The organism is Actinoplanes sp. NPDC023801, from assembly GCF_040639655.1.
Taxonomy (GTDB): Bacteria; Actinomycetota; Actinomycetes; order Mycobacteriales; family Micromonosporaceae; genus Actinoplanes.
In genome coordinates, this window is sequence record NZ_JBFAAI010000028.1 from 55,487 (window position 1) to 110,836 (window position 55,350).

The following is a 55,350-nucleotide window of genomic DNA, read 5'->3' on the forward strand; positions in this document are numbered from 1 at the left end:
TCTTTCTCTGGCCGGCCCGTACGCCGGTCCCCTCGCCCACCCCGGCCTCCTAGGAGAACCATGCGCACCACCGCACGCCTGCTCGCCACCACCGGCGCCACCGCGCTGCTGATCACCGGATGCGGCGACGACGCCACGAAGACCGCCGAGGCCGGTGACGGGAAGATCGCCGTGGCCGCCTCCGACACCTCGTGCCAGGTCGGCAAGGCCGAGTCCGCCGCCGGCACGGTCACGTTCACCGTCGCGAACAAGGGCGCCAAGGTCACCGAGTTCTACGTGTACGCGCCCGGCGACCGGGTGATGGGCGAGGTCGAGAACATCGCGCCCGGCCTGTCTCGTGAGCTGATCGTCGAACTGGCCGCCGGACGGTACGAGACCGCCTGCAAGCCCGGCATGATCGGCAAGGGGATCCGCAACGGGTTCACCGTCACCGGCTCCAGCGCGCCGCTCACCGAGGACGCCAAGCTGGCCCAGGCCACCGCCGACTACCAGCGGTACGTCAAGAGCCAGACCGGTGCGCTCATCGAGAAGACGACCGAGTTCGTCGACGCGGTGAAGAAGGGCGACAAGGAGAAGGCCAAGGCGCTGTTCCCGGTGGCGCGCACCTACTGGGAGCGGATCGAGCCGGTCGCGGAGATTTTCGGCGACCTCGACCCGGCCATCGACGGCCGCGAGGACGGCCTCGAACCCGGCCAGGAGTTCACCGGCTACCACCGGATCGAGAAGGACCTCTGGCAGACCGGGGACATCAGCAAGTCCGGGCCGATCGCCGACAAGCTGCTCGTCGACGTGCAGAAGATCGTCGACCTGGCCAACAGCACCCCGCTGTCGCCGCTGCAGCTGGCCAACGGCGCCAAGGAACTGCTCGACGAGGTCGCCACCGGCAAGATCACCGGCGAGGAGGACCGCTACTCGCACACCGACCTGTGGGACTTCAACGCCAACGTCGAGGGGTCCAAGGCCGCCATCGCGGCGCTGCGCCCGACGCTGGAGGAGAAGGACCCGGCGCTGGTGAAGACCCTCGACGAGAAGTTCGCGGCGGTCACCGCCTCGCTGGAGAAGCACCGCGCCGGTGACGGCTGGAAGCTGCACAACGAGCTCACCGAAGCCGACCTCAAGCAGCTCAGCGACGACATCAACGCCTTGGCCGAGCCGATCAGCAAGGTCGCCGGGCTCGTCGCCGGCAAGTAGTTCACGCAGCTGTCGACCGTACCGTCGAAGGGGTTTGATCTGATGAAGCGCCGCAGGATGATCGGACTGGCCGGTGCCGGAGTGGCCGGTCTGGCCGCCACCGGCGGCGTCGTCGCCATGACCAGGCCGGAGCAGCCGCAACCCGTGCCGGCCGCCGGGCCCGGTGACGCCGTGCCGTTCTACGGCACCCGGCAGGCCGGGATCATCACCCCGGCCCAGGATCGCCTGCACTTCGTCGCCTTCGACGTGATCACCAGCAAGAAGGCGGAACTGCTCGCCATGCTGGAAGCCTGGACGGCCGCCGCCGCGCGGATGACCGCCGGCCTCGACGCCGGCACCATCGGCGCGGTCGGCGGCATCCCGGAGGCCCCGCCGGACGACACCGGCGAGGCCATCGGGCTGCCTGCCTCCGCGCTGACGCTGACCATCGGGTTCGGGTCCGGCCTGTTCCGGGACACCTCCGGCCGTGACCGGTTCGGCATCGCCGACCGCAAACCCCCGGCCCTGGCCGACCTGCCGCACTTCCCCGGCGACGCCATCGACCCGAAGATCTCCGGCGGCGACATCTGCATCCAGGCGTGCGCCCACGACCCGCAAGTCGCCGTGCACGCCATCCGCAACCTGGCCCGCATCGGCATGGGCGTGGTGAGCGTACGGTGGTCGCAACTCGGCTTCGGCCGGACGTCGTCCACGTCCGTCGGGCAGGACACCCCGCGCAACCTCTTCGGCTTCAAGGACGGCACCGCCAACCTGAAGGCCGAGGAGACCGCCCTGCTCGACGAACACCTGTGGGTCAAACCCGGGGACGGGCCGGAGTGGATGACCGGCGGGTCGTACCTGGTCACCCGCAAGGTCCGGATGATCGTGGAGACGTGGGACCGCACCCCGCTCGGCGAGCAGGAGACCATCGTCGGCCGCACCAAGGGCACCGGCGCGCCGCTCACCGGTTCCGGCGAGTTCGACGAGCCCGACTTCACCGCCGTCGACGGTGAGGGTGAACCGGTCATCGCCCTCGAGGCCCATGTGCGGCTCGCCCACCACAGCCAGAACAAAGGTGCCCGGATGCTGCGCCGCGGCTACAACTACGTCGACGGTTCCGACGGGCTGGGACGCCTCGACGCCGGCCTGTTCTTCATCTCCTACCAGCGCGACGCGCACCGGCAGTTCGTGCCGGTGCAGGCCTCGCTGGCCCGCAAGGACGTCATGAACGAGTACATCCGGCACGTGTCCAGCGGCCTCTTCGCCTGCCCACCGGGACTCGTCGCCGCCGACGACCACTGGGGCCGGGCACTGCTCACGTGATCGCTAGAGTCGGGTGGTGAGCAACTCGCCGGGCAGGCGGCGGCCGGGGCAGCTGGAGACCGAGATCGTCACCGTCCTGACGACCGCGGCCGAGCCGATGACACCCGGCGAGGTCCGCGACGCCCTCGACCCCACCGGCGGCCTCTCCTACAGCACGGTCGTGACCACGCTGACCAGGCTCCACGAGAAGGGTCAGGTGGCCCGGCACCGCGACGGGCGGGCCTTCCGGTACGGCGCGCTCTCCGACCCGGCCGGCCTGGTCGCCGACCGGATGAGCCGGCTGATGGCGGTCGAGCCCGACCGGGCGTCGGTGCTGCGCCGTTTCGTCAGCAATCTCGACGAGAACGACGAACGGCTGCTGCGGGAACTGCTCAACACACCCGACGAATCGTGATCGATCCGCCGCTCAGCCGGGGATCGCGGCGGCTCGCTCGCGGGCCTTGGTGATCAGCTCGCGGACCAGCGGCTCGGAGCCGTCCATGTTCTCCCAGCCCAGGTCGGCCACCACGATGACGGCGTCGCCGACGCGGGTCAGCGCCGCGTAGTGGTTGACCGTCGCCGGCTCCTCGTCGGCGTAGCTGAAGCGCTGACCGATCCGTACCAGCGTGGTCTCCGCACTGCTTTCCAGGACGTCCCATCTGTATTCGTCCTTGCCCAGTCCGCCGGGGCAGCGGTCCAGTGCGGCCAGGATGTCGCGGACCTGGTCGGCGGCCCCACCGGAGGTGTGGCGGCCGACGAACTGCACGATCACGCTCGGGGTGCTGCCGCCCTGCTCCCCCGGCACGACGTACCGCTTGGCGACCGCGTCGGTGCGCGTGGCGTCGCTCGGGTAGCGGTCCCCCCGGCACGGGCGCAACGGCCGGACGTGCGCGAACTCCCCCTCCTCGAGCGATTCGGGCCTCGCGTCGTGCACGTCGGCGGGCTGCAGCAGGGCGGCGGCCGGGATGCCCGCGACCCGGGCACTCGACGACGAGGCGCTGACCGGTGTCACACTTCCGGACGGGGCCGCGGTTCCGGTCCCGGCGGTGCATCCGGTCAGGGACGCGGCGAGCAGGCCGGCGGTCGTTACGATACGGATCGATGTGGTTCGCATCCTTCTGCACTGCCCCGGCGGGCGCGACGTCACACCCGATGCCACCCTGGAGCGGTGACCGATACCGAACCCACCCTGGCCGACGTCCGCCGCGCCATCGACGAGATCGACATCCGGATGGTGGCCCTTCTCGCCGCCCGGGAGGTCCAGGTCCGGCGGGCCGCCACCCTCAAAACCGATGAGCAGGGCGTACGGGCACCCGCGCGCGTCGAGCAGGTGATCGCGAAGGTGCGAACGCTGGCCGGCGAGTCGGGTGCCTCCCCCGACGTGGTGGAACGCGTGTACCGGGCGATGATCGGGGCCTTCATCGACCTGGAACTGGCCGAGCACCGAGGGATGACCGGCGGGTAACCGGTTCGGGCGCGACGGTCATCACATTCCCGCTTTTTCGCCATTTAGCGGCTTTTCTCGCCGATAGCTTTTGCGTCGGAAGTGATCGCCGAGAGAAAGTCGCCGTGTTGTTGCAGACGTTCGTCCAGTCCGCCAGTCCGCTCACCGTCGTCGTCGCCGGTCTCTCGCTCTGCGCGGTTGCCGCCGCGTTGCTGCGCCGTAAGGTCCGGCCCGTCGTCGAGGCGACCGGCCGGGCGGTGATCGCCCGCCTGCGCCCGCACGTCCCGGCGCGGCTGTGGCGGCTGGCCCGCCGCTGCCGGGACCGGGTCGAGCCGGAGACCGCCCGTTCGGTGCTGGTGACCGGCGTGGCCGCCGGGATCGCCTGGTCGGCGGCTGAGACGCTGCACCTGGTCGGCCCGGTCACGGCGGCGATCTCGGCGACGCTCTCGGTGCAGATGAGTTCGCACGCCTCGGTCCGTGAGGGCGCCCAGCGCCTGGTCGGCACCCTGGCCGGGATCGCCGTCGCGGTCGTGGTGTGGGGCGTGTTCGGGGCCAGCGAGTGGACGATCGCGGTGATCGCCGGATGTGGGCTCGCCCTCGGCCGGCTGCTGCGCCTGGGCGACAGTTCCGCCACCGTGCCGCTCACCTCACTGGGCATCCTCGTCGGTGGCACCGTGGTCACCGAGACTTTCGTGTGGCAGCGGGTCGCCGCGACCGTCCTCGGCATCGTGGTCGGGGTGATCCTGTCGCCGCTGGTCGGCGGGATGACACCGCTGGAGCGGGCCCGGCACCGGCTGGCGAACCTGTCGCACGAGATCGCCGGCCTCCTCGGCCGCCTGGCCGACGGCGTCCGCGACGGGTACGACCGCGACCAGGCCGCACAGTGGCTGGCCCGCTCGCGGGAGCTCGACGAGGACGTGGCGGACGCCGTCACCGCGGTCGAGGAGCTGTCGCGGCAGGCCCGCTGGTCGCTGACCACCCCGGCCGCCCGGGTGACACCGCTGGACCAGACGCTGCGGGCCCTCCAACACGGGGTGCAGCAGGTCAACTCGGTGGCCCGGACGATGTTCGACGCCGCCGCCACACCCGGCTCGCCGGGTGTGCCGGAGCAGATCGGGCAGGTCCTGGCGACCGCGTCCGGCGCCTTCACGGCGCACGCCGCGCTGGTCGACGACCCGCACGCGGACGCCACGCACGACACCGGCAACCTGCACGAGCTGCTGGACGGACTGCGCGAGGAGCGCCGGCGCACACTGCGAAAGGTCCGCACCGAACTCGACGACACCGGCGTGCTGGTACTGACCGGCTCGATCATCAACGACATCGACCGGATGGCCGGGTCGCTGGAACGGTCCGCGCCCGCGCTCACCATCGGCGTACGCGAACCGGGCCCCGGCATCCCGGCAGTCTCCGAGGTCCTGCCGGCCGTCCGTCTGATCTGGGAGAAGGCCGTGACCGCGCGGGCCGGGCGCTAGGGTCCGCCTCGTATCTCGTGGCGCCGTCCCGGGGATCGTCCGACCAGGGAAAAGAGAGCGTCGCCCGGCGGCTTTTGGGACACTGGGCAGATGACCTGGCTGTCGAGGCACCGGGCCGGAAAGCGTTTGTTGATGAATGCGGCAACGATCACGGTGCTGATCGCCGTGGCCGTGCTGGGTTTCTCGGTCTCCCACCGGCAGGAGGCGATGGCCGACGAGGCGCAGCGGGCACAGCAGCTGGCTCAGGCCGCTCAGCAGGTGAAGTTCCGGGCGGCGGACTTCAACGGATGGCAGACGGCGTACGCCCTGGACATCGTCCGCGCGGTGCCGGGCGCCGCCAGCGACACCTCAGCCGGCCGGGCGCGGTTCCTCGACGCGGCCGCGAGGTTCGACAGCGAACTGCGCGCGTTGGAGTCGTTGTCCGCTTCGGCCGAGGCGACCCGGACCGTTAGCGCCGTCCGGGCGGCCTTCAACGAGTTCATGTCCGTCGACGAGAAGGTCGTGAGGCTGTACCGGACCGGTGGGACGGTGGACCGCAGAGCCGCATCCGAACTCGTCCTCGGCCGCGAGATCGAACTCTATGTGCAGATCGCCGGCGGTTGCGACACCACCGCGCAGCTGTCGGCGTCGGCAGTCAACGCGAGCTTCGACCGCCTGGAGTCGGTGGGCGCCGCCACCCGGCGCTACATCATCGTGCTGACCATCGTCGCCGCGGCCCTGGCGCTGACCAGCGCGATCCTCGCCGGAGCGCGCCAGCGGGCGGTCGCGGACCGGGCGCGGGAGGCCCACCGGATGGCGAGCCTGGGGCAGCTGACCGGTGGCATAGCGCACGACTTCAACAATGTTCTCGCCATCATCCTGAATTACACCGACTTCGTCGCCGAGCATGCCTCGGCCGAAGCTCGTGAGGATCTGGCGCACATCCGCAGGGCCGCCGAAAGGGCGGCCGGGCTCACCGCACAGCTCCTCTGCTTCATCCGGCACGAGGCCGTCCGGCCACAGATCTTCGACGTCAACATCGCGATCGCCGAGACCCATGCGATGCTCGCGCGAACGCTCGGCGAACACATCGAGCTCGTGGTGATGCCGTCGGTCACCCCCTTGACGATCTGCGCCGACGCCGGCCAGATCCAGCAGATCCTGGTCAACCTCGCCGTCAACGCCCGCGACGCGATGCCCGACGGCGGCACCCTGGTGATCGCCGCTTCCCCCGTCGTTCTCGAGGAGAACCAGGCGAACGTGCACCCGCCGGTGAAGGCCGGCCGATATCTTCAGATCCTGGTCACCGATACCGGGTCCGGGATGCCTCCGGAGACCGTGAAGCGCATCTTCGAACCGTTCTTCACCACCAAGCCGAAGGGTTACGGCACCGGCCTCGGGCTCGCCAACGTCCTCAACATCGTCACCGCCGCGGGTGGCGCCATCGACGTCTGCTCCAAGCTGGGGATCGGCACGACATTCCGGCTGTACTTCCCGATCGCCGGAACACCGCACGAATCCGGTCCACCGGTCCTGCCTCATCCGCGGCGCCTCACGGCCGGGGCCAGCGGATCCTGGTCGTCGAGGACGAACCCGCCCTCGGCTCGAGCATCGCCCGGATACTCACCGCCGGCGGCTATCAGGTCCGGTCCGCCGTCAGCGGCCCCGACGCCCTCGCCGTACATGCCGACGAAGGCTGCGACCTGCTGATAGCCGATGTGGTCATGCCGGACATGTCAGGCCCGCGCCTCGCCGAGATCCTGCGCCGTACCCACCCTCAGCTGCCGGTGCTCTACGTATCCGGCTACATCGACGGCATCCTCGGGCCGAATCGCCTGTGCACACCGGAGACCGACGTCATCGAGAAACCGTTCACCGCCGCCGAGCTGCTCGCCGCAGTGAACAAGGCCCTGGAGGCGGCACCCCGGACGGACGGCCTCGCCGCTGATCGGTCCGGCCCCGCCGAGGACCAGCCGTACGCGCCGGCCTGAGGTCGGCATCGGCTACCACCGGGAGCGATCCTGGGAGCTGGGACGGCACGACCTCACAAGATCGCGGGCGGCGGTCGTCAGGGTTTGCGGCCCACCGCGGTCCAGATGTTGATGTCGGAGCGGGACGGGATCTCCGCGCCGTCCTCCGGCCGCCACTCGCCTGCCGGGACGACACCCGGCTCGACGAGCTCCAGGCCGTCGAAGAGGGCGGCGAACTCGTCGGGCGGGCGGGTCCAGACGTCGGAGCGGCCCTGTTCGACGAGTTGCCGGTAGAACGCCTGCTGTTCGGGGGTGCCGAACTCCGAGGGGTGTTGTCGGCGGTGGGCAGCCCGGTGCCGATGTCGAGGAACTGCCGGATGCCGGCCTCCCGCGCGAGGTACCGGGTGGCCCGCTGCAGCAGGGCACGATTGGCGAGCGCGCCCAGCCGTACCGCCGGGAAGTGCCCTTGCAGTTCGTCGCCGGAGGCGCGGGCTCGCGCCAGTTCCACAGTGGCCGCCACCGGCATGGTGTTGGATTACCGCTGTGGAACTGTTCGGAGGGCTGACCGGCGTGGCCAGGATCGGACTGGGTCTGGCCGCGGTCGGCCGCCCGGGATACATCACGCTGGGCCGCGACCGGGACTTGCCGCCCGCTCGCACGGTGACGGCGATGCGCGACCGGGCGCACCGGCTGCTCGACGAGGCGTACGCGGCCGGGGTCCGGTATTTCGATGTGGCCCGTTCCTACGGCCGGGCCGAGGAGTTCCTGGCCGGCTGGCTGCCCGGTCACGACGAGGCGGTCATCGGCAGCAAGTGGGGCTACACCTACACCGCGGACTGGCAGGTCACCGCCGGCGTGCACGAGGTCAAGGAGCACAGCACCGCCGCCTTCGACCGGCAGATCCGCGAGACCCGGATGCTCCTCGGCGATCGTCTCGGCCTCTACCAGATCCACTCGGTCACACCGGACAGCCCGGCGCTCACCGACCGGGACCTGCACCGCCGCCTGGCCGGTCAGGGCGCGGTGGTGGGCCTGTCGACCAGCGGCCCGGCACAGGCCGACGCCATCCGCGCGGCCTGCGCGATCGAGGTGGACGGGGTTCCGCTGTTCCGCACCGTGCAGGCCACCTGGAACCTGCTCGAGACCGGCGCGGCGCAGGCCCTGGCCGAGGCGCACGCCGCCGGTCGCGCGGTGATCGTCAAGGAAGCGCTGGCGAACGGGCGGCTGGCCGCACATCCCGGGCTCGGGCCGGAGCCGGACGTCGTGGCACTCGCCGCCGCGCTGCACCAGCCGTGGGCGACGGTCGTCCTGTCCGGTGCCGCCACCAGTGCCCAGCTGGCGTCGAATTTGCGGGCCGCCACCGTCCGGCTCGACGCGGCGGAGATGGACCGCCTCGCCGGGCTCGCCGAGCCGAGTGAGGGCTACTGGCGGGCCCGCGCCGCGCTTCCCTGGACGTGACGAATCTTGCAGCGCTGCAAAGAAAAGACGATCAGATTTCGAATCTGTACCCGGGTCGGTCTCGTCCACTGGCTGGAGTGCGGTAAGACATGACCATGACTGATACGGATGCACGGCCGCCGGCCGGCTTGCGCGAAGCGATCGAAGAGGGCCGGACCGCGCTCGGGATCGAGTTGGGATCCACGCGGATCAAGGCTGTGCTGACCGGCCCCGACCACGCGGCCATCGCGGTCGGCGCCCACGACTGGGAGAACCAGTTCGTCGACCGCACCTGGACCTATTCCCTGGAGGCGGTCTGGCAGGGTCTGCAGGGCTGCTTCGCGGCACTGGCCGAGGACGTCCGGAAGCGGTACGGCGCGGAGCTGCGTACCGTCGGTGCGCTCGGCGTCTCCGCGATGATGCACGGCTACCTGGCCTTCGACGGCGAGGGCGAGCTGCTGACCCCGTTCCGCACCTGGCGCAACACCAACACCGGAGCCGCCTCCGAGCAGCTCAGCGAGCTGTTCGGCTACAACATCCCGCACCGGTGGAGCATCGCCCACCTCCACCAGGCGGTCCTCAACGGCGAGGAGCACCTCGGCCGGCTCGCCCACCTGACCACCCTGGCCGGCTATGTGCACTGGAAGCTCAGCGGCCGGCAGGTGCTCGGCGTCGGTGACGCCAGCGGGATGTTCCCGATCGACGTCGCGACCGGTGGTTACGACGCGCGGATGCTGGAGCAGTTCGACGAGCTCGCCGCCGGACGGGTGCCGCTGAAGCTGGCCGAACTGCTGCCGGCCGTCCTGCCCGCCGGCGAGCAGGCCGGCACGCTCACCGAGGCCGGGGCACGCCTGCTCGACCCGAGCGGGACCCTGCAACCGGGCGCCGTGCTGTGCCCGCCGGAGGGCGACGCCGGAACCGGCATGGTCGCGACCAACTCGATCGCCCGCCGCACCGGCAACATCAGCGCCGGCACCAGCATCTTCGCGATGATCGTGCTGGACGGCCCGCTGAGCCGGATGCACCCGGAGATCGACCTGGTCACCACGCCGGCCGGCGACCTGGTGGCGATGGTGCACTGCAACAACGGCGCCAGCGAGCTCAACTCGTGGGCCGGGCTGTTCGCCGAGTTCGCGGCCGCTCTCGGGGCGAAGGCGGACACCAACACCGTCTTCGAGACGCTGTTCCGGTCGGCGCTGACCGGTGCGGCCGACGGTGGCGGGCTGATGGCGTTCAACTATCTGTCCGGGGAGCCGATCACCAAGCTGCACGAGGGCCGGCCGCTGTTCCTGCGCGAGCCGGGCAGCGCACTGAGCCTCGGCTCGTTCATGCGTACCCAGCTCTACTCGGCGCTGGCGACCCTGCGCATCGGCATGGACGTGCTGCAGAAGGCCGAGTCGGTGCAGCTGGACAGCATGTTCGCGCACGGCGGCCTGTTCAAGACCGAGGGCGTGGCGCAGAAGTTGCTGGCCGCGGCGATCGACACGCCGGTGTCGGTCGGTGACCTGGCGGCCGAGGGCGGGGCCTGGGGCATCGCCGTGCTCGCCGGTTTCGTCACGGCGAAGCAGCCGGGTCAGAGCCTCGCCGACTTCCTGAACACCACGGTCTTCGCGGACGCGCGGCTGGACACGGCCGCCCCGGATCCGGAGGACGTGGCGGGCTTCAACGCCTTCATGCGGCGGTACGTGGCGGCGCTGCCCGTCGAGCAGGCCGCGGTCGAGCACAGCTGACAGGTGCGGCGGCCTTCCTCCGGGCCGGGGGAAGGCCGCCGCGTCGCAGCCGGGGCCGACGTCTCAGCCGTGGTAGACGTCGAAGACGCCGCCCAGCGCGTTGCCGACGATCTTCTCGATCTGTTCCATGGTCAGGCCGGGAACCTTGGTGATCCAGACCTCGGCGCAGATGTCGCGGTAGACGAACACGCCGCGGGCCCGTACCGGGTCGTCGCGGTAGAGGATGCCCTCGATGGTGATGTCGGTGGCCGGGACCTGGAGGCTGGTGGCGATCTGCTTGCGGCCGGACTCGTCGGTGATGGTCGGGCAGGTGGACATCCGCTGGTTGAGGGCCCCGATCAGAGACCATCCGTCGGAGGTGGTGCCCACGACCGACTCGACGACGGGAGTGCCGGCGTCGCCCATGGCGAAGGTGCGCTGAACCGCGACGCCCGGCGTGCCGTAACCGACCAGTTTGCCGTCGCAGTCGTACTCCTTGAAGAAGTCCTTGTTCTCGGCCGTACGCTCGGCGAGGAGCCGGAAGCCGGCCGGCAGGTCCGGCAGTTCGACGAGCCCTCTCCTCAGCTCGTCGGCGGCCGGGCCCTCGGCGATCCGTACCACCGTCTTCGCCGCGGCCTTGACGATCTCGACGAACCGGGCCTCGCCGCCGGCGTCGGCGTCCGTCTCCTCGACACCCACGTACACCGGGCCCCAGGCCACGACCGCGGACCGGGTGAGCCGTGTGCCGGAGACCGAGTTCAGCCCGGCCGACGAGTCACCGAGCGCGGGCAGCGGCAGTTTGGAGTGCCTGGTGGTCGCGCCCTCGTACTCGGCGACCGGGCACTCGGTGAGCGCGTCGGCCGTGTCCTTGACGACCCCGGCGGCGAAGTCGCGCCCGTTCGCGGTGATCTCGATGCTCAACCGGCCGCCGGCCCGGTGCTCGAAGTGCCGCGAGACGCTGGTCACCGGCCCCCAGATCTCGCCGGCCATCCCGCTGCACAGATCGGAGTTGAACTGCGGCAACTGCATGGTCGAACCGCCGTCGTCGCTGACGAAGGTGTAGCCGGCCGGCAACTCCGTGATCTTCGGCAGTCCTTTCATCATGTCCGAGGCCATGTAGTACTCGTCGCCCAGCGGCGGCGACGCGGCCGGAACCGGAACCTCCCCGCCCGGGTTCCCGCCGACGGTGGTCGCGGCGGCCGTGCCGGCGATCGCGGCGGCCGCGAGCAGGACCGGGACGGCGCAGGTCAGCACGATGATTCGTCTCATCGGCTCACGGTAGGCGCGACAATCCGTGGCTTTCCGGAATTCCGTCTCAACTCGCCCGGACGACGACCTTGCCCAAAGCTCGGCCCGCACCGACGTACGCGAGTGCCTCCGGGACCTCGTCGAGGGCGAACGTGCGGTCGATGTGCACGGTCAGATCGCCCGCCGCACACAGGCCGGCGACCGGTGCGAACCAGCGGGGACCCGGCTTCACCGCCAGCACACCCATCCGGCGACCGGTCAGCAGGCCAGTCACGGTCCCGGCGGTCAGCACCCGCAGCAACGTGCGCACCGTCCCGCCGACACACCGATAGCGGCCTCCGGGGGCGAGCGCCCGGCGGTAGGCGAACACCGAGCGATGGGCGACAAGATCAAGAATGAGGTCGTACGGTCCGAGCCGCGTGAAGTCGTCGCGCCGATAGTCGATCACATGGTCGGCACCGAGCGACCGCATGAAGCCGAGCTTGCCCGCATTGTCGACACCGGTCACCTCGGCGCCGAGCCGTTTCGCCAGCTGGATCGCGAACGCGCCGGAACCGCCGCCGGCACCGTTGATCACGACATGCCGCCCGGCGGTGAGACCCGCCAGACCCTGGTGGGCGATCACGCCCGCCTGCGGGATCGTGGCGGCCTCGGCGGCGCTCAGACCGGCCGGCCGGGGCGCGAGCACGTACTCGGGGGCGACCGCGTACTCGGCGAAGCCACCCTTGAGATCGAGATTGTCGCCGTACACCTCGTCCCCGGCCCGGAAGCGGCTGACACCGGGCCCCACCGCCTCGACGGACCCGGCGATGTCCGAGCCGAGAATCCGGCGCGCCGGGGCACGCAGGCCACCGATCCGCGCGTACGCCGGCGAGCCCCGCAGACACTCCCAGTCGCTCAGGTTGATCGAGGTGGCGGCCACCCGGATCAGCACCTGACCGGCTGCCGGCGAAGGCTTCGGCACGTCCGCGACCCGCAGCACACCGGGTCCCCCGTACCGGTCGTACACGACCGCTCTCATTCCTTCGTTGTTAGCACTCGCAAACAATGCGGTCGCGCTCCCCGCGGGGTCAGCCGGTGAGGAGACGAAGCCGGATATCAGCAGTTTGTTGCATAACGATCCCTATGATGAGGCGGTCCGGGGGCGCGGTCGGCCCGCACTCGTGACATTCCGAGGGGCGGCAGCCAGTGCGTGACAGACCACGGGACCGCGTCATGAGCCGACGCGTCGTCCACATCGACGCGCCCCCGCGCCCGCGCACCGGACGGCAGATGTACGTCGCCTGGGCCGCGCTGCTGATCGCCGTGCCGGCCCTGTTCCTCGGCGTCCAGAACCACCGGGAGCACAACCGCGCCGACCTGAGCACCGTGGAGGACGACGACCTGCGGTTCTCGTCGCTGGTCTCGTTCCAGGACCGCGGCACCGACACCACCGACCCGGACGACTTCAAACACGTGACCTCGGTGACGGTCCGCAACTCGGGGCCGCTGCCAGCCAGCGGTGTGGTGCTCGTCCCCGACAGGGCGATCCGCGGCGGCATGCCGCCCGCTCAGCACGATCCCGGCTATCGCCCACTGATCGAGCTCGGCACGATCGGCCCCTGCGAGGAGGTGGAGATCCAGATCGAGCGCAACGACCTGTACCGGGTGTGGCTGCGCCTGCTTCCGCATGCCGCCCGCGACCTCTGGAGCGACGACGTCCCGACCTGGACCACCTCGGAACTGCTGTTCACCGTCGCCGGGAAGGACTGGCGCACGACGGTCCGGTCCGTCAGAAGGATCAAGGAGCGTGCGTACGACGGAGTCCGGTCCGACGCCGACTTCACCGCCGCCCGGATCACCGCCGAGGAGGTCTCGGCCGTGACCCGGTCGGCCGCCACCTGTCTACGGACCGCCTGACGAATCCATGGTCGATCCCCGTCGGGTGATCCAGCACCGAAGCCGCACCTTGCCGGGACGGTAACCGGTACGCACACCGTATGCGCCGCAACCCCTCCGCACGAATCCGCCGTGGCTGAGCCGCCCCGTCTCCCTCCGGCCGACCCGCTGATCGGGTTCGACTACGGTGGCTGGTGGCGGCGCACCATGACGGTCGTCGGCGCGATCTGGCCACGGTTGCTGATCCTGCAGGCCATCGGAGCGGTCGTCTCGGTGGTGTGCGAGGCCGCCACCGGCCGGCTGGGTGAGTCGTCCGGGCCGGGGACCGCGGTGGCTGTAGCCGGCGTCCTGGTCGTATTCCTGGTGACGCTGGCGGTCGTACCGCTGATGGTGCTGACCGCCTCGGGACGGCCGGCCACCGTCGGCACCTGTCTGCGGGTCATCGCCCGGCGGGTGCTGCCGCTGATCGGACTGTGCCTGCTGGCCGGTGTGATGCTCATGGTCGGATTCCTGCTGCTGGTGCTCCCCGGGATCTACCTGCTGCTGGTGCTGACCACGCTGGTCCCGGTCGTCGCCGTCGAAGGCGGCTGGGCGATCAACCGCTGCTTCGTCCTCTTCGACAACCGGCGGCGTTTCGCGCTCGCCCGGTGCGGCACTGTCGTGGCCGTCATGCTCGGTGGCGGAGCGGTCGCCTCGCTGGTTCAGGCCACCCTGGGCGCCGGGCTTGGGGCAATCGTTGCCGGCAACCTCCTGACCACCGCCGTCTACGCACTCGTCGGCCCGCTGTCCGTCACCGCCTACGCCGCCATGCGTGCCCTGCTGGAACCGGTCTCCACCGAGGACCTGGCCCGGCAGATGCTCGGCTGAGCCGTCACGCGTCGCCGTGCGACCGGTTCAGGACGGCGAGCTGGGCCTCGGTCAGGTGCACGTTCCCGGCAAGCGGGAGGCGGTCAGTGCCCGGAACCGTCCCGGCGGGCTCGCGCCGCGCGGGTGAACTGGTCGTCCCAGCGGCGCGGGAACGGCAGCATCCGGTGCTTGGACCGCCACGGGGCCATCTGACGGACGATGTTGAACCCGGCCGCCGAGATCACGCGATCGGCGGATGCGAAGAGGGGCCACGCCGGGTAAGGATCGACGTGCGAGACGTCCTCGGCCAGGTCGGGTGGGCGGCTCGGCGCGACCAGAACCAGGCGGGGCCGGCGGCCTTCGGCTTCGGCGCAGTCACGGGCGTACCCGATCAGGTCGTTGATCTCGGTCGCCGGGCCGGAGTGCACGATCAACCAGGAGCCGCCGGGGATGCCGGGGAGGCCGGCCCCGGAGGCGGGCGGGTCGGTGAGGGCGAGCGGTTCACCGGGGCCGAGGAAGGCCGCGTGCGCCTCGGACAGCGGCTCGAGTGTCCGGACCTCGTCGAACCGGATCGGGTCGGGCGGCAGGATCCGCTGGTAGGCGTCCCAGCGCAGCAGCCGGGCCAGATGGACGGTCCGCGTCCCGGCCGGCACCGAACGGGCCCGTAGCTCGCCGTCGGGGCCCGCTGGGAAGGCGTCGACGACCAGGGTGGCCGGGCGCAGGCCGGGCAGGGCGGCGGCGGGCAGCAGCCGGTGCGGGCCGAGGACGCGCGGGTCGGCGGTGAACGGTGACGTGCTGAGGATCGTCGCCGGCTCGTCGGCGTGGACGGTGTGCAGGTAGGCGCGGACGCGCGTGAGGTGGCCGAGTCCGCCGCCCCGGGCGTAGCAGACGATCACCGTACGGCTGCCAGCACCTTCAGGTAGCCCTCGGTCTCGGCCGCCACGTCGAAGCGTTCCCGGACGCGTCGCGCGGCGGCCTCGCCCATCGCCGCCAGCTCGTCGCCGGAGGCCAGTGCGGCGCGGTGCACGGCGGCGCGGCAGGCGTGCGGGTCACCGGCGGTGAAACGGAACCCGATGTCGTCGGTCACGAGATCGGCGAGGCCGCCCGCGTCCGAGGTGAGCAGCGGGGTGCCGAGCGCGGCGGCCTCCAGGGCGACGTTGGGCAGGCCGTCGTAGAAGGACGGCAGGGCCACCACGTCGCAGGCGGCGTAGACGCCGAGCAGCTGGTAGCGGTCCTGGAACGGCAGCACGGTGTGCTCGAGGTCGGACAGCAGCGACTCGATGCCGGGTTCCAGCGAGCCGGCGAGCACGACGTGGAACCGGGACGCCTGGCCGCCGGTGAACAGGGTCTCCAGCAGCAGGCGGACACCCTTCTTGTTCTTGAGCTGGCCGATCATGCCGAGGGTGCGCCGACCGGGCGTGACGTTCGCGGAGCGCCACTCGGCGGCGCGGGCGCGTTCGGACGGCAGGATCTGCCAGTCGGCGGTGTCGATGCCGTTGGCCACCCAGGTGACCGGTGTGGCCGGGGCGACCGCGCGGACGAGCGGTTCGGTGGCGGCGGCGACCACGCAGACGTGGGCGGACGAGCGCAACGCCTCCAGGACGACCGGCTGGCGGCGCAGCGAGAACATGCCGGTGTCGAAGTCGTTGCCGCGCAGCAGGGTGATCAACGGCAGGCCGGCCCATCGGGCGTACACCGGGCCGGCGAGCATCGGGTACGTGCCGCCGAACGCCACCACATGGGTGTAGCGGCCGATCTCCGGGGCGAGGGTGGTCCACAGCAGGCGCAGCGCGTGTTCCGGATCCTCGCCGAGCGGCACGGTACGTACGCCGGTGACCCGCTGCGCGGTGGTGCGCCGGCTCAGGTGCACGACGTCGACGCCCACGCCGGCGGCGCGCAGACCGCGGACGATGCGGTCGCACGAGGTGGCCATACCTCCGGGGCTGGGCGGGAAGTTCTCGGTGATCCAGAGAACCCGCATCAACTGTCCACCAGGGCGTCGTCGCCGTCGTCGAGGTAGTCCTGGGAGGCGGCGGCGCCCGGGTCGAAGGCCGCCCGGTCGTAGGAGTCGAAGCCGGTGTACCAGACGGCGTCCTGATAGACGCCGGCGGTGCGGTGCCGGTAGGCGCGCCGGCGGTAGGCGTCGACGGCGGCCGGGTGGCCGAACCGGTTGTTCGCGGCGGCGCACTCCGGGCACAGGCCGCCCTCGGTGACGTGGCCGGCGCAGAGGGCCCGGCCACAGCTCGGGCAGCCCGCGACGGCCGTCGTGCCGCACTTGCCGAGAGTGAAGAAGCCGGTGGTGACGGCGCAAAGGGTCATCGGGCGCCTCCGGCGGTGGTCTGCGGGGTCCAGCGGAACGGTTCGGTGGTGACCGTCAGGATCCGGTCGAGCTGCTCCTCGGCGCTCCGCGGCAATCGGTCGATCTTGGCGGCGGCCAGGACGCTGCGGCGCCGGCCCTCGCGCACCTGCACGGTGATCCAGCGCGGCGGCGGGCCTGCGGGCCGGGCGCTCGTGCCGTCCTTGGGCAGCCGGCGGCGTACCTTGATGATCTGCACCTGCTTGATCTTGCGTTTGACCTTGGTCTTGCCCCGCGGGTTGCGTTTGGTGACCCGCCGGGTGCGCGCACGGTCGACGACGAGGATGTCCAGGACGCTGCCGTCGCGCAGCTCGGCGTGCAGCCGCAGCCACGGGTCGATCGTCCACGTCTCGACGGCGGACCGGACCGGCGGCCGGACGGCCAGGTTGCGCGACGGGGAGGTCTTGCCGAGCGCCTCCGGGCCCCGCAGGTCGGCCGTGACGGTCAGCATGCCGGTGCGCCCGACGTCCGAGCAGACCTCGAGGATCAAGGGCACGAGCACATCGAGGGTACGCGGAGGAAGCGCCCATTTCGAGCGGCGCACCAGCTCGTTGTGCCTGCCGAGGCTGGCGGCCAGAGCCGTCCAGGCGTCCGCCGGCTGGGTCGCGGTGAAGCCACGCTCGTGGATGAGGGCCTGGTGCAGCGGAGGGAACCCCGCGATAGCGGCCTTCTGCTTGCGCCAGAACATGACCGGAACCTATCAGTGGACCGCGACACGGTCGTAGACGTCCGCGAGACGGGATCTCGCGTGTTTCCAGGTGAACCCGTCCTGGACGTGTTTCCGGGCGTTATCCCCCAGTTCACGGCACACCTGCGGGTACTCCAGAAGCACCCGGATCGCACGCGCCAGCTCGGCCGGCCGGTCCGGTGGCACGAGCCGGCCGTGCTCCCCCAGCACCTCGCGGATCACCGGCAGGTCGGAGGCGACGACCACGGTGCCGGCCGCCATCGACTCCCACACCTTGATCGGGCTGCAGCCCTGCTCCACGTTGCGGTCGCAGGCGGTCAGGGGCGCCACCGACAGTTCGGCGTGGGCGAGCCAGCCCGCCACCTCGGCGTGCGGCAACTGGTAATGCCAGCGCACCCGCCCGGCGACACCGAGACGGTCGGCGAGGCGGCGCAGCGGGCGGGCCCGGTTCGGCGACACCGACGAGCAGATCACCAGATCCAGATCGGTCAGGTCGGCGAGTCTGGCGAACGCGCGCAGCAGCACGTCGACACCCTGCCAGGGCTGCAGCGCGCCCACGTAGATCAGATAGCGGCCCGGCGCCTCCACCGGGCGCGGCACGCCGGCCGGCGCCGGGTCGGCACCGTTCGGGACCAGATGCACGCGGTCCGGTGCCACGCCGCGATCGGTCACGGCCTTCCCGATGACGTACGACGGAACGACCACCGCCGCCGACCGCGCGAGACAGTGCCGCTCCAGTTCACGGACCTTCGCGAGGGTGGCCGGGGCGGCGAGCGGCCAGGCGTACGGCAGCTCGATCGACGGCAGCCCGTTCGCCTCGTAGACCATCCGCGCCCCGGTGGTCAGAGCGGGCAGCGCGCTCCACGGGTCGCGGACGTGGCAGAGTTCGAGCGTGTCCCGGTGCGGCGCCAGCTGCCCGGCGGCCCAGGCGGAGAAGGCCTCGGCCCGGTCCAGCAGGTTCGGCACGACGTCGGTGAACCGGACGATCTCGACGTCGCCCTCACGCTGGTACGCGGGCAGGTCGCCGCCGCCGAGCACGCAGAGCAGGCCGCCCCGGTAGCGTTCGAACAGCTCGGCCGCCATGTGCCGGATGTGCACGGCCGAGCCTTTGGCCGACGGGAACCGGTCGAACGCGAGGTAGGCGGCACGGTGGCCGTCAACCATGATCCCCTCCCCGGCGGGCACGGTGCCAGGCGATCTGGCTGGTCAGGCCCTCGTCGAGGCCGGTGGTGGCGGTCCAGCCGAGCAGCGCGGCGGCCCGCTCGGTGCCGGCCCAGGTCCGTCGCACGTCGCCGCGAGCGGGATCCTTCGCCACCGTGGGCGGGGGTGCGCCGAGCAGCGTACCGATGCGGTCCAGGGCGTCCCGGACGCTGACCGTGACCGGATGGCCCACGTTGAGGATCGTGCCCGGCGGCAGCGGCGCCCGCGCCGCCCGGACGGTGGCGCCGACCACGTCGCCGACATAGGTGAAGGAGCGGCTCTGACCGCCGTCGCCGTAGAGCGGTGCCGGGGAACCGTCGAGAGCGGCCTCGATGAATCGGTGGAACGCCATGTCCGGGCGCTGCCGCGGCCCGTACACCGAGAAGTAGCGCAGCACGATGCCGCCCGCGGCCACGACGAGCCGCTCCGCCTCGGCCTTGGACCGGGCGTACGGACTCCGCGGGCTGACCGGATCGTCCTCGTCGCACGGATGCCCCGCGTCACCGTAGACCGACGAGCTGGAGGCCAGCACGAACCGGCCGGCGCGGACGCTGAGCAGGCGCTCGGTGGCGATCACGTTGTCCCGGTGGGCATCCGTCGCACCGGGCCCGAACGAGCTGCGGACCCCGGGACGCCCGGCCAGGTGCAGGATCACGTCCGCATCGGCGAGCGGTGTCAGGTCGTCGGTGACGAGATCACATACGGTCACGGAGACGCCGGCACGGGCCAGGGCGGCGACGTTGGCGAGCGCCGCGTCCGGGAACGCGGCCCGGCCGGGGGCGTCGACCGCGATCACGTCGTGACCGCCGGCGAGCAGGGCGGGCACGAGGTGGCTGCCGATGAAGCCCGCCGCACCCGTCACCACCGTCCGCACCCCGGCACTCTACCGACGACCGGAGGTGATCAGCCGACCGGTCAGCTCAGCGTGTCGGCAGCGGGACCCATGGTGCGGCCCGTGTTCTCGCGGGCGGTGAGAGGCGTGTCGAGCAGGTGGATGATCACGGTGGCGACAGCGGTGACCGCGGCCAGCACCAGCCACGGCACCGCCGGTCCGCGGGCGTGCAGCGCGGTGAAGAACGTCGGCGCCAGGATGTTCGCGAACGCGAAACAGTACTGGTAGACCGCCAGGTAGCGGTCCCGCTGCGCGGGCGGGGCGGCGGCGGCCGACAGCGCGTTCGACAGCGGCGCGTGGATCAGGTCGGCGGCCGCGAAGAAGATCAGCCCCACCATGAGGTACGGAACGAGCACCGCCCCCGGAACCCGGACGGCCCCCGCGTACACCAGCGCCCACACCACCCACAGCACACCGGCCAGCGCGAGCCCCCGCGGACGGGACAGCGGCCGGACCAGCCGGACGGCGAGTGCCTGCCCGGTGGCCAGCAGCACCGTGTTCGCGGCCAGCAGCGGCCCGACCAGCCAGTGCGGCGCGGGCAGCGCGTCGACCAGGTAGACCGGCACCGCCACGCCGATGAACACACTGCACAGCGCGAACACCGTGTTGACGGCGATGAGCATCAGGTACGGCCGGTCCCGCAGCATCTCCCGGTACCCGCCGCCGGCCGGGCGCCCGGCACCGGCCGCTGCCGGGTCCCGCGGCACGAACAGCAGCAACAGCGCCGACACCAGGAACGTTCCGGCGTTCAGCCAGACGGCCGGCTGGTACCAGCCGTAGGTCACCACGAGCCCACCGGCCAGGATCCCCACGCCGGTCGACGCCATCTGGATCATGCCGGTGAGGGCGTAGCGGCGGTCGGTGCGCTGCCGGTCCTCCCCCGGTTCGGCCAGCCCCGCCACGACGGAGAAGAACGAAGACCAGAACAGCCGCTGCCCGATCGACGCGAGCATCGCCACCGCCAGCACCGCGGCCGGATGGTGCGCCCCGCCGTACGCCAGGAACGCCGCGCCCTGCAGGATCTGCGCCAGCAGCACCCGGTCGACGGCCGGGAACCGGTGCGCGACATGCCCGACGATCAGCGGCACCGGCAGTGAGGCGAGGCCGGCGGCGCTCAGCAGCAGACCGACCGTACCCAGCGGCAGGCCCGCCACCTCGGTGAAGTAGAGCAGTGACACCGGCAGGAACAGGCCGCTGCCGGCCATGTCGACGGCGAGGGCACAGGCTAGCGGAACGACTCGTCGGCGTGCGGGCATCCGGCCTGTCTACCAGACACAGTGGACCATTTCCCCCCATTTCCCGGCCGGCCCCCACCGCTGCCTCAGCCCACCCGAGACAACGGTGAGCGCCAGCCGGGGACGGCGGCCGGGCGGGACGGCGGGCTAGAGGAAGCTGACGTTCTGGGCCAGCGCCAGCGTGCTGGTGTAGTTCACCGTGTTCGTGGCCCGCCGCATGTAGGCGCGCCACGCGTCCGAACCGGATTCACGGCCGCCGCCGGTCTCCTTCTCGCCGCCGAAAGCGCCCCCGATCTCGGCCCCGGACGTGCCGATGTTGACGTTGGCGATGCCGCAGTCGGAGCCGTCGGCGGCCAGGAAGCGTTCGGCCTCCTGCTGGTCGCGGGTGAAGATCGACGACGACAGGCCCTGCGGTACGTCGTTGTGCAGTGCCACGGCCTCCTCGAACGTCTCGTAGGTGAGGACGTAGAGGATCGGCGCGAACGTCTCCTCGCGCACGATCGAGGTCTGCCGGGGCATCCGCACGATGGCCGGCTCCACGTAGGCACCGCCGGCCTTGTCCACCCGGCGGCCGCCGGCGACGATCTTGCCGCCCTCGGCCTGGGCCCGCTCGAGGGCGGCGGCCATGGCGTCCGCGGCCGCGTCGGTGATCAGCGGTCCGACCAGGGTCGACTCGTCGAACGGGTCACCGATCGGCAGCCGCCCGTAGACGGCCGCCAGCCGCTCGACGAGTTGGTCGGCGATGTCACGGTGGACGATGAGGCGGCGCAGGGTGGTGCAGCGCTGGCCGGCGGTTCCGGCGGCGGCGAACACGATGCCCTGCAGCGCGAGATCCAGGTCGGCGGACGGGGCCACGACGGTGGCGTTGTTGCCGCCGAGTTCGAGCAGCACCCGGCCGAAACGGGCGGCGACCCGCGGGCCGACCGCGCGGCCCATCCGGGTCGAGCCGGTGGCGCTGACCAGGGCGACCCGCGGGTCGTCGACCAGGAGTTCACCGGCGGTACGGTCGGCGAGCAGCAGCCGGTGCAGTTCGCGTGGCGCTCCGGTCTGCTCGATGGCCCGGTCCAGGAGGTGGCTGGACGCGAGCGAGACCAGCGGGGTCAGCTCGCTCGGCTTCCACACCACGGCGTCGCCGCAGACCAGGGCGACGGCGGTGTTCCACGACCAGACGGCGGCCGGGAAGTTGAACGCGGAGATGACGCCGACGACGCCGAGTGGGTGCCAGGTCTCGGCGAGCCGGTGGCCGGGCCGCTCGGAGGCGATCGTGCGGCCGTAGAGCTGGCGGGACAGGCCGACCGCGAACTCGCAGATGTCGATCATCTCCTGGACCTCGCCGAGGGCCTCGGAGCGGATCTTGCCGGCCTCGATGGTGATCAGGTCGGCCAGGTCGGACTTGTGCACGCGCAGCAGCTCGCCGAGGGTGCGGACGAGTTCGCCACGGACCGGGGCGGGTGTCGTGCGCCAGGTGAGGAACGCCTGCCCGGACTCGCCGATAGCCTGTTCCACCTGCTCGGCGGTGGTGGCTCGCAGTCCGAACAGGTGCTCACCGGTGATCGGCGACCGGGCGTGCAGGTCGTCGCCGTCGGGGATCCGGACGCCGATGCGGTCCAGGCTCGCGCGGGCCCGGTCACGCAGTGCTTCGGTGGTCGGCAGGTCGCTCAAGGCATGTCCTTCAGGGTCGTCGGCAGGTCCAGGTTCGCGACGATCGCACCGACCGAGGCGGCCTGCTCGTGGGCGTACAAAAGGAAGGGGTTGTGAATTTCTCTGCCGATCGCTCCGGAGAGCCAGGCCTGGTCGTAGTCGACGCCCTGCTGTCCGGTGTCGCGGCTGCCCTCGCTGCTCAGGTTGGACTGGAAGATCCCGGCGGCCGAACGCGGCAGGAAGTCCTCGTAGACGATCGGCGTCGCGGTCACCCAGCCCTCGTCGACCAGGGCTTTCGGAGTCTCCGGCGGGTTCGCGCCCGGCCGGTTCGCGTTCAGCGTGTAGGTGAAATAGGCGAGGCCCTGTTCGCGCAGCCCGCGTTCGGTGCCGGGCAGTCCTTCCTCCCACACGTCAACGGCGACTTCGGCGCGGGTACGTCCGGAGTCGCCGGACAACCGCACATCGATCTCGGTGAGCAGCGCGTCATAGCGTTCCCGCCCGGCCGGTGTGAGCGCCACGCCACGCGCCTCGACCTCGCCGAACCGGACCCGCAACGCGCCGGTGGTGACCGTGCCGCCGGGTTCGCGCATCGCCCGTGGCTCGGCGAGCGCCCGGAACGACGTCTGGCGCAGCAGCACGTCCGGTCCTCGCCAGCGCGGCGGACCCTGGATGGTGTCGATCATCTCGATGCCGCGGTCGGTCATCCGCTGATAGAGGTCGTCGATGTCCAGCACCCGCGGGGTGAGGTGGTTGATGTGGGTGCTGCGGACCCCGCCGATGTCGGCGGCCACGGCCGACACCGCCTCCAGCTCGGCGTACCAGGCGCGGTCCACCGGCTCGGCCGACAGCTCGAAGGCCGCCACCGCGAGTTCGAGAAAGCGTTCGGCCTCGGCGTCGGGCAGGCCGTGCTCCTGCTCGGCCCGGTCGGCGAGGGCCAGCAGCTCCGGGCCGAACAGTTCCCGCCCGGCCAGGAACGTCTCGAGCCGCGCCCGCAGGTCCGGGGTGAAGAACCGCTGGTCGGCGGGGGTCAGCATCGAGGTGAACACCCGGAACGGGTTGAGCGCCAGCTCGTCGGCGTCGATCGGCCGGAACGCCGTGGAGATCACGGGCACCGCGCTGCGGGCGGCCTCCCGCAGGTCGTAGAAGCCGACCGGGCGCATGCCGAGCGCGCCGAAGATCCGGGCCACCTGACTCAGTTCGGCCGGGGTGCCGACCCGGATGGCGCCGTGCCGTTCGGCGGTGATCCGGCCGATCGAGCCGAGTCGCTGCGCGTCGGCGCCGTCGCGGTCGACAACGTCCCGGTTGACCTCCTCGGCGACGGCGACGAGCGTGTTGTAGGCGGGGACCTCACGGCCGTACATGGTGGAGAGGCGCCGGGCGAACGCGGCCCTCAGCTGCCACTGGAGGATCATGCTGGTCGGCTCCCGGAGTCAGACGATGTGGGTCTCGGGCCGGCCGGTCGCACCGGCGGCGAAACGGTCGGTGGTCAGCGGTGACACGTCCACGACCGGCTCGCGGCCCAGGTAGAGGTCCCGGATGACCTCGCCGACGGCCGGGGCCTGCAGGAAGCCGTGGCCGGAGAAGCCGGTGGCGTACAGGAAGTTCGGCGTCGTCGTGGACCGGCCGATGATGGCGTTGTGGTCGGGGGTCACCTCGTACAGCCCGGCCCAGCCGTCGCGGAGTCCGACGTCGAGCAGGCCCGGTGCACGCCGCTCGATGGCCGCGCCCAGCCGGGGCAGCCACGCGTCGGAGTAGTCGAGGTGGAAGCCGGGCTCCTGCTCCGGGTCGGACATGCCCATCAGCAGACCACGACCCTCCCGGTGGAAGTAGTAGGTGGAGGAGAAGTCGATGGTGAACGGCACCACCTCGACGAGATCGGGCATCGGCTCGGTGAAGATGATCTGGCGGCGAAGCGGGGTGACCGGCAGCTCGGTGCCGGCCATCGCACCGACCGCGGCCGACCAGGCGCCGGCCGCGCAGATCACCGTGCCCGCGGTGATCGGGCCACGGTCGGTGTGCACGGTCCGGGCCTCACCGCCGGCCATGTCGATGCCGGTCACCGTCACGCCGGTGCGCAGCGTGGCACCGTGCCGGCGGGCGCCGGTCGCGTAACCGAGCACCACCGACTCCGGCGTGCAGTGGCCGTCGTCCGGCGACCAGGCCGCGGCCAGCAGGCCGTCCGTCTCGATCAGTGGGGACAGCTTCTTCGCCTCGGCCACGCTGATGATGCGGCTGTCGACGCCCATCTCGTTCTGCAGGGCCACGTCACGCTCGAAGGACGCCACGTCGGCCGGCGTGGACAGCAGGAACAGGTAGCCGACCCGGTGCAGGTCGATCTCCTGGCCGGGCCGGGCACCGAAGCGGGCGAAAGCCTCCAGGCTGCGGGCGCCGAGCTCGATGTTGATCCGGTCGGAGAACTGCGCCCGGACACCGCCGGCGGCCTTGCAGGTGGAGCCGGTGCCCAGCTCGTCGCGTTCGAGGAGCACGACGTCGCGTACGCCCGCCTCGGCCAGGTGGAAGGCGATGCTGGTGCCCATCGCTCCGCCGCCGATGACGACGACCTCGGCGGCCGGTGGCAGGTCTCTGCGCATGACCCATCATCGGCCGGACTTTTCGTGGACGTCCATTGCTGATCTGTCGTTGAAAAGCTTTAGATTCTCTATATGGACTGGTCGAGCGTCCAGTTGCGGTCACTCGTCGAACTGCGCCGCCGCGGCACCGTCACGGCGGTCGCCACCGCGCTCGGGTACACGACCGGAGCCGTCTCGCAGCAGCTCGGCGCGCTGGAACGGTCCGCCGGGGTGCCGCTGCTGCGCCGGGTCGGCCGGCGGGTCGAACTGACCGACGCGGGGCTGTCCCTGGCCGGGCACGCCCAGCGGATCCTCGACATCGAGGCCGCCGCCACCGCCGAGCTCGAACAGGGAGCCGGGCGGGTCGCCGGCGTACTGCGGATGGCCCTGTTCGCCACCGCGGTCGCCGAGATCCTGCCGGCCATGCTCGCCCGGCTCGGCACCACCCATCCGGACCTCGTCGTCCGCAGCCGGGAACTGGTCGTCGACGACGTGTACGACGCGGTGGCCTCCGGTGCCGTCGACCTGGCCGTCGGGCTGGAGTACCCGGACGTCCCGATCCGGCGCGACCCGTCGCTGCGGGTGATGCTGCTCTACCGGGAACGGTTCTCGCTTGCCGTACCGGCCGGGTCGATGCCGTCACCGGGACCGGTCAGCCTGGCCGCCACCGGTCCCCCGGTCGGCTGGATCCTGCCGCCGGAGGACACCCATTACGGCCTGGCCATCCGGACCGCCTGCCGGAGGGCCGGGATCGAACCGGAACTGCGCCACGAGGTGGTCGACACCGCGGTCTCGCTGGCCCTGGTCGAGGCCGGGATCGGAGTCAGCACGGTGACCGACCTGATGCTGCGGCTGCGTCCGTCCCGTTTCGACGTGCTGCCGCTCGCCGAGACCTTCGAGCGGCACATCGTCGCCGTGCTCAGGTCGCCGGCCGAGCACCGGCCCAACGTGGCCGCCGTCGTCGGACTGCTCCGCGACCTGGCCCGGGACTGACCGTCACCGCCGGTGCACGGCGTAGGTCAGGTGCGTCGCCCGCGACGACGGCTCGGAGCGGACCGGCTCAAGCCTGACCCGGGATGCGTCCACGCCGTCGAACAGCCGGATCCCGGCGCCGAACAGCACCGGTGCCAGCGCGATCGAGAACTCGTCGACCAGGCCGGCGTTGAGGAACTGCAGGATCGTCTCGCTGCCGCCGGCGATGCGGACGTCCCGGTCGCCGGCGGCCTCGCGGGCCCGGTCCAGTGCCTTGTGGATGCCGTCGCCGACGAAGTGGAACGTGGTCCCGCCCGGTCGCTCCCAGGGGTCGCGCGGCTGGTGGGTGAGAACGAACACCGGAGTGTGGAACGGCGCCGACTCGGGCCAGGCATGCTCGCCGAGATCGAACATGCGCCTGCCCATGATGCTCGCGCCGGTGCGCTCGAACGTCGTCCGGGCGACGTCGTTGTCGAGTCCCTCCTCACCGCCCTCGCCGAGGCCGAGGTTCTCCCGGAAGAACCGCACCGGGAAGATCCATGACTGCAGTTCCATCCACTGCGCCACCCAGCGGTCCAGTCTCGGGTCCCGCTCGCGTTGCTCGGGGGTGGCGCGAATACCTTCCATCGACTCGGGCGCGCTGAAGCCGTCGAGCGACATCGAGACGGCGAAGAACACCTTGCCGGCCATCAGTGGATTCCCTGCTTCCGTCCGGTGCCGGTGACGTAGGCCGCCAGGCCGGCCAGGGTCTGCCGGCCGCCCTCGATCGCGCCGTACTTCTCCACGGCCTGGTCGCGCAGCTCCCTGGTGGGGAACACCGTGCGCATCACGATCCGGGTCGCCGCCCCGTCCGGCGCGAACGTCAGGAACGACTCGAAGGAGTTCGGATCGTCGCCGGACTCGCCGTGCAGCAGGGTGATCCGCTCCGGCGGGACGATCTCGGTCCAGGTGATCCACTCGGGATAGTCGGTTCCGTCCGGCCCGTGCATCACGAAGTCCCAGACCGCGCCCTCACGGAACTCGAAGGACCGTGTGGTGGTGGTGAACCCCTCCGGACCCCACCACTGCGACAGGTGCCGTACCTCGGTGAACGCCTCGAACACCAGCTCCGGCGGTGCGTCGATGATGCGGTCGATGACGATCTCCCGGTCGGCTGCCGACGGCCCGGTGCGTACTTCCCGCCCTGTCCCTGACATCGGTCATTGCTCCTGACGTGTCTGTTTGAGGTCCTGCACGTACGTTTCCAGCCGGTCGAAACTGCCTGCCCAGAACTGTTCGAACCCGCCGACCCACTCGTGGATCGGCTTCAGCCCGCGGGCGTCCAGGCCGTAGAGGCGCTGCTTGCCCGCCCCGCGCACCCGCACCAGCCCCACCTCCCGCAGCACCCGTAGGTGCTTGGAGGCTCCCGGCTGGCTGATGCCCAGCTCCCGGGCCAGGTCGGTCACCGGCCGCTCACCCGACCGCAGCAGCGCCAGGATGTCCCGGCGCTGCGGTTCGGCGATCGCGTTGAACGCGTCCGACGTCGTCGCTGCTCGTGCCATAGCAGCCATCATATTCCCATAACGGAATGCGTCAAGCCGGTACGGGCGTTTGACCTTCGCCCAGGGTGAGGGTCGAGACTCCTGGTGTGGACGGAATCCTTCCGATCAGCGCGTTCTCCCGGGCGACGCTGATCTCGGCGAACACGCTGCGGGCCTATCACGAGTCCGGGCTGCTGGAGCCGGCCGTGGTCGACCCGCGCACCGGCTACCGCGGCTATCGGGCCGCCCAGTTCGGGGACGCCGCGGTCATCCGGGACCTGCGGGCCCTCGACGTGCCGCTCGCGTCGATCCGCGAGGTCCTCGCCGCACGCGACCCGGCGGTGACGCGGCGGGTGCTGGCTGAGCATCAGGAACGGATGCGCGCCCGCCAGGCGCACATCGAGCAGGCTCTGCGGGTCACCACGGAACTCCTTGACCGGCCGGCGGCGGTCACCCCGGCCGCGGTGACGGAACGCGACGTGCCGTCGTTCGCCGCCTTCGCCGTCACCGGCACAGCCCGTGAGGACGAGTTCGCCGGCTTCCTCGACGAGGCGTACCGGACTCTCGAGGCCGAGCTGGCCGGTGTGCCACCGTCCGGGCCGTACGGCGCCCTGTTCCCCTCCGAGTTTCTCGACGAACCCGCGCCGGTCACCGCCTACATCCCGGCCGCGCACGGGACCACGCGGCTGCCCGGGGGCCGGTTCGCGGTCGCCGGCTTCACCGGGCCGTACCCGGAGATGTCAGCCGGATACCGGGCTCTCGGCGCCTGGCTGGCCGGGACGAGTCACACCATCGCCGGCCCGGTCCGGGAGACATACCTGCTCGGCCCCGGCGACGGCGTGCCGGAGGCCGGCTACCGCACCGAGATCTGCTGGCCACTACACCTTCTGGAGGACGAATGCTGACCCTCGAACACATCACCTTCGACTGCACCGACGCCGCGGAACTCGCCGGATTCTGGTCGCGGGCCCTCGGCCTGCCGATCGACGACGGCGCCGGGCGGCACGTCGCGACCATCGGCGCCGCGTCCGCCGGGCCGACGTTCATGTTCCTCGCCGTCGACGAGGGCAAGAGCGCCAAGAACCGCTGCCACCTGGACCTGACCGCCGACGACCGGGCCGCCGAGGTGAAACGTCTGGTCGATCTGGGCGCGACCTACCTGTCCGAACATGACGAGTGGGGCCACCAGTGGGTCGTCCTGCAGGACCCGTCCGGAAACGAGTTCTGCGTCGCCTGATGCGTGCTCCAGCCTTTCGGGTGTCGTCGGCGTCGTCATCCGGATTCCGTCATGCCGACGCGTCACGGAGGCCCGAACCGACTTGGTCTACGCTACTGTCTGTTATCGCGCGGACCGCCTGAGGATTCGCAGTGATCAGGCAGTTTCTGAAACAGCTCGAGGAGATACCGATGACCGACATTGCCGACGACGCCGATCCCACTGCTACCGCCGAAGGGGAGTCCGAGGAGCAGCCGCAGCCGTTCGAGAACCGGGCAGCACGCCGGTCCAAGGGCAAGGCGGCCACCAACCACATCAACGGTGCCGCGGGCCCCATCCACGGCCGTTCCGGCACGGTGCAGAGCCCTCGCCAGTACGGCAACCGCCGAAGCGGCTGATCTGCCCAATCCCGGTCGCGGCCGAACTCGGTAGGTGCGGCCGATACTCGGACGCGTGCTCACGTCCGCGACAGCCGTCAGTCCACGCCGCTACCTGGCCAGTAGCGGCCGCAATCGGCTTCGATTCCGGACTTGAGCTCGTCAAGATGGGCGCAGAACGCTTGCTCAGCCCAACCGAATGAGTGACCTGGCCAGAGGCTAGATGCCGTGATGCGTGGTCAAGGCAAATCCGGGTCCTGCGATGATTCTCAACGTGATCAATCCGCTGCGAGTCGACGGGATCCTCGGTGACCGTCCCTTCGCTGAGATCGGCGAACCCGTTCTGGCCGTCATGGCCGAAGGCCGTCTGGCTGTCGCCGGTGCGTACGTGCATGAGTCCCACCGGGCGCCGGTGGCGGTCTACGACAGCCGCGACCTGAGCTGCCGGGCGGTTCTCCGCTCCCGTTTCCCTGTGCATGCGCTGGCGTTTCATCCGACATTGCCGCTGTTGGCAGTCGGTACCGGCCGCTACGACGGCGGTTACTTCTTCGAGGGTGAGTTACTCCTGCTCAACTGGGAGACCCACCTGACCGTGTCATTATTCGAGGACGGCCTGGGCCGCCAAGTTCTCGGCCTGGAGTGGCTCGACGACCAAGCCTTGCGCATGCTGCTGGCGCCCTCGGACGACTGGCAGGACAAGGCCGCGCGGGTCGAGGGACACGTGGCGGTGGTACGACGGGCTGACTGGAGCGCTGTCGGCCCCGGCACGATCGACTTGACCGAGTTGGCCGGACCTCGCGTCTCCGCGCCACGCTCCGACAGCCGTGCCGAAGCAAAGGCGGCGCTGAGCCGCTTGAGCGGTGACGATGAACCGCGGCGCAGCGTGCGAGCGATCGAGGAACTCTCCGACGGGCGCATCCTGGCGGCGCTCGCCGGTATCGCGGTGGAGTGCTGGCTGCCGTCGGGTGAGGCCTCATGGCGGATTCCCGACGATGACGACTCCGGCGGCGGAGGTCAGGAACTCGTGGTGGCGCCGGACGAACGATCGGCATGGGCGGGGTTGATGCGGCCGTACGGGCAGCAATCGGCGCGACCGCTGGTCCAATACTCGTTGGCAGACGGTGCCAGGATCGACGGGTTCAGTCCGCACCACCCGTACACCCTGGTCCGGTGCCACGATGGGCAGCCGGCCATCGCCCCCGTCGACATGGACCGGATGACCCGGCTGCGAGTGCGCCGGGGCCGCCGCATCTACTTCCAGGAAATCGAGCGTACGTCCCCAAGGAGGCTCGATCCGGCGGTCGAATGGCTGTCGGCTGCGGATCCGATGGCTTCCGGGTCCGACGGCCGCCCACGCCCGGCCGGCGACCCACAGCGGCTGTTCCGCTATTCGTGGGTGCCGGACGAGTCGCATTTCGCCGGGCCGGGAGTGGAGATCTCAGACGGAAGCCTGGTCTACGCCGGGACCGTGTATCACGGTCATGGGTTACAACCTGGCGGCGCCTTCGTCGTACGGCGAGACATCACCACCGGAGATCCACGCTGGGTCTTCCGTGCCGACTGTGCCGCCACTGACCTGGACACCGACACCAGCACGGCCTACGTCGCCTACCAGGACGGCGAGATCGTCGCGCTCGATCTGCGGGACGGCTCCGTACGTTGGCGGCAGCGCCTTCAAGGAGTCTTCCCCACGGCTCTGACAGCGGTCGCGGCCGATCGGCTACTGGTCGGAACCAGCGACGGTCGGGTTCTCATCTGCCGGATCCGGTGACGCGAAGGCGCCGTGCTGACGCAGTATGCGATGGCGACCTCTAAGGACCCGCTGCCGACCGCATCGCGCTGGTGCCTGGCGCGGATCGCGGCAGATCCGGATGTTCCCGCATCGAGGTCTGACCTCACGTGAAGCACCAACTATCTGACTCCTGCTGTTCCGGCAGAAGTGAGCTATGGGCGGCGACCAGGGACTCAGTACCGGGGAACACATCGTGCTCGAAGGTCTAGAGGATTGCCCTGTACCCCTCTGGCGGCTCGGCTGGGCTGAGGCGTCGTCTCGGCAGCACGTCGCCGAGCTCTGTGGGCCAGGTCTTGTCTCGTTGGAAGCCCGCGGCCTTGTAGAGGTGCGACTCTTCGAGAGTTGGCCCGGGCCCTGGGAACACGGTCGACCTGTCGTCGGCAGCGAACTCCTCGCCGAAAGCCGAAGCGCCGAACGATGGTCCGACAACGCCACTCAAACTCACCTGGTCGCCCAGATCACCGAAGCCGGCGAAAGGTACCTGTAGCGAGTATGGACCAGCCCGGTCGTCCGCCAAGTCGGGAGCAACTCGCAGTGGAGCACGTCGTTCCGCCGCGACTATCGGCTCGACGACCGCTACTTCTACAACGTAGATCCCACGCTCAATCCGAAGCCGGAACACACGGGCGGTATGCCATACAACCGTGATCTAGACCTGCTGAGATTCCGTGCCACACCCTGGTCGACGACGCCGAGGAGCAGTGGCCCTGGGAGAACAGCCACGTCGAGTTCCGCGGCTAGCCGTAGAACTCCACAAACGCCTCGGCCCCTCGGTGACGGCGATGAGTTGGGGTCGGGTGAGGTCGTTGGGCGAACGACTGTCGACGGCTGGTGGTCGAGGTGAGGTCTGCGATTCGCGGTGCTCGAACCGCACCGGCCAGAAGGCACGCAGTGGCTGCGGCCACGGGTGCGCGCCGGTGGCCGCGGTGAGCCCGTTGCCGAAATCGGCAACGGGCTGCCGGAGATCCCTCATGCCCGCTGAGAGAGTTCAAGATCGCGTTCTGGCGCGGCGAATGCAGTTGTGCGCGGCGGCGTCGGAACACGTGGCAAGCCTGCCAGGCTCCCGTCACTCAGCCGGTGAGGCGGGCCAGGAAGCCCTTCTTCACCTCGCTTGCCCGCTGCTGCTCGCCGGCCAGCGAGCTCACCACGATCAGCGCACCGGTCAGCGCCGGGATCACCCACTGGAGTGCCGACAACTGCTTCTGCGCCTTGCGTACGTCGTCGGGCGTGCTGGAAGCGGGCTCGGTGCCGGCCAACGCCGGTACCGAGTGCTGCTCGGCGACCTTGCGGCCGAGGATGCGGCTGTAGCCGGTCACCGCGAGCGCCGCCGCGGTCAGGGCCGTCTTCGTCAGCGCGGTGGATCCGACTCCGCGCTGGCCGACCAGCCGAGACTTGTTGCCGACGAGTTCACCGACGCTGCCGACGAGATGCGCGCCGATCGCGGTCGCGTTCACCGGTGTCCAGTTGTTCCAGCCGGTATTCGCCACGCGGCCGGTGCCATTCGCGGTGTCCGCCTCCGCGGCGGCCGGGTTGAGGGCGACGGCGTTCGCCGGAGTCCCGCCGAACCAGGCGGCAAGCCCGACGTCGTGCAGGGAACGGGAGAGCGTGTCTTTCGCCAAGGAGTCCTCCGTAATCGAGTCGTTGTCTGGGCTGGCTACCCCTGTCCCGGTCCGCTACACCGATCCACCACCGCGTTTCCTAGGCCTACCCGTTCCCTCGGACTTGCCGTAGGTGCGGGGCATCGTCGCGGGCGTGGACCATCAGCTTGGGCGGGACCCGCACGATACGCTCGCCAGCGGGAGCAGATCGCGTGCCAGGTGCCAGGTGCCAGGTGCCCGGTCGTGGGGTGGCGGTCCTCAACCGCCCAGACCCGCTCGTCGCCGTGCTGGTCGGCCCAGTGCAGCAGCGCGAGGTGGTCCTTGCTCGTGGTTCCGCAGGTTCCGGTGGCGATCTGCCGACCGTCGGCGCCCACGGCGACGGCGGTGTGGCTGCGCTTATGCGCGTCGATGCCTGCGGGGACGACGAAGAGGCCGAATGGCTGGCGAGAATCGTTCGGGTGCTGCATGCCGGTGCCAACCGAGAAGTCTGACACCGCCGAAAGCGATTCGTAGTCGCTCATTCAGCAGCAAACCGACGAACCGGAGAGACACCCTCACATCGGCACGGTCGTGCGTTGGATCGCGTTACGTTCCGGAGGCCATGAAGGCGGCGAGGATGTAGTTGGGGTGGCGGTCGAGGTTCTTGCGGGCGCGGTCGTAGCGGATGGTGGTGCGGGGGTCGGCGTGGCGGGCGGCGATCTGGACGTCGCGGAGGCTGACGCCGGCATCGAGCATGGTGGTGACGAAAGTGTGGCGCAGCATGTGCGGGTGCATCTTCGGAATTCGCAGCTCGGCGGTCTCGGCCAGGTGCTTGAGTCGGCGGGTCGCCGCGTGCCGGTCCATCCGGGCGCCGCGGGCGTTGCGCAGGATCGGGCCGTCGTTACGTTCGTCGATGGCGCGGTCGATCGTCCTGGCCACTGCCGGTGGTAGTGGTACCAGGACGACCTTCCCGCCTTTGCCCCGGGCCTTGAGTACCCGGTGGCCGTGTTCTTCGCCGAGGTCGGCGATGTTCGCGCCGCACGCTTCGAAGATTCGCAGTCCGAGCAGGCCGAGCATCGCGACGAGGGCGTAGTCGTTGATGTTGCCGACAGTCGGGCGGCGGTGATCATCGCCTCGAACTGGAGATGGCTAAGGCCGAGGGTGGGTGACTCGGTCGGGACGATCGGCCGGCGGACGTAGTCGGCGGGTGAGTGCGGCAGGATCTCGTCGATGACGCAGACGCGGTAGAAGCCGATCACCACAGACATCCGCCGGGAAACCGTCGACCGCTGGTAACAGCGGACGTCTTGCAACCAGCGCACGTAGCGCTCGATGTCCGTCCGCGCCGCTTGCAGCGGGTTCAGCGCCTGGTCGGCCGACCAGTGCAGGAAGACCTTGAGGTCGGAGTCGGTGTGCAGCCGGCAGGATCCGCGGCAGCGTTCGTGGGGTGCGTACCAGCGGAACGCCCTGACGCGGGCGCTGCCGTTCCCTGCGCGTCGGCAGTCCGCGGGGCACCGGGTTCGCCTCGACATCCCCACGTGCCTGCAGGAACGCGAACAGTCCCGACACGCTCGACAACCGCCGCCGGACCGTCCGCGCAGACACCCCACCACCGTCGCCGGCGGGCTGGAGACGCTGGGCCGGGCCACCAGCGTATTGAGCGGTCACGAACGCCAGCACGTCCGCCGCGACGACCCGGCCCGGCGCTTTGCCGACCACTGCGAAGAACACCTTCAGGTCATACGCGACCGCGACCACGGTATTCGGCCGGGACCGCACCGCCAGAAACTCCAGATACGTGTCCAGAAGCGCGACCCCGAACTGCACGACCAGACCACCAGCCGCATCCCGGGACCGCACCAACCGCAGACCACTCCACAACGACATCCAGGCACCCCTCAATACCCGATCCACCTGCACAAACATGCCGTGGATCACCAAGGATTACCTGCATATCAGGCAGATCCGGATAGCCGATGAACCGCCTACCGTCACGCCGCACAAGCTTGCCCCACAGCCTGGCCGGTGCGGGGCGGGTGCGGCTGAGACGCCAGCGCGGTTGTGTCCCGTCTGTGGTGGCGGTTGCCGAGCCGGCGGCGGCTGTTCGGTGGCCGGGTCATCCGCCGGCGCGGGACCGGCCGATCACCGGCTCGGCCAGCGGCGCGCGTGCCGGCCTCGATGGCCGGTGACCATGAGCAGCGCCACACCCGCGCCCAACAGGAGGAAACCCGCGCCCAGCAGCATGCTGTGGTCGCCGCCGGTGATCGGGTTCTCCCCCGGCCCCGGGTCGGCCGCCCGGGTGGGCGACGGCCGCACGGCCGGACTGCGCGTGGGCGCCGCCGACCGGGACGGTGACCTGGTCGGAGACCTGGTGGGCGAAACCGACGGTGACCGTCCGGGCGAGGGCGACACCGACGGTGACCGGCTCGGTGACGCTGCCGGCGACGCGGACGACGAGACGCTCGGCGAGGGTGAACCCGGCGATGACGCCGACGGTGAGGGCGTCGGCGGGTCGATCGAGGCGGGAGCGTCCGCCCGGACGCCGCTGGGACTGCTCGGGGTGGAGGCGTCGGCGTGCACGACGAAGGTGAGCTGCCCGGCCGCGATGTCCGCCGCCGACAGATGGTAGGCGTCGGATACGCAGGTCATCCGCTCGCCGGGGGCGAGTGTCGTCCTCGGGCAGGTCACGCCGACCGGCAGGCCGCTGAGCACGACGTTGTACAGGGTCACGTTGCCGCTGTTGACCACCTCGATAGTGGAGGTGACGTCGTCGGCGGGACTGAGGGTTCCGTCACCGTCGGTGTCGGCCCAGGAGGCCTCCTGCTCGGCGTCGACGGCGGGTGCCGGAGGTTCGACCGGGGTGTCGACCTGCGCCGGTCCGGAGAGGTACGGGGTGGTCGCTCCCGGTTCCAGGCCGCTCACCGTGGCCGTGGTGGTGATCAGCCGGTTGTTGTCGACGTCAGCCTGGGTGACGTAGTGCAGGTTGGTGGCTGTACAGGTCATCGACTCGAACACGGTGAGGGTCGCCTGCGGGCACGGCACGGGGCCGGTCCGGTCGTCGACGAGGGTGACGCCGGACATCGTCACGTTGCCGTTGTTGACGACCGTGTAGTGGTATCGGATGCCGTCGCCGACCGCCGGCTTGGCGTCGTCGGTGGCCGCGGCGGCACGTACGCCTCTGCGTTCGATGACGGCGGCGATGGCGATGTCGAGGCGTCCGTGCCCGGCGACCAGCCGGACCGTCGCAGCGTCCTGGTCGTACTCGGTGTCGGCGGGTGCTCCGGGCCGGCGGCCGGTCACCGTCGCCGGTTCGCGGATCGCGCGGTCGGCGTCGACGTCGGCCTGGGTGACCCGGTACGCCCGGCCTCCGGTGCAGGTCGTCGACGCGCCCGGCGCCAGCGAGGTGACGCCGCAGGTCGCCGCGCCGACCAGGGCGTCGTCGACGGCGATGCCGCTCACCTGCACGTCACCGTCGTTCGTGACCGTGTACCGGTAGCTCACGGTGTCGCCGACGCGGGCGGCGATCTGGTGTGCGGCCGGTGCCACGGTCGCGGTCACGGCCAGGTCGAGCGAGTCGGCCGGGGTGGCCATCTGCTCGGTGGCGGCGGCCGGACCGAACGTCAGGTCGACCGTGGTGCCGAAGGCCCGGGCCGTCACCGAGGCGGTCTCGGTGATCGGCTGCCCGGCCTCCACGTCGGGCTGCGTCACCACGTACGGCGTGCCGGAGGTGCAGGTGGTGGAGGCGCCGACGGCGAGTGTGGTGGCCGGGCAGGACGCGGTTCCGGTCCGGGTTGCGGACACGACGATGCCGGTCATCGTCCGGTTGCCGGTGTTGCGGACGGTGAACCGGTACGCGATGGAGTCGTTCAGCACCAGCTGATCGTGGTGGCCGGCCGGGGTGACCGCGGCGGTCGCGGCGATGGTCAGCGCCGGCGAGGCGGAGACGACCGGGAAGTCGGCCTGCCGGGTGAGCAGGGTGCCGCTGGGCGCCCCCGGTGTGCTGCCGGCGACGGTGACGGTGGTCGCGACGGGCACGTTTCCGTCGATGTCGTTCGCGGTGACCGTGTACGGCGAGGTGCTGAGGCAGGTCATCGAGTCGTTCGGCGCCAGCGTCGTACCCGGGCAGGTGGCCGTGCCGGACCGCGGGTCGCTGACGCCGATGCCGGTGATCGTCTGGTTGCCGTCGTTGGTCAGTACGGTGCGGTAGCGGACCGTGTCACCGGTCTCGGCGGCGAGCTGGTTGGCGGCCGGGCTGACGACCGCGGTGACCACCGCTGCCAGCGACGGGGCCGCCGGGGCCACCGGGGTCGAGGAGGTGTCCGGGCCGTACGACTGCGGCGCCGGCATGCCGATCTGCCGGCCCAGCAGGTATGCCTCGGAGAGGATCGGCTGACCGGCGTCGATGTGCGCCTGGGTCACCGGGTACGAGCCGCCCGGGCAGATCGCCGACTGCCCGGGCGTCAGTGAGAGTCCGGTACAGGTCACCGTGCCGATCAGCGAGTCGGTGACGGAGAAGTTGTCCATCGTCACGTTGCCGTCGTTGGTGACGGTGTACGAGTAGGCGATCGTGTCCCCGGCCTCGGCGTTGGGGTGAGGCACCGAGACGTTGGTGCTGATGGTCGCCGAGGGTGCCGCCGCAACGACCGCGGCACTGGCGGTCCGGGGCCCGAAGGTCAGCGCCGTGGTCGTGTGCCTGCGCTGCGCGACCGCCTGTGAGGTGTCGCTGATCGCCAGGCCGGCGTCGATGTGGCCCTGGTCGATGGTGACGGTGGTGCCGCCGGTGCACGTCGCGTTGCCGCCGGGGGCGAGGGTGTTGAAGTCGCACGTCGCGGTGCCGGCGGCCGAACCGCTCACCACGAGAGCCTCCATCGTGACGTTGCCGATGTTGCTGACGGTGTAGCTGAACACGACGGCTTTGCCGAGGGTGTTGCCGGCGGGGGTCGCGGCCGCCGCGGTGAGTTGCAGCAGCGGGTTGGCCGGCGCGACCGGCACGGTGGCGGTGAAGGTTCCGTACGGCTGCGGGGCTCCGTCGCCGGGGCTTTGCGCCATCACCGTGATGTTGGAGGTGATGGGCCCGCCGGTGTCCAGGTCGTTCTGGCTGACGACGTGGGCGGCACCGGTGCTGCAGACCATCGAGGCACCGACGGCAAGCGAGGTCTGCGGGCAGGTGACCGGGCCGGTGAGTGAGTCGGCGAGGCTGATCGTGCTCATCGTGAAGAAGCCGTTGTTGGTCACGAGGAGGCTGTGTGTGACCGTGTTGCCGAGGGCGGCGGCGTACCTGTTGCCGGACGGGTTGACCGCCGGGGTGATGCTGACGGTCAGGGAGGCGACGCCGCGGGCGAGCGCGACGGTGTCGGACCCGGTGGCGTAGACGCTGGAGACACCGGCGCCCGGCGCGCGAGCGGTCAGGGTGGCCGCGTTGGTGATCGACGGTACGCCGTTGTCGATCTCGTTCTGGGTGACCGTGCGGTCGCCGGCGCTGGTGCAGACCATCGAGGCACCGACGGCCAGTGTCGTCCCGGGGCAGGTGCCGCCACCGGCGAGGGTGTCGGCCACGGCGATCGAGCTCATCGTCACGTTACCGGTGTTGCTGACGTCGTACCGGTAGGTGATCGTGTCGCCCGCCTGCGCCTGGTTCTGCCGGGCGGCCGGATCCACCAGGGCGGTGACCATCATGTTGAGGGCGGGCACGGCGGGGGCTACGCCGACGGTGACGGTGAACGGGCCGAACGACGGGCTGCCGCCACCCGGCGTCGTGGCAGTGGCGGTCGTGCTCGCGGTGATCGGCACCCCGGCGTCGATCCGGGCCTGTGTCACCGGGAACACCACGGCGCTGGTGCAGGTCATCGTCGCGCCGACGGCAAGCGACGAGGCCGGGCAGTTGATCGCGCCGGCCAGCGCGTCGTTCAGGACGATGCCGCCCATCGTCACGTTGCCGTCGTTGACGACCGTGTACGTGTAGGCGATGGTGTCGCCGGCCCGGACCGCGCTTTGATGCGCGGCCGGGGACACGGTCGCGACCGCCGTGACGGACAGGGAGGCGCTGGCCGTGGCGACCGGCACCGTGGCGCTGCCCGAGCCGTACACGGTGTTGCCGGCGGCTGCGGGCGGGCGCCCGTTCACCGAGGCGTTGGCCACGATCCCGATGCCGAGGTCGACGTCCGCCTGCGTGACCGTGTACGAGGTGGTGGCGGTGCAGGTGGCGGTCGCGCCGGCCCCCAGCACCGTCGTGGAGCAGGTCGCCGGACCCAGGCGGGTGTCGATGACGCCGATGGTGGACATCGTGACGTTGCCGTTGTTGGTGACCGTGTACGCGTAGGCGATCGTGTCCCCGGCGCGGACCGCGTTCTGCCTGGCGATCGGGGTGACCGTGGGGACGACGGCGACGGCGAGCGCCGGTGCGGGGACGGCGACCGGGACCGAGGCGGTGAACGGGCCGTACGAGCTGGTGGCGGCGCCCGGCGCGCGGCCGGTGACGGTGGTGCTGTCGAGGATCGCGATGCCGGCGTCCAGGTCGGCCTGGGTGACGGTGTACGGCGAGACGCTGGTGCAGGTCATCGTCGCGTTCACGGCGAGCGTCGTGGCGGGGCAGCCGGCGGTGCCGGTCCTCGTGTCGGTGACGTTGATCGACGACATCGTGACGTTGCCGTTGTTCGTCACCGCGTACGAATAGCCGATCGTGTCGTTGCGGGCGGCCGCGCTCTGCCTGGCCGGCGGTGTGACGCTCGCGGTGACCACCGCGGTCAGCGACGGCGTCGCCGCGGCGACCGCGACACCGGTGGAGAACGGCCCGAACGTACGGACGACGGAGGACCCGGTGAGAGCGCCGGACAGAGTGGCCGCGTCCCGGAACGGCACACCGGCGTCGACATCGCTCTGGGTGACGGTGTACGGGCTGCCGCTGGTGCAGATCATCGAGGCGCCGACGCCGAGCCGGGTGCCCGGGCAGTTCACGGCGCCACCGTGGGTGTCGGTGACCGCGACCTGTTCGAGTGCCGCGTTGCCGTCGTTGGTCACCACGTAGGTATAGGTGACGCTATCCCCGGCCTGGGCCGCGCCGGTGTGCCCCGCGGGGCTGACCGCCGCGGTCACCACGGCTTTGAGGGACGCGGTACCGGTCGCCAGCGGCACGGTCACCGGCGCCGGGCCGAAGGTGACGGCCGCGGCCCCGCCCGGTGGGCGTGCGGTCGCCGTCGCGTTGTTGTACACCGGCTGCTGGGCGTCGAAGTCGGCCTGGGTGATCGTGTACGGCGTGGTGCTGGTGCAGACCATCTGCGCGCCGGGTGCCAGCGTCGTTCCCGGGCAGTTCGCGACGCCGGTCAGCGCGTCGCGCACCACGAGCTGGCTCATCGTGACGTTGCCGTCGTTGACCACGGTGAAGCGGTAGGTGACCTGGTCGGTGGCCAGGGCCGCGTTCTGGCGGCTGGCCGGGGAGACGGCCATCGCGGCGGTGATCCGGAGCGAGGCGGTGGCCGGGGTGATCGTGACGGCGGTCTGGGCGGTGTTGTTTCCCGCGGCCGGGTCGGTGCTGTCGGCGGAGAGCACGCGAACCACGTTGTTCGGGCTGCCGGCGATGAAGGCGGTGCCGGTCAGGGTAAGGGTGGCGCTGCCACCGGCGGCGACCACCGGGATGGACCAGCGGCCGTTGTCGGCGTCGTAGGTGCCGGTGCCGGAACCGGCGCTGATCAGCAGACCGGTCTGCGGCGACACCTGGACCACCACGTTCCTCGCGTCCGAGGGTCCGCTGTTGCTGATCCCGACGGTGAACTGGACCGGGTCGCTGGCCACCACCTGCGGGGTGCTGGTGGTCTGGCTCAGCGCCAGGTCGGCGATGTGGTCGACGGTCGCCGTGGTCGTCACGCTGTCGTTGGCGGCCGAGGGGTCCGGCGAGGTCGACGAGACGGTGACGGTACGGGCGAACGCCGTCCCCGCATATCCCGGCTGCAGCACCGAGTCGAACGTGATCGTCCAGGTGTCCGAGGCGTACATCAATGCCCTGGTGCAGATGAACACACCGCCGTCGGGGGTGACGCCGTCCGGGTTGACGGTGCCCTGGAAGGCGCAGGACCCGCCGGAGGTGGAGGCGCCCGGCACGACCTGCCCGGCCGGGACCGGCCGCTGCACCAGGATGCCCTCGGCGCGGGTGGGCCCGGCGTTGGTGACCGTCACGACGCTGCGGGCGCGTTCACCGGGGACCAGGTTGCCACCCGGCCGGTCCGGGTTGGTGAGCGTCTGTGTCACCGACAGGTCGCCGCTGAGCAGCACCGTGAAGTTCTGGGTGTTCTTGTTGTTGCCGGGCACCGGGTCGGTGCTCGAGGTGATGACGGTGACCGTCGCGGCGCCCGGACCGGCCTGTGCGTCGGGTTCGAGGACGACGCTGCCGGTGATCGGAAGGGTCGCCCCGCCCGGCAGCTGCGGGATGGTGCAGGCCGTCGCCGTGCAGTAGGCCGCGAACGGACCGGTCGTGTCCCGCACGATGCGCATGCCGGGCGGCAGCACGGGGATGAAGCTGACGTTCTCCGCGACCGTTCCGAGGCCGTACGGGCTGTTGTTCTTCACGGTCAGCGTGTACGTGATGGTCTCCCCCACGTACGCGGTGTACTTGCTCAGGGCGATGCTGATGCTGACGTCGGCGCTGTTGACGCTCGTACCCGTGACGGTGGCGACGTTGTTGTTGACGTCGGGATCCGGTGTGTCGGACTTGATGGAGACGGCGTTCGTCACCCGGTTGCCGAGCGTCATGGTGATGGTGGCCGTCGTCGTCGCCCCGGCCGCCAGCGAGGCCAGCGAGCATTCGATCGTGCCGGTCGTGGTGTTGACGCAGGTGCCACCCGGAATGCTCCCGGACGCGCCGGTCGAGCCGAGGGGGATCGGATCGGACAGCACGATGTTGCGCGCGGTCGACGGACCGTTGTTCTTCACCGTCGCCGTGTAGGTGATCGTCTGTCCGCCGACCGGGTTCGCCGGTGAGTACGTCATGCCGACCTCGAGGTCGGCGCTGGCGGTGACCGGGGTGCTGACCGACGCCGAGTTGTCCGACTGTCTCGGCTCGAACGTCGCGCTGGTGATGGACGCACCGAGCGTGTACGCGGTGCCCGGCGTCGCTCCGGACGGCACGTTGCCACTGATCGTCATGGTTCTGGTGGCCGCGGTCGCCAGGCTCGCGTACGTGCACTCCGCCTTCGTGCCGGTGACCGTGCACGTACCCCCGGCCGACGTGGCGGTCACACCGGTCAGTCCGGCCGGCACCGTGGTGGTGAGCACCGCGCTCGCTGCCGTGCTCGGCCCGGCGTTCGTGGCGGTCACGGTGTAGCTGACCGGGGTGCCGGCGACCACCGCGGAGCTCGCGAGGGCCGCCGTCACCGACAGGTCGGCGGCCGGGTTGACCACGATGCCGACGCTGTTCGACGTCGAGGTGGGCGAGGTGTTGGTGACGGTCTCGGTGTAGGTGGCGTTCGCGTCGTTGTTGAGCGTCGTACCGGCAAGCGCAGAGTTGACGGTCACCTGGTAGGACATCGTCTGCGACTCGCCGGGCGCGAGCGTGCCACCGGCCGAGGAGGTGGCGCCGGTGCCTACCCGCAGGTTCAGGGTGCGACTGCCGCTCACGTACTCGCCCGCGTCGTCGCCGGACGTGTCGGTCGGCTTGGTGGTGGTCGCGCCTTTCACCGAACGCAGCGAGCCGGGGACGTACGTGGTGCCGGCCGGCAGCGTGTCGGTGAGGGCCGACAGGGTGGCCGGGCTGCCGCCGTCGTTGCGGGCCGTGACCGTGTAGGTGAGGGTGTCACCGATGTTCGCCGTCGAGGTGCCGGCCGCGTTGGCGACGGTCGTGGTGGTGGTGAGGCAGCCGGCCGAGCCGAAGGAGATGGCGTCGATGAAGTTGCCGACGCTCGGGTCGGGGCTGGCCGAGGCGACCGACTTGAACGCGAACCGGGTCTTCGTCTGCCCGGCCGGAACCGTGTAGGTGCCGGTGTAGCTGCCCCAGGCGGTCTTGCCGTCGGAGATGTTCGCGCCCTGCTGCACCAGCGTGCCGTTCGGAGGGCCGATGACGACGGCCATCGTGTCGGTGCCGGAACGTCCCCGGTGCTTCAGCTGCCACCGCAGGATCTGCCCCGGCGTGGTGTTCAGATCCTGGTACAGCGTCGACACCATGTTCGCGTTGAGCTCGGCGTGCTGACTCCCGGATGCCGGTGCGACGCCGGAGAAGCCGCGCCACAGCTCGATCATCGAGTCGGTGGCCGTCGTGAGCCAGCCGGGCACCAGGGTCTCCAGCATGATCGAGACCGCGTTGGCGGAGATCACGGGCTGCTCGAAGTCACCGTTGGTCAACGACACAGCCGTCGGGCAGATCGTCTGGGCGGCCACGGCGGGCGTCGCCCGGAACGGCAGCACCAGGGACAGCACCAAGATCATCGAGAATACGAAGAACGCCGTGCCGACACGCCCGGCCAGGCCGGGCAAGGCCCTTGTCCCCACCCACGGCACGCTAATGCGTCTTGATCCGACTAAAAGTGAAAATCACTCAAAGAAGGCGTAAGACGGGGTTGCATCCGGTACCCGGGTACAAACTTACCGTCGTACGGACGGCGCCGATGGCGCCCCTGTTCGAGGAGGCCGCATGTCCTTCGTAGTTCCGGACGCGTGCACGCTGCCGACGGCGGCACAGCCGTTGCGGCTGGCGGAGTTCGACTCCCTGTTCGCCACCGCGGTGCGTCAGGTGGACCAGCTCGACGCGACGCACACCCGGTTGCGCATGACCGGTCCGCCCGGGCTCGCGGCCACGGTGCGGGATCTGACCGTGCGGGAGACCGGGTGCTGCTCGTTCTTCGCCTTCACGGTCGCCACCGAGTCCGCGGCGGACGGTGAGGTCGTGATCCTGGACGTCGCGGTGCCCGAGCGGCACGCCGGTGCGCTCGCCTCCCTGACCCGGCGGGCGAGCGCCGTGGCCAAGAGGACCGCCTGATGCGGCGCACCGGCGAGGACGGCCTCCCGTTCGGCGGCGGGGCATGAGGGACGGGCTGCGCACCGGCGAGGTCGCCGAGCAGGCCGGCGTCAACATCCAGACGCTGCGCTACTACGAACGCCGTGGCCTGCTCACCGAACCGGCCCGGTCCCACGGCGGGCACCGCCTCTACCCGGCCGGCACCGTCGCCCTGCTGACCGTGATCAAAGCGGCACAGCGGCTCGGCTTCACCCTCGACGAGGTCGCCGAACTGCTGGACACCGGCCGTCGCCGGCACCCGAGCGCGGATCTGCGGCAACGCGCCATCGACAAGATCGCCGAGATCGACCGGAAGATCGCCGACCTGACCGCGATCCGCGGCACCCTGACCGAGGTCGTCGACGCCCGCTGCGACAGCCTCACCGACTGCACCTGCACCGACTGCCCGCTCCCCTTCCTGACCATCGGCACCACCCGACCCGACGGAGATCTCGCATGAGCCGCCCCGCCACGCCACCGACCCGCATCGCCGAGGCGACACCGGTGCGGATCGTCAACGCGCCGCCGCGGCGCAGCAAGATCACCGGCGGGCTCGCCGCCCTCGCATGCGCGGCGTGCTGCGCCCTGCCGATACTGATCACCGCCGGCGTGCTAACCGGCGCGGGCGCCGCGATCCTGGAGAAGACGCTGCTCACCGTCGCCGCCGGGCTCGCGGTCCTCGCCCTGGGCATGTGGTGGCTGCACCGGCGCCGCTCCGCCCGGCGCGCACCCGCTATGGGCTGCGGGTGCGACGGAACCGGCTGCGGCTGTTGATCAGATTTGCGGTGCGGCATCGCCGTCAGTGCGGACACCGGCCGTACGGCTGCGGCTGTTGATCAGGTTTGCGGTGCGGCATCACCGTCGGTGCGGCCACCGGCCGTACGGCTGCAGCTGTTGATCAGGTTTGCGGTGCGGCATCGCCGTCAGTGCGGACACCGGCCGTACGCAGCACCGCAGCGAGCCCGGCCGGGCTGCCCGGCCAGTGCCGGTGCAGCGCTGAGGAACCGGCGCGGCGCGCCACCGAACGCAGCGTCAACGCCACGATGATCGCGTCGTCGGCATAGCCGATCACGGGGATGAAGTCGGGGATCAGATCGATCGGTACGGCGAGGTAGGCCAGCAGCAACCACAGTCGCACCCGCACGCCACGCGGCAGGCCCGCGTCGCCGGCCAGTCGTTTGAGCAGGCGCAACAGGTCCGGCAACAGCCGGAGCATCTCCCCGAGACCGGGCCGGTCGTAGCGGCGTCCCGCCATCAGCAGAGCCACGATCAGTACCAGCCACACCACCACCAGGCCAAGCCCGGCGCCGGCCGCGATCTTCCATACGGTGTCCATCAGGACTCGACTGTACGAGTTCGCCACGGCGCCCGGTGACTGAGGAACGATGTAGTCCGCACTGACGGCCGGAGGCTCGACCCGCTCCGCCGACGCATCCTCATTGCGCACCGAGACTCACGTCGGACCAGCGGATACGTCCCACCTGTCGCCGCCGATGAGGCCGGACATCAAAGATCCTCGGCCGGCAGGCGACGACTCAGTGCGCGCTTCTGCCGACCAGAGGGCGCTTGGCGACAGGGACGGGTCGGATGCGCTTGCCCTCTGCTTCTTTGCGCCGGCTGGCGTATGCGGTGGTCATCGGGGGCGATGTGATCGGCGGATCGCGGAGCACTACCCGTCCAGCCGGGGCGTACGGGCTTGCCCGAAGTTGATCTTGGAGTTGCGTCGATTCACCGTGTCCGTGGCGGCGTCAAATCACTAGCATGCCAGCGCGTAGACAATCTTGCGTGGGGGCACGTCATGAACGAGACGAACCTTCTCATTCTGGCCGCGCTTGCGTCCCAGCCGTCGCATGGCTACGACGTGGGCAAGTCTTTGAGCAAGCTGTCTCAGGGACAGCTCCGGCTGTCGGTCGGTACGCTTCACGGGGCGATACAGCGGCTCGCTGCGCAAGGCCTGATCGAGCCAGACCGGCAGGAGACCGTCAATGGGCGGCTGCGGCGCTATTTCCGGCTCACCGAACACGGCGCGGAGACGTTGGCGAACGACGTCGAACGCCTACGGCAACGCCTCGAAACTTGGCGGGGCAGCGCTGAACGTACCTCAGAACCGCAGAACCGAGGCTCCCATTGAGCCCACTGAGGGACCCGCTCCTCTGCTTATCTGAGCCTCCGCGGTACCAGTGAGCGAAATCTGTGCGGCTGTCATCCGGCTCGCGCAGCGGCCGGAATCCGCCGTCGTCGGCTTGCTCTGCGCGCGGCCGGAGTACCGCATACTTGAGCCGTGCTGACGGTCGCGGGCTGGGTATCCGAAGAGAACGTGGTCCAGCTCCTGGAGCAGGTCAGCAGGTATATCGGTTACGACTACGGTGAGCTGGACGAGGTTGCCCTGACCGGCGCTCTCGAGCTCACCGACGATGAAGCGGTCGAGGGTTGGTTCAGCTATCCTCGCTTCGAAACCCTCTTCGATCTGCTGTAGTCGACGATGCCCTGCCGCGGGTGCCCGGCCTTCGTCGATCGATAAGCGACTTCTCCGAAGTGTCGACCTTGGATTCAGGCCGGCCGCGCTGGTTTGCAGAGTCGCCCCAGCTTGTCCTCCCGGGCCCGCGTCGTCGCGGAACCGGGCGATACCGTCCGGTCACCCGACGTTCAACTGATCATGGCAGCATGTGCCGGCATGAACGCGTCCTCGTGGGAGGAACTGACCTCCCAGCTCGCTGTACGCCTTCCCCTGCTGGAGTTCAACGACGTCATCCAGCTCACGGCTCCCGGCAACCGCTGGACCGAACTCATGCAGCTGGAGGACTCGCTCGCACTGGATGCGGTCTCCAACGAGTTCCTGCCGCCGGACGGGCAACTCGACGCCGCACAGGAGCAGGAGATGCGGAACCGGGGCTGGCAGTCGCCATTGCCACTCTGGACACACCAGGTCGACAAGTGGCCGCTGAACAGCCGCGACGCCGCCCGGGTCGCCGATCTGATGGTGTCGACGCTGCGTGACGTCTACCGCGTCGCCGACCCGTCGGACATCGAAGTCACATCCTTCAACGCCTCGCCTCAGGGAACATCGTCACTGCCATGATCGAGAACGTAGCCGCCCCGCTGGTGAGTCAAGATTTCGGGACGTGGTCGCGTGCCGACATCGAGCGGATCGTCGCCGGTGCCGGCTGGCCCATCGCCGACGAAGAGGAGTACAGCCTCCGGATCGAGACCGGTGGCGCCGGCCACGCGAGGTCCATGAAACGCCATTACGGCCAGGACGGATTCAATTACGGCGAGCACACGGACCTCCAGATCGAGGAGTCCTGTCCCGCGGACCAGTTGGAGGCCCGGTACGCCGCCACGCTGGCCGCGGTCATCTCCGTGCTCGGCCCACCGGCGCTGGTGGGCGGGCCCGACGCGTGGACGTTCTGGCGCAACCCGCGAGTGCGGCTGGAACGCGACCTCCGGCGTACCACGGTGACTCTGCGGGTGGAGCCCGCCGAACCGGCCGAGTCGGAGGAATACTCCCACGCCAAATGGAGCGAGGACTGGGAACCCCTCCACTTGTGGAACGCCGAACCGGACGTGAACAGCGACGCCGAGAAGTCACTGATCGGGATGATGTTCCACGACGCCGGACCGGCGCAGACCTGGGACCAGTTCGAGCGAAGCCTGCGTGACCTCTTCGTGTCGTTCGCCGCGGACATCCCGACGCTGGCCGCGTACGTGCCGCACGTGGGCTGGCAGATCACGCCGGTGGGCGAAGGCCGGTTCGTGAACGGCCGATTCACCCCGGACAGTGTCGAGCTGGGCTCGGACGACCCCGACATCGAAACCGAGCTGTCCCCCGGCCCTGACAGCGGCAGGCGCATCGCCGAGATCGCCCTCATCACCATCCGCGGGTGGGGCCTCGCCTCGCCGAGCGAACTGCGCTACCGCTGCCGGGCGCCCCAGCCGGCCCGGCTGAGCGCCAAGTCAGGCTTCCGCATCCCGCTTTGACCGGCAGCCCGCTCAGGGTTGGGGCTTGCCGCCGGATGGGCGGTGCCGGCACAACGGCCCCGAGCGTACGGTCCACCAGAAGCAGCGCCTGGGCATCCGGATCTGCCGATGAGCGTCAGCACGTCAGGGCAATCGGTCGGTCTGGACCGCGGTGCTTACGCCGGTCGAGCCGCGCGGATCAGCCGCCCGCACGCCGACGGCGGTGCTCGCGGGCCAGGTGCCAGGCAGCCAGTGGCATCCCTACGGCGCCGAACACGGTCACGCCGAGCAGCAGGTACGCGACGCGATGATTTTCCGGTGCACGGGCGTCTCGTACGTCGGCGGTGGGGTCCTGCGGGTCGTACACGATCGGTATCTCGTCGCCGGACCGCGCGGGGGCGCCCGGAGCCTCATCGCCTTGACCGACGAGGGCTTCGACCCGGCGACCGTCCCGGGTGGTGAATTCCACGTGGACGCGCTTACCGGCCTGCGTCACCACCGCACTCGCCTCCTGGCCCCGGTCGCGCAGCGCGACGTCGTTGCTCCACACCTGATAGGTGGCGAACGCGAAGCCAGGCACCACGATCGCGCCGATCAGCACAAATAGCCACACCGGGGGGAGCGTTCGTTTCGTCCTCACTAGACCCATGGCGTCGACATTCCCCCTCGATGCTCGCCTCTCACATGTGGTCCGCGATCGGCGGAACCCATTCCACTTCCATGGCTGTGGAACGGTCCGGTGGGCGCGGCCGGCGCGGCCAGCACGACGCGGGCGGATGGCTCGGGTCTGGGGAGCCGGCGCTGCGGGTGGTGTTGCTTCTCCTGGTCCGTACGGAGCCGGTCTTCACTCGGCCGCTGTGACGCGTTGTCACCGGCGCCCCACGTCCGGATTCGTCGATTTCCAGCCTCAATCCGCCGTCCACGGAGGTGCCAGCGAGTGCCGTATTCGTCAATCCACTCACGTTCCTTGATCAGTCGTCGCTGTGCGCCAACGCCCTCATCCAAATCGGGAACGTCCGGGCTCGGTGCGCGCGCAGACTCGGCGACTGACTGAGGACCCTCTGGCTGGCGACCCATGCCTCATCGTGGCATAGGCGGCCACCACCATCCGGATCTGCCGCGATCCGCTCACGGCAGGGCGTCACGCTCAGCGAGGGCCGGCCCACGCCCGCTCGTGCCGGAGAGCGGAAATGTGATCAAGCTCAGTTGCGAGTGGCTTGCCGCGTTCCACACACGTCGGCTGGATTAGCCGATTTGCAGCAGGAGTACCTCGTCGTCGGAGAGTCTCGCGATGCTGTCACGCAGCAACGACAGCGTCTCTTCCATCGCGTAGCGGGCTTCTTCGTCGTCGAGTTCCAACTCGATCAGGCCGTCGAGCAGGTCAGCGGCTTCGTAGGCAGTCGGGTCGAGGCGGCCGAGGAGCGCCTTGGCGTCGCTGGTGATCAACAAGGTGAAGTCATGATCCGCGTTGATGGCTCCGGATGCTTGATGCAAGCCAGGGCTCTCCAGCTGTACGTTCAGCGTCTCCAGGCTCTCCAGGACGTTGAGCATGACGTAGCCGGACCAGCCGTACTCCTCGCCGATCTCCTCACCGAATTGGTGAACCACTTCCTGGGCGGACGCCGAACCGGCGGCGTTGACGATCGCCGGCAGATCGCTGGCCTTGACGATATAGAGCGAGGCAATGGATGACACCGGCGGATCGTATCGATCGGGCTGGCCGCCGCGCCTAGGGCGTACCGAAGGCTTCGGATTGTCACGCTGACCCTAGCGGGAGGCCATCCGGATCTGCCGCGATCCGCTCGACATCGCGCGTCACGGCCTGCTCGGCCGGCGGCTGTCGTCACGACCGGTGGTCGGCTGTGACGGCCCGGCGTCCTGTAGCCGAGACGAGTACGTCGGGTTGCGTACCGCTGAGAGGCGCTGCGACCAAGCACCTACACCGCAGCTGTCGTACTGTCCTTGATGATGTTCACGGGGTGGTGGCATGTGCTGCCGGACGAAGAACGGCAGCAGTGGCTGTTGGAGCCGTTCCTGGCGGTGGGGCCGCTGCGCTTTGGAATGAGTTCCGAAGATGTGACCGGCGTGATGAGCGCCGTCACCACGGAGACTGAGCAGCGCCGATACCGTAAGCCCGCAGATTTGAGCGCCTACGAGATCACGGAGGGGCGCTACTCGACATTCGGCTTGCACCTCTATTACCGAGACGGAGGGCTTGCGGGCGTTGCGGTCGATGCGCTGTGCGGGCCGCAGGTTTTAGTGGCCGGCACAGCTCTGGTTGGCCGGCTGCCTTCGGTGCTCGAGAAATGGCTGATAGATCGCGCCGAGACCGGCCCACCCGAGGCCGATCTCGTCTATATGAGCGCGGGAGTGCCTGCCTCGGAATCCCTCGGCTTAACGATCAACGTGCAACGTGAAGGCGACCGGCTCTTGACGCGGCCGATCTTCTATCCCGCTGAGGCGCTTGACGATCTCTCGCACTGGCTGCCAAGAGATGCGTGGAATATTCACGACTAACGCTCGTAGCCGGATTGAGTGCGTTACGAAACGCTTTCGCGAGGTTCTCGTTGGCGCCTACCAGCAACGCCCCATTGCGCCTCAACCGGCAGGATGCCCATGACGGTCAGGGCCTCGCCGGGTTGATGCCGAGCGCCACCCGATCTCCCGCGTGGCTGATCAGAGTCTTCTCTCCCGGGAGCCACTCGTTTTCGACCGCCTGCCGCAACTCGGTGTGCTTGGCCCGGACCGCGTCACGCAGCGATGCCAAATCCAGCGCCTCGGGGCCGCCTTCAACCCCGACTGCGATAGCCTCGGCGATATTGCTGGTCAACGGGTCGATCTCGGTGGTGAACAGCATGCTTCGCGCGCCTGCGAGCAGCGACACGCGGTCCGGCTGGGCGTCGACCAAGCGGAGGAAATGCGACACGGTGGAAGGGAAGCCCGAGCAGTCCAGCAGCACCACCAGGCGGGTGGCCGCGCTGTCGCGCATGATCTGCGCGACGGTTGCCAGCTCGGAGTGGTCGCTGATCGGGCCGGTCGCGCAGTAGGAGAACAGCAGCGTGTCGGACACCGCTGCGGCGGCCCCGCGCGTCGCCTCGATGACCTCGGCCGGGGATGGATTACCGACCAACTCCGCGACGCTCGTCATCTCGAAGGCCTGGTGGCCCGGCGAGAGCAGGACCTGGCTCAGCCGCGTCGTCGCCAGCTCGGCCGACTCCCAGCCGCGGCCGGAGCCGTAGTCGACGTCCGGCTCGGGTACGTCACGGCCGACCAGAACGGCCCGGGAGGTGGCGAGCACGGGCAGGAGCGGGTTTCGCGTCATGGCTCCATGATGTACAAGCCCGGCCAGGCCGCCCACGGCACGGCCAGCCCTGTTCACACCTCACGCCGTAACTCAGCCGGACAGGTTCAACACGATCAACCGCCTGGTGATCGCACTTCAGTCTCACGGCATTCACCTCTACGATGAGCCCTCGTCAGGGTCATTCGGGCCATCCTGATCTGCCGAAAAAGAACGCGCGGGTCGCACTGCCGCTGATGGCCCACCCCGCTGGCACGGCGAGCATGCTGAGTCCGCCGCCTACGCTTTGCCAGTGACAGACAGCAACGGCGAGCAGTGGCGTCACTGGGTGCGGCAATGGGCGACCGACATCAACGCAGCCACGAGCAGCATGATGGCGACCTTCGAGACGGACTACGGCTACGCGGCCGGCGCTAATGAGGCGCGGTGGGCGACCGCGGCAGACCGCATTGACGCTGAGCGCTACGGGCGCGACCCTCTGGCATCCGAGCCGATGGCAGACTTCTACAAGGTGGTCGCTGGAGTGAGCCTGCCGGATGTTGGTAACGGGATCTTCATCCATAGCGCAGCGAGTGTCCTGGCACTACGCGATGAGACCGGCTACGTGTTCCTCCCCGAAGCAGATGATCCGCATGGTCTGCTGATCGGATCTACAGGCGGCGGCACTCAATTCGTCATGGGATGGGGCGGCAGCGTGCACCGATCAATCGGCGCATCTTTGGACGGAGATTTTGAGCAAGTAGCGTGCTCGGCCGAGCAGTTCCTTTCTCGAGTGCGATACGCGGTCACCGAGTTCATCACCGACCACCGAATTGTGGACCTTGACAGTTCGTGATGTGCGCCCTCGGGTTCTGCGGCTCGCAGTGACTCCACGCCCTCTTTGCCGCGATACGATCGCAGCCCTGGAACGGTCGATCAAAGGTGGTCATTCGCAGCGGCGATCTCATGCTTGAGCAGGCGGACTTGCTCCTCGTCGTCGCACAGCAGCAGCACCTTGAAGCCAGCTTGCGCATCGCCGAGGTACGACGCCCAGTGCCGGACCGCTCGAGACGCGCGTTCCATCCGGCGCCTCAACGAACGTGCGGTGGCCATGCGATTATTCGGCGTGCGGATCTTGCTGGCGCAGCGTCGGGTGTGCCGTCGGTTCGGCGTCGTCTCGCTACGACCGCGGCCCGGAACGATGATCGGTGTCGCGCTGGGGCGAGCGGCTGACGGGGAGCCGTTGAACGCGGTTCGCCATCCGCCTGTCGGGCAGTCCAACGGCTGGTACGTGTGGCGAGGTGGGCAGATTCCGCAGGACGACGATGAGTTCTTCAGCCCCATGCACATCGAGCACGCGAGAAGTCACTTCCCTGAATTGCTGCCGCATCTCGCGCTGCCGCCCGGTTTCGGCGTGATTCTGGCACCCGGGTACGAAGACGTGTGGCAAGACGAAGCGCTTCTTGAGCCCTGAACGCCAGCCGCTGGCGAGGCACTCTCTTGCCGCGGAGCGGCCTCCTGGTCAGTGGGTTACGTCAGGTCATCCAGCGGAGCCGATTCCGTCGAGGTAACCCGCTCCGGGGTCACCCGAAGCGACGCGGACCGGATAGTTCCAACGCCGGAGGACCTGCGCCATCTTCGCGGCGCCCGCGGGATTGGCCGAACGGATGATGACGACACCGACATCGAAAGGCCGGCCCTCGAAGGCAGCCCGATCAAGGATTTCCACGACCGGCCAAATGGCGTCATCGTCGCCCAGATCATGTCGAGCCAGAGTTCATCGAGCCGGTGGCTGCGGTGACGGCCGAGGAGCACGGCACCAGCCGAGCTTGTGCGAGCCACCTCGGCTGGTCGGCCGTCGACGAATGAGCGGAGATCGTCGACGAGGAACGATCGCCGACTTGCGGTCAGTCATCGCACGACGATGCCCGGTCTTCTACAACGCCTCGATCGAATATCCGGATCTGCCGCCGATAGTGCGGCCGGGTGCGGCCGGCTGGTCCATGTTGACCTCCGTGGGATGATCTATGGCATGACACGTCGCAGAAGGGGCCGTGCCTCGTAGGGCGCCTGGATCGCTACGTCACCGCCTGCCTATCACGCCAAGCCCATGGATCCGGTATCGCGACGTTCCCGGGTTGTCCGGCCGGGCCAACGCTGCGGTCCGTCTGTTGGAGCGGCGCCTCTGGCTGCCGGGTGTGGTGGCTGTCGCGGTGAGCGTATGGAGCGCGCACGTTCACGGCAATCGGCGCCGGTGGAAGCCGTGGGAAGCGGAGTTCACGTGTTCCTGCTGCGGTGAGGGTTGGGCGCGAACGCGCTTGGAAGAAGCGGTCGCCTTGCTGCCCGCCCATGCTTCGCGAGAGCTCCGAACCGTTGCCGATCGCCTGGATGACTCATTGTTGAGGCGCACTTATCACGATCCGCAAACGCCGGGTGTGGATCCGTGGTGGCTACGCCGCTGCTGAATGACAGGGTTGGTCCGCCGATACGCCAAGCCTTCGGCGAACATCCGCTTCCGCCGCGATCCGGGCGCGCAGCGAGGTAGAACACCGCGGTCGAGCACGAGCAGGACGGCCCGCCGGCCGGCTGAGCGCCGTGATGCCGGCCGGCCCCAGCGCGCGGCAGGCCATCTGCGTACTGAGCCGCCACGACCAGCGTTCCTTCCAGCAGGCGCGATCCTGGCGGGACGGCCTGCATCGGACTGCTCACCGCAGGCGAGACGCGGTTGTTGCGTCGCTGCGAGGGTCCCGGCTGCTGCGTGTTCTTCGTGCAGCACCATCCGCGCCGGCGTTACTGCCACGTGTCTTGCGCTCACCGTGACCGCCAAGCGAGGTCCCACCGCCGCCGCGTCTCGGCAACGACGCCCGGTGCAGCCGCCGCCGCACCGGGCCTCGCTTAGTTAGCGATAACAAACCTACGCGGCAGCACGCCGTCCGGCGATCCGCCACAGCAGCAGTACGGCCGCGGCGCCCAGCCCGCCGAACACGATCTGGCCGTACCCGGCACCGGCTCCCTCGCTGCCGCTGCCGGTACCCGCGACGTCGGGTGCCCACGAGTCCGGGTCGTGTGCCTCGGTGACCAGGTCCCGCAGTTCGGTGGCAGCGTCGGTGTCCACCGTGGTGTCGGCGACCGCGGAGAGCCCGTCGGCCTGTCCGCCGTCAGCGACCTCGAGCAGACCGCCCAGCTGTGGATCCTGGACCACGTCGCCGGAGACGTCACCGGAGGCGAGGGCGGCACCGGCCGTCCGATCGTCGTCGACGTACGTCATCCGAACCTCACCGGAGTCGTGCAGCGTGACAGCGATGGTGCCCACCACGGCACTGTCGCGATAGAGAGGTGCGACCCACTCGCCGGTGCCGACCACCGCGATGGTGGTGTCACCGGTCATGAAAGCCGGGTTCCAGTCGTGCAGCGGGACCGGGGTGCCGGTGCGGTACGCCGACGCCGGCCTGTCCGCTGGGGAGGTGCCGTCCCCCTCGCTGACCTCGGTCGCGCCGCTGCCGAGCACGGCCGCCGCGGTCGCCGGGGCGCTGTCGGAGAACCAGCCGGCGACTGCGGCCGGCACCGCCTCGTCCGAGGCGTGCGCCGCCGAAGCCGTCCCCAGCGCGGTGAAGGCCAGGGCGGCCACGGCCACCAGTCCGGTGGAGCGCAGCGTGGTCGTCACGGTCATTGCCCGTCTCACTTCCGGTAGAGGTGGATCAGGGTGTGGGTCTGCTTCCAGCTGCTGTTGCTCAGGTAGTTCCCGTACTCGCGCGACGTCGAAGTGCCGGTGGCCGGGTCGGCGTACGACACCCCGTACGAATAACCGGTGTTGTAGTAGCCCTTGATGACGTGCGCGTGCCCACCGCCGGAGTTCCAGCCGATCCGGCTGTAGATGGGTCGGTTGAGCGTGACCTCGGAGGTCACGTAGTTCCAGCTCAGCGTCACCGAGTCACCCGGGTTGACGCCGTTGGCGTTGAGCGCCCGCCGCACGTCGGTGATCGATCCGGTGTTGTTGGCGCTGCAGGCCGAGCTGGCCTTGCCGTCCTTGTAGATCTCGCACTGGGAGATGATCCGGCCGGTCTGCTGCTTGACGATCATCTTCGATGCCGCGACCCAGCACCAGTTCGACTTCTCCTGCTTGTAGTAGGTCATGGAGATGTCCGCCGCGTTCGCCGCGGACGGCGCGATCATCACCGAACCCAGGGTGGCCAGTACGACCATCAGCTCTCGGGGGAATCTTCGTCGTGCTGTCACTCGATGCCTCGCATCCGGATGGAGGGATTTTTCGGGCAGGCCGGATCGACCGGGCTGCCGGGTGGCAGCCGGTTGTCCGGCCGGGGGTGTGGCTAGGCCTGGCGAACCCGGAGGGTGCCGGCGTCAGGGAAGGCCACAGGCGGGGCCTTGACCGCGCAGAAGGCGAGGAAGGTTTCCGCCTTGCCGGGCGGATCGGTGCTGGTGGGTGCGCCGGCAACCGACTCGTCGTAGACGATTCCGGCCGCCTCGAAGGCGTCCCCGGCCGTGCCGTCCGCGACGAGGGTCCTCTCGCCGGGCAGCTTGACCAGGTAGTGGTCCTCGTCGCCGCTCTGCTCCACGACTGTTCCGTCGGGCCAGATCGGAATCCGCTCGACACCGTCGATGATCACCGTGACGCACCCGTCG

57 protein-coding genes and 3 pseudogenes (2 of these 60 only partly in view) are annotated in these 55,350 nt (G+C 70.0%); 29 read left to right on the top strand and 31 right to left on the bottom strand.

Features of this window, described 5'->3' with window-relative positions; all coding sequences use genetic code 11:
* The 4 genes in view from efeU to AB0G04_RS34885 are tightly spaced (at most 42 nt apart) and all read left to right on the top strand, a layout consistent with a single transcriptional unit that may run on beyond the window.
* Positions 1-53, top strand: partial view of an iron uptake transporter permease EfeU gene (gene efeU, locus AB0G04_RS34870; RefSeq protein WP_360991805.1) — the end only. Its footprint begins 775 nt before the window's first position; the window shows 53 of its 828 coding nt (coding positions 776-828); the start codon falls outside the window, past its left edge; its stop codon occupies positions 51-53.
* 7 nt (positions 54-60) lie between these two features.
* Positions 61-1,191: an iron uptake system protein EfeO gene (gene efeO, locus AB0G04_RS34875; RefSeq protein ID WP_360991808.1), complete on the top strand. Its 1,131-nt coding sequence runs from the start codon at positions 61-63 to the stop codon at positions 1,189-1,191.
* A gap of 42 nt (positions 1,192-1,233) precedes the next feature.
* On the top strand, positions 1,234-2,493 hold the full coding sequence (efeB, locus tag AB0G04_RS34880; RefSeq protein WP_360991811.1) for an iron uptake transporter deferrochelatase/peroxidase subunit: 1,260 nt from the start codon (positions 1,234-1,236) through the stop codon (positions 2,491-2,493).
* Positions 2,494-2,509: 16 nt separating this feature from the next.
* Positions 2,510-2,887 carry a BlaI/MecI/CopY family transcriptional regulator gene (locus tag AB0G04_RS34885; RefSeq protein ID WP_360991814.1) on the top strand — a complete coding sequence of 126 codons (378 nt, stop codon included), beginning with the start codon at positions 2,510-2,512 and terminating at the stop codon, positions 2,885-2,887.
* Positions 2,888-2,899: 12 nt separating this feature from the next.
* Here AB0G04_RS34885 and AB0G04_RS34890 read toward each other — a convergent pair whose 3' ends face one another.
* Positions 2,900-3,586 carry a hypothetical protein gene (locus AB0G04_RS34890; RefSeq protein ID WP_360991816.1) on the bottom strand — a complete coding sequence of 229 codons (687 nt, stop codon included), beginning with the start codon at positions 3,584-3,586 and terminating at the stop codon, positions 2,900-2,902.
* A 54-nt stretch (positions 3,587-3,640) separates the two neighbouring features.
* Between AB0G04_RS34890 and AB0G04_RS34895 the strand changes: the two genes are divergently transcribed.
* From AB0G04_RS34895 to AB0G04_RS34910, 4 genes are all read left to right on the top strand, one after another.
* Positions 3,641-3,937: a chorismate mutase gene (locus AB0G04_RS34895; protein WP_360991818.1), complete on the top strand. Its 297-nt coding sequence runs from the start codon at positions 3,641-3,643 to the stop codon at positions 3,935-3,937.
* Positions 3,938-4,041: 104 nt separating this feature from the next.
* A complete protein-coding gene (locus AB0G04_RS34900) occupies positions 4,042-5,391 on the top strand; it encodes an aromatic acid exporter family protein (RefSeq protein WP_360991821.1) in 1,350 nt (449 codons plus the stop codon).
* A 132-nt stretch (positions 5,392-5,523) separates the two neighbouring features.
* On the top strand, positions 5,524-7,080 hold the full coding sequence (locus tag AB0G04_RS34905) for an ATP-binding protein (protein WP_360991823.1): 1,557 nt from the start codon (positions 5,524-5,526) through the stop codon (positions 7,078-7,080).
* Positions 6,990-7,361, top strand: coding sequence for a response regulator (locus tag AB0G04_RS34910; RefSeq protein ID WP_360991959.1), 372 nt, complete (start codon positions 6,990-6,992; stop codon positions 7,359-7,361). The genes AB0G04_RS34905 and AB0G04_RS34910 overlap by 91 nt, the downstream gene beginning before the upstream one ends.
* 77 nt (positions 7,362-7,438) lie before the next feature.
* Here the strand turns inward: AB0G04_RS34910 and AB0G04_RS34915 are convergent.
* Positions 7,439-7,594 (bottom strand): annotated as a pseudogene (locus tag AB0G04_RS34915) (SAM-dependent methyltransferase); the annotation flags it as partial.
* 134 nt (positions 7,595-7,728) lie between these two features.
* A pseudogene (locus tag AB0G04_RS34920) lies at positions 7,729-7,866 on the bottom strand (hypothetical protein); the annotation flags it as partial.
* Positions 7,867-7,883: 17 nt separating this feature from the next.
* Here AB0G04_RS34920 and AB0G04_RS34925 point away from each other — a divergent pair.
* Both AB0G04_RS34925 and AB0G04_RS34930 read left to right on the top strand, forming a co-directional pair.
* The gene (locus AB0G04_RS34925) at positions 7,884-8,798 is read left to right on the top strand and encodes an aldo/keto reductase (RefSeq protein ID WP_360991826.1); all 915 of its coding nucleotides are present in this window, start codon (positions 7,884-7,886) and stop codon (positions 8,796-8,798) included.
* A 95-nt stretch (positions 8,799-8,893) separates the two neighbouring features.
* Positions 8,894-10,507 (top strand): FGGY-family carbohydrate kinase, encoded by a 1,614-nt coding sequence (locus tag AB0G04_RS34930; RefSeq protein ID WP_360991829.1) that lies wholly within the window; start codon positions 8,894-8,896, stop codon positions 10,505-10,507.
* A gap of 63 nt (positions 10,508-10,570) precedes the next feature.
* Here AB0G04_RS34930 and AB0G04_RS34935 read toward each other — a convergent pair whose 3' ends face one another.
* A complete protein-coding gene (locus AB0G04_RS34935; protein ID WP_360991832.1) occupies positions 10,571-11,755 on the bottom strand; it encodes a hypothetical protein in 1,185 nt (394 codons plus the stop codon).
* A 46-nt stretch (positions 11,756-11,801) separates the two neighbouring features.
* Positions 11,802-12,755, bottom strand: coding sequence for an NAD(P)-dependent alcohol dehydrogenase (locus AB0G04_RS34940; protein ID WP_360991834.1), 954 nt, complete (start codon positions 12,753-12,755; stop codon positions 11,802-11,804).
* Between the two features lie 194 nt (positions 12,756-12,949).
* Between AB0G04_RS34940 and AB0G04_RS34945 the strand changes: the two genes are divergently transcribed.
* Positions 12,950-13,633 carry a hypothetical protein gene (locus AB0G04_RS34945; RefSeq protein ID WP_360991837.1) on the top strand — a complete coding sequence of 228 codons (684 nt, stop codon included), beginning with the start codon at positions 12,950-12,952 and terminating at the stop codon, positions 13,631-13,633.
* A gap of 111 nt (positions 13,634-13,744) precedes the next feature.
* Entirely contained in the window at positions 13,745-14,479 is a 735-nt protein-coding gene (locus AB0G04_RS34950; protein ID WP_360991840.1) for a hypothetical protein, read from the top strand.
* Positions 14,480-14,562: 83 nt separating this feature from the next.
* Here AB0G04_RS34950 and AB0G04_RS34955 read toward each other — a convergent pair whose 3' ends face one another.
* The 10 genes from AB0G04_RS34955 to AB0G04_RS35000 form a co-directional block, all read right to left on the bottom strand.
* Positions 14,563-15,354, bottom strand: coding sequence for a hypothetical protein (locus AB0G04_RS34955; protein WP_360991842.1), 792 nt, complete (start codon positions 15,352-15,354; stop codon positions 14,563-14,565).
* A complete protein-coding gene (locus AB0G04_RS34960) occupies positions 15,351-16,439 on the bottom strand; it encodes a glycosyltransferase family 4 protein (RefSeq protein WP_360991844.1) in 1,089 nt (362 codons plus the stop codon). Before AB0G04_RS34960 ends, AB0G04_RS34955 begins: the two co-directional genes overlap by 4 nt.
* Positions 16,439-16,777: a hypothetical protein gene (locus AB0G04_RS34965; protein WP_360991847.1), complete on the bottom strand. Its 339-nt coding sequence runs from the start codon at positions 16,775-16,777 to the stop codon at positions 16,439-16,441. The genes AB0G04_RS34960 and AB0G04_RS34965 overlap by 1 nt, the downstream gene beginning before the upstream one ends.
* The gene (locus AB0G04_RS34970; protein WP_360991850.1) at positions 16,774-17,502 is read right to left on the bottom strand and encodes a hypothetical protein; all 729 of its coding nucleotides are present in this window, start codon (positions 17,500-17,502) and stop codon (positions 16,774-16,776) included. The genes AB0G04_RS34965 and AB0G04_RS34970 overlap by 4 nt, the downstream gene beginning before the upstream one ends.
* A 12-nt stretch (positions 17,503-17,514) precedes the next feature.
* The gene (locus AB0G04_RS34975) at positions 17,515-18,666 is read right to left on the bottom strand and encodes a glycosyltransferase family 4 protein (RefSeq protein WP_360991854.1); all 1,152 of its coding nucleotides are present in this window, start codon (positions 18,664-18,666) and stop codon (positions 17,515-17,517) included.
* Entirely contained in the window at positions 18,659-19,576 is a 918-nt protein-coding gene (locus AB0G04_RS34980) for an NAD-dependent epimerase/dehydratase family protein (protein ID WP_360991856.1), read from the bottom strand. Before AB0G04_RS34980 ends, AB0G04_RS34975 begins: the two co-directional genes overlap by 8 nt.
* 41 nt (positions 19,577-19,617) lie before the next feature.
* A complete protein-coding gene (locus AB0G04_RS34985; protein WP_360991859.1) occupies positions 19,618-20,850 on the bottom strand; it encodes an MFS transporter in 1,233 nt (410 codons plus the stop codon).
* 126 nt (positions 20,851-20,976) lie between these two features.
* Positions 20,977-22,491, bottom strand: coding sequence for an aldehyde dehydrogenase family protein (locus tag AB0G04_RS34990; protein ID WP_360991861.1), 1,515 nt, complete (start codon positions 22,489-22,491; stop codon positions 20,977-20,979).
* A complete protein-coding gene (locus AB0G04_RS34995; RefSeq protein ID WP_360991864.1) occupies positions 22,488-23,882 on the bottom strand; it encodes a VOC family protein in 1,395 nt (464 codons plus the stop codon). Before AB0G04_RS34995 ends, AB0G04_RS34990 begins: the two co-directional genes overlap by 4 nt.
* Before the next feature lie 18 nt (positions 23,883-23,900).
* A complete protein-coding gene (locus AB0G04_RS35000) occupies positions 23,901-25,061 on the bottom strand; it encodes an FAD-binding oxidoreductase (protein WP_360991867.1) in 1,161 nt (386 codons plus the stop codon).
* 72 nt (positions 25,062-25,133) lie between these two features.
* Between AB0G04_RS35000 and AB0G04_RS35005 the strand changes: the two genes are divergently transcribed.
* Positions 25,134-26,033, top strand: coding sequence for a LysR substrate-binding domain-containing protein (locus AB0G04_RS35005; RefSeq protein WP_360991869.1), 900 nt, complete (start codon positions 25,134-25,136; stop codon positions 26,031-26,033).
* Between the two features lie 3 nt (positions 26,034-26,036).
* Here the strand turns inward: AB0G04_RS35005 and AB0G04_RS35010 are convergent, their stop codons facing one another.
* Genes AB0G04_RS35010 through AB0G04_RS35020 form a run of 3 tightly spaced genes read right to left on the bottom strand, consistent with a single transcriptional unit; the run spans position 26,037 to position 27,553 of the window.
* Entirely contained in the window at positions 26,037-26,702 is a 666-nt protein-coding gene (locus tag AB0G04_RS35010; protein WP_360991872.1) for a dihydrofolate reductase family protein, read from the bottom strand.
* Positions 26,702-27,208 (bottom strand): SRPBCC family protein, encoded by a 507-nt coding sequence (locus AB0G04_RS35015; RefSeq protein ID WP_360991875.1) that lies wholly within the window; start codon positions 27,206-27,208, stop codon positions 26,702-26,704. The genes AB0G04_RS35010 and AB0G04_RS35015 overlap by 1 nt, the downstream gene beginning before the upstream one ends.
* 3 nt (positions 27,209-27,211) lie before the next feature.
* Positions 27,212-27,553: a metalloregulator ArsR/SmtB family transcription factor gene (locus AB0G04_RS35020; RefSeq protein ID WP_360991877.1), complete on the bottom strand. Its 342-nt coding sequence runs from the start codon at positions 27,551-27,553 to the stop codon at positions 27,212-27,214.
* An 86-nt stretch (positions 27,554-27,639) separates the two neighbouring features.
* Here AB0G04_RS35020 and AB0G04_RS35025 point away from each other — a divergent pair, with 86 nt between their 5' ends.
* The 4 genes from AB0G04_RS35025 to AB0G04_RS35040 all read left to right on the top strand — a co-directional run bounded on the left by AB0G04_RS35025 (position 27,640) and on the right by AB0G04_RS35040 (position 30,896).
* Complete coding sequence (locus AB0G04_RS35025) at positions 27,640-28,437, top strand: MerR family transcriptional regulator (RefSeq protein WP_360991880.1); 798 nt, start codon at positions 27,640-27,642, stop codon at positions 28,435-28,437.
* Positions 28,431-28,769: a VOC family protein gene (locus tag AB0G04_RS35030; protein ID WP_360991883.1), complete on the top strand. Its 339-nt coding sequence runs from the start codon at positions 28,431-28,433 to the stop codon at positions 28,767-28,769. Before AB0G04_RS35025 ends, AB0G04_RS35030 begins: the two co-directional genes overlap by 7 nt.
* A gap of 170 nt (positions 28,770-28,939) precedes the next feature.
* Positions 28,940-29,146 (top strand): hypothetical protein, encoded by a 207-nt coding sequence (locus tag AB0G04_RS35035; protein ID WP_360991886.1) that lies wholly within the window; start codon positions 28,940-28,942, stop codon positions 29,144-29,146.
* Between the two features lie 241 nt (positions 29,147-29,387).
* On the top strand, positions 29,388-30,896 hold the full coding sequence (locus tag AB0G04_RS35040; RefSeq protein WP_360991889.1) for a PQQ-binding-like beta-propeller repeat protein: 1,509 nt from the start codon (positions 29,388-29,390) through the stop codon (positions 30,894-30,896).
* A 1,091-nt stretch (positions 30,897-31,987) separates the two neighbouring features.
* On the opposite strand, the gene AB0G04_RS35045 is transcribed toward AB0G04_RS35040, so the two are convergent.
* A complete protein-coding gene (locus AB0G04_RS35045) occupies positions 31,988-32,536 on the bottom strand; it encodes a hypothetical protein (RefSeq protein ID WP_360991892.1) in 549 nt (182 codons plus the stop codon).
* A 227-nt stretch (positions 32,537-32,763) separates the two neighbouring features.
* Here AB0G04_RS35045 and AB0G04_RS35050 point away from each other — a divergent pair, with 227 nt between their 5' ends.
* Positions 32,764-33,006, top strand: a complete 243-nt coding sequence (locus tag AB0G04_RS35050; RefSeq protein ID WP_360991895.1) for a hypothetical protein — start codon at positions 32,764-32,766, stop codon at positions 33,004-33,006.
* A 94-nt stretch (positions 33,007-33,100) separates the two neighbouring features.
* Here AB0G04_RS35050 and AB0G04_RS35055 read toward each other — a convergent pair whose 3' ends face one another.
* From AB0G04_RS35055 to AB0G04_RS35065, 3 genes are all read right to left on the bottom strand, one after another.
* Positions 33,101-33,595, bottom strand: coding sequence for a tyrosine-type recombinase/integrase (locus tag AB0G04_RS35055; RefSeq protein ID WP_360991962.1), 495 nt, complete (start codon positions 33,593-33,595; stop codon positions 33,101-33,103).
* A 48-nt stretch (positions 33,596-33,643) separates the two neighbouring features.
* Positions 33,644-34,420, bottom strand: coding sequence for a site-specific integrase (locus AB0G04_RS35060; protein WP_360991965.1), 777 nt, complete (start codon positions 34,418-34,420; stop codon positions 33,644-33,646).
* 216 nt (positions 34,421-34,636) lie between these two features.
* Positions 34,637-42,967 carry an isopeptide-forming domain-containing fimbrial protein gene (locus AB0G04_RS35065; protein WP_360991898.1) on the bottom strand — a complete coding sequence of 2,777 codons (8,331 nt, stop codon included), beginning with the start codon at positions 42,965-42,967 and terminating at the stop codon, positions 34,637-34,639.
* 142 nt (positions 42,968-43,109) lie between these two features.
* On the opposite strand from AB0G04_RS35065, the gene AB0G04_RS35070 reads away from it, so the two are divergent.
* Genes AB0G04_RS35070 through AB0G04_RS35080 form a run of 3 tightly spaced genes read left to right on the top strand, consistent with a single transcriptional unit; the run spans position 43,110 to position 44,246 of the window.
* The gene (locus tag AB0G04_RS35070; RefSeq protein ID WP_360991900.1) at positions 43,110-43,454 is read left to right on the top strand and encodes a hypothetical protein; all 345 of its coding nucleotides are present in this window, start codon (positions 43,110-43,112) and stop codon (positions 43,452-43,454) included.
* Between the two features lie 43 nt (positions 43,455-43,497).
* Positions 43,498-43,932: a MerR family transcriptional regulator gene (locus tag AB0G04_RS35075; protein ID WP_360991902.1), complete on the top strand. Its 435-nt coding sequence runs from the start codon at positions 43,498-43,500 to the stop codon at positions 43,930-43,932.
* The gene (locus tag AB0G04_RS35080) at positions 43,929-44,246 is read left to right on the top strand and encodes a hypothetical protein (protein ID WP_360991904.1); all 318 of its coding nucleotides are present in this window, start codon (positions 43,929-43,931) and stop codon (positions 44,244-44,246) included. Before AB0G04_RS35075 ends, AB0G04_RS35080 begins: the two co-directional genes overlap by 4 nt.
* 124 nt (positions 44,247-44,370) lie before the next feature.
* Here the strand turns inward: AB0G04_RS35080 and AB0G04_RS35085 are convergent, their stop codons facing one another.
* Positions 44,371-44,808, bottom strand: a complete 438-nt coding sequence (locus tag AB0G04_RS35085) for a YkvA family protein (protein WP_360991907.1) — start codon at positions 44,806-44,808, stop codon at positions 44,371-44,373.
* A 462-nt stretch (positions 44,809-45,270) separates the two neighbouring features.
* On the opposite strand from AB0G04_RS35085, the gene AB0G04_RS35090 reads away from it, so the two are divergent.
* From AB0G04_RS35090 to AB0G04_RS35105, 4 genes are all read left to right on the top strand, one after another.
* Entirely contained in the window at positions 45,271-45,603 is a 333-nt protein-coding gene (locus AB0G04_RS35090; RefSeq protein WP_360991910.1) for a PadR family transcriptional regulator, read from the top strand.
* Positions 45,604-45,753: 150 nt separating this feature from the next.
* Positions 45,754-45,948, top strand: a complete 195-nt coding sequence (locus tag AB0G04_RS35095) for a hypothetical protein (RefSeq protein WP_360991912.1) — start codon at positions 45,754-45,756, stop codon at positions 45,946-45,948.
* A 198-nt stretch (positions 45,949-46,146) separates the two neighbouring features.
* Positions 46,147-46,551: a hypothetical protein gene (locus tag AB0G04_RS35100; protein WP_360991915.1), complete on the top strand. Its 405-nt coding sequence runs from the start codon at positions 46,147-46,149 to the stop codon at positions 46,549-46,551.
* On the top strand, positions 46,548-47,450 hold the full coding sequence (locus tag AB0G04_RS35105) for a hypothetical protein (RefSeq protein ID WP_360991918.1): 903 nt from the start codon (positions 46,548-46,550) through the stop codon (positions 47,448-47,450). Before AB0G04_RS35100 ends, AB0G04_RS35105 begins: the two co-directional genes overlap by 4 nt.
* A 178-nt stretch (positions 47,451-47,628) precedes the next feature.
* Here AB0G04_RS35105 and AB0G04_RS35110 read toward each other — a convergent pair whose 3' ends face one another.
* Both AB0G04_RS35110 and AB0G04_RS35115 read right to left on the bottom strand, forming a co-directional pair.
* The gene (locus AB0G04_RS35110) at positions 47,629-48,042 is read right to left on the bottom strand and encodes a DUF3592 domain-containing protein (protein ID WP_360991920.1); all 414 of its coding nucleotides are present in this window, start codon (positions 48,040-48,042) and stop codon (positions 47,629-47,631) included.
* A 632-nt stretch (positions 48,043-48,674) separates the two neighbouring features.
* On the bottom strand, positions 48,675-49,124 hold the full coding sequence (locus AB0G04_RS35115; RefSeq protein ID WP_360991923.1) for a hypothetical protein: 450 nt from the start codon (positions 49,122-49,124) through the stop codon (positions 48,675-48,677).
* Positions 49,125-49,391: 267 nt separating this feature from the next.
* Between AB0G04_RS35115 and AB0G04_RS35120 the strand changes: the two genes are divergently transcribed.
* The gene (locus AB0G04_RS35120) at positions 49,392-49,946 is read left to right on the top strand and encodes a hypothetical protein (RefSeq protein WP_360991926.1); all 555 of its coding nucleotides are present in this window, start codon (positions 49,392-49,394) and stop codon (positions 49,944-49,946) included.
* A 106-nt stretch (positions 49,947-50,052) separates the two neighbouring features.
* On the opposite strand, the gene AB0G04_RS35125 is transcribed toward AB0G04_RS35120, so the two are convergent.
* A complete protein-coding gene (locus AB0G04_RS35125; protein WP_360991928.1) occupies positions 50,053-50,727 on the bottom strand; it encodes a hypothetical protein in 675 nt (224 codons plus the stop codon).
* 295 nt (positions 50,728-51,022) lie between these two features.
* Between AB0G04_RS35125 and AB0G04_RS35130 the strand changes: the two genes are divergently transcribed.
* A complete protein-coding gene (locus AB0G04_RS35130) occupies positions 51,023-51,565 on the top strand; it encodes a hypothetical protein (RefSeq protein WP_360991930.1) in 543 nt (180 codons plus the stop codon).
* Between the two features lie 80 nt (positions 51,566-51,645).
* Here AB0G04_RS35130 and AB0G04_RS35135 read toward each other — a convergent pair whose 3' ends face one another.
* Positions 51,646-51,822, bottom strand: a complete 177-nt coding sequence (locus AB0G04_RS35135) for a hypothetical protein (protein ID WP_360991933.1) — start codon at positions 51,820-51,822, stop codon at positions 51,646-51,648.
* On the opposite strand from AB0G04_RS35135, the gene AB0G04_RS35140 reads away from it, so the two are divergent.
* Positions 51,815-52,183 carry a hypothetical protein gene (locus AB0G04_RS35140; protein WP_360991935.1) on the top strand — a complete coding sequence of 123 codons (369 nt, stop codon included), beginning with the start codon at positions 51,815-51,817 and terminating at the stop codon, positions 52,181-52,183. The genes AB0G04_RS35135 and AB0G04_RS35140 overlap by 8 nt on opposite strands.
* A gap of 66 nt (positions 52,184-52,249) precedes the next feature.
* Here AB0G04_RS35140 and AB0G04_RS35145 read toward each other — a convergent pair.
* Positions 52,250-52,620, bottom strand: a pseudogene (locus tag AB0G04_RS35145) (cyclic-phosphate processing receiver domain-containing protein).
* An 817-nt stretch (positions 52,621-53,437) separates the two neighbouring features.
* On the opposite strand from AB0G04_RS35145, the gene AB0G04_RS35150 reads away from it, so the two are divergent.
* Entirely contained in the window at positions 53,438-53,608 is a 171-nt protein-coding gene (locus AB0G04_RS35150) for a CGNR zinc finger domain-containing protein (protein ID WP_360991968.1), read from the top strand.
* Positions 53,609-53,623: 15 nt separating this feature from the next.
* Here AB0G04_RS35150 and AB0G04_RS35155 read toward each other — a convergent pair whose 3' ends face one another.
* The 3 genes from AB0G04_RS35155 to AB0G04_RS35165 form a co-directional block, all read right to left on the bottom strand.
* Entirely contained in the window at positions 53,624-54,379 is a 756-nt protein-coding gene (locus tag AB0G04_RS35155; RefSeq protein ID WP_360991937.1) for a hypothetical protein, read from the bottom strand.
* Positions 54,380-54,387: 8 nt separating this feature from the next.
* Entirely contained in the window at positions 54,388-54,912 is a 525-nt protein-coding gene (locus AB0G04_RS35160; RefSeq protein ID WP_360991940.1) for a papain-like cysteine protease family protein, read from the bottom strand.
* 125 nt (positions 54,913-55,037) lie between these two features.
* Positions 55,038-55,350, bottom strand: partial view of a hypothetical protein gene (locus AB0G04_RS35165; RefSeq protein ID WP_360991942.1) — the 3' portion only. 98 nt of this gene lie beyond the right edge of the window; the window shows 313 of its 411 coding nt (coding positions 99-411); its start codon lies beyond the right edge, outside the window; the stop codon is at positions 55,038-55,040.

Coding starts and splice junctions, on each gene's coding strand:
- efeO (WP_360991808.1), top strand. CDS start 61: ATGCGCACCACCGCACGCCTGCTCGCCACCACCGGCGCCACCGCGCTG.
- efeB (WP_360991811.1), top strand. CDS start 1,234: ATGAAGCGCCGCAGGATGATCGGACTGGCCGGTGCCGGAGTGGCCGGT.
- AB0G04_RS34890 (WP_360991816.1), bottom strand. CDS start 3,586: ATGCGAACCACATCGATCCGTATCGTAACGACCGCCGGCCTGCTCGCC.
- AB0G04_RS34905 (WP_360991823.1), top strand. CDS start 5,524: ATGAATGCGGCAACGATCACGGTGCTGATCGCCGTGGCCGTGCTGGGT.
- AB0G04_RS34930 (WP_360991829.1), top strand. CDS start 8,894: ATGACTGATACGGATGCACGGCCGCCGGCCGGCTTGCGCGAAGCGATC.
- AB0G04_RS34935 (WP_360991832.1), bottom strand. CDS start 11,755: ATGAGACGAATCATCGTGCTGACCTGCGCCGTCCCGGTCCTGCTCGCG.
- AB0G04_RS34940 (WP_360991834.1), bottom strand. CDS start 12,755: ATGAGAGCGGTCGTGTACGACCGGTACGGGGGACCCGGTGTGCTGCGG.
- AB0G04_RS34945 (WP_360991837.1), top strand. CDS start 12,950: ATGAGCCGACGCGTCGTCCACATCGACGCGCCCCCGCGCCCGCGCACC.
- AB0G04_RS34960 (WP_360991844.1), bottom strand. CDS start 16,439: ATGCGGGTTCTCTGGATCACCGAGAACTTCCCGCCCAGCCCCGGAGGT.
- AB0G04_RS34965 (WP_360991847.1), bottom strand. CDS start 16,777: ATGACCCTTTGCGCCGTCACCACCGGCTTCTTCACTCTCGGCAAGTGC.
- AB0G04_RS34970 (WP_360991850.1), bottom strand. CDS start 17,502: ATGTTCTGGCGCAAGCAGAAGGCCGCTATCGCGGGGTTCCCTCCGCTG.
- AB0G04_RS34975 (WP_360991854.1), bottom strand. CDS start 18,666: ATGGTTGACGGCCACCGTGCCGCCTACCTCGCGTTCGACCGGTTCCCG.
- AB0G04_RS34985 (WP_360991859.1), bottom strand. CDS start 20,850: ATGCCCGCACGCCGACGAGTCGTTCCGCTAGCCTGTGCCCTCGCCGTC.
- AB0G04_RS34995 (WP_360991864.1), bottom strand. CDS start 23,882: ATGATCCTCCAGTGGCAGCTGAGGGCCGCGTTCGCCCGGCGCCTCTCC.
- AB0G04_RS35000 (WP_360991867.1), bottom strand. CDS start 25,061: ATGCGCAGAGACCTGCCACCGGCCGCCGAGGTCGTCGTCATCGGCGGC.
- AB0G04_RS35005 (WP_360991869.1), top strand. CDS start 25,134: ATGGACTGGTCGAGCGTCCAGTTGCGGTCACTCGTCGAACTGCGCCGC.
- AB0G04_RS35010 (WP_360991872.1), bottom strand. CDS start 26,702: ATGGCCGGCAAGGTGTTCTTCGCCGTCTCGATGTCGCTCGACGGCTTC.
- AB0G04_RS35015 (WP_360991875.1), bottom strand. CDS start 27,208: ATGTCAGGGACAGGGCGGGAAGTACGCACCGGGCCGTCGGCAGCCGAC.
- AB0G04_RS35020 (WP_360991877.1), bottom strand. CDS start 27,553: ATGGCACGAGCAGCGACGACGTCGGACGCGTTCAACGCGATCGCCGAA.
- AB0G04_RS35030 (WP_360991883.1), top strand. CDS start 28,431: ATGCTGACCCTCGAACACATCACCTTCGACTGCACCGACGCCGCGGAA.
- AB0G04_RS35035 (WP_360991886.1), top strand. CDS start 28,940: ATGACCGACATTGCCGACGACGCCGATCCCACTGCTACCGCCGAAGGG.
- AB0G04_RS35040 (WP_360991889.1), top strand. CDS start 29,388: ATGATTCTCAACGTGATCAATCCGCTGCGAGTCGACGGGATCCTCGGT.
- AB0G04_RS35060 (WP_360991965.1), bottom strand. CDS start 34,420: ATGTTTGTGCAGGTGGATCGGGTATTGAGGGGTGCCTGGATGTCGTTG.
- AB0G04_RS35070 (WP_360991900.1), top strand. CDS start 43,110: ATGTCCTTCGTAGTTCCGGACGCGTGCACGCTGCCGACGGCGGCACAG.
- AB0G04_RS35075 (WP_360991902.1), top strand. CDS start 43,498: ATGAGGGACGGGCTGCGCACCGGCGAGGTCGCCGAGCAGGCCGGCGTC.
- AB0G04_RS35080 (WP_360991904.1), top strand. CDS start 43,929: ATGAGCCGCCCCGCCACGCCACCGACCCGCATCGCCGAGGCGACACCG.
- AB0G04_RS35085 (WP_360991907.1), bottom strand. CDS start 44,808: ATGGACACCGTATGGAAGATCGCGGCCGGCGCCGGGCTTGGCCTGGTG.
- AB0G04_RS35090 (WP_360991910.1), top strand. CDS start 45,271: ATGAACGAGACGAACCTTCTCATTCTGGCCGCGCTTGCGTCCCAGCCG.
- AB0G04_RS35100 (WP_360991915.1), top strand. CDS start 46,147: ATGAACGCGTCCTCGTGGGAGGAACTGACCTCCCAGCTCGCTGTACGC.
- AB0G04_RS35105 (WP_360991918.1), top strand. CDS start 46,548: ATGATCGAGAACGTAGCCGCCCCGCTGGTGAGTCAAGATTTCGGGACG.
- AB0G04_RS35135 (WP_360991933.1), bottom strand. CDS start 51,822: ATGGCCACCGCACGTTCGTTGAGGCGCCGGATGGAACGCGCGTCTCGA.
- AB0G04_RS35155 (WP_360991937.1), bottom strand. CDS start 54,379: ATGACCGTGACGACCACGCTGCGCTCCACCGGACTGGTGGCCGTGGCC.
- AB0G04_RS35160 (WP_360991940.1), bottom strand. CDS start 54,912: ATGGTCGTACTGGCCACCCTGGGTTCGGTGATGATCGCGCCGTCCGCG.